47 protein-coding genes and 1 tRNA gene (2 of these 48 running past the window's edge) are annotated in these 57,671 nt (G+C 56.2%); 25 read left to right on the top strand and 23 right to left on the bottom strand.

The genetic code is table 11. The annotated features are described in order from the left end of the window. The 6 genes from AB1A64_RS01110 to AB1A64_RS01085 form a co-directional block, all read right to left on the bottom strand. Window positions 1-448, bottom strand: partial view of an SDR family oxidoreductase gene (locus AB1A64_RS01110; protein WP_366549701.1) — the 5' portion only. The gene continues 320 nt to the left of window position 1, outside the view; 448 of the gene's 768 nt are visible here — the first part of the coding sequence; its start codon is at window positions 446-448; its stop codon lies beyond the left edge, outside the window. Next, window positions 448-2,157, bottom strand: a complete 1,710-nt coding sequence (locus AB1A64_RS01105) for an IlvD/Edd family dehydratase (protein ID WP_366549700.1) — start codon at window positions 2,155-2,157, stop codon at window positions 448-450. Before AB1A64_RS01105 ends, AB1A64_RS01110 begins: the two co-directional genes overlap by 1 nt. A gap of 25 nt (window positions 2,158-2,182) precedes the next feature. After that, window positions 2,183-3,523: an alpha-glucosidase/alpha-galactosidase gene (locus tag AB1A64_RS01100; protein ID WP_366549699.1), complete on the bottom strand. Its 1,341-nt coding sequence runs from the start codon at window positions 3,521-3,523 to the stop codon at window positions 2,183-2,185. 21 nt (window positions 3,524-3,544) lie between these two features. Continuing rightward, window positions 3,545-4,393 (bottom strand): carbohydrate ABC transporter permease, encoded by an 849-nt coding sequence (locus AB1A64_RS01095; protein ID WP_170349905.1) that lies wholly within the window; start codon window positions 4,391-4,393, stop codon window positions 3,545-3,547. A gap of 1 nt (window position 4,394) precedes the next feature. Next, a complete protein-coding gene (locus tag AB1A64_RS01090; protein WP_366549698.1) occupies window positions 4,395-5,318 on the bottom strand; it encodes a sugar ABC transporter permease in 924 nt (307 codons plus the stop codon). Window positions 5,319-5,415: 97 nt separating this feature from the next. Beyond that, the gene (locus AB1A64_RS01085; protein WP_366549697.1) at window positions 5,416-6,675 is read right to left on the bottom strand and encodes an ABC transporter substrate-binding protein; all 1,260 of its coding nucleotides are present in this window, start codon (window positions 6,673-6,675) and stop codon (window positions 5,416-5,418) included. Window positions 6,676-6,816: 141 nt separating this feature from the next. On the opposite strand from AB1A64_RS01085, the gene AB1A64_RS01080 reads away from it, so the two are divergent. From AB1A64_RS01080 to AB1A64_RS01045, 8 genes are all read left to right on the top strand, one after another. Next, the gene (locus AB1A64_RS01080) at window positions 6,817-7,623 is read left to right on the top strand and encodes an IclR family transcriptional regulator (RefSeq protein WP_366550242.1); all 807 of its coding nucleotides are present in this window, start codon (window positions 6,817-6,819) and stop codon (window positions 7,621-7,623) included. Next, the gene (gene ugpC, locus AB1A64_RS01075) at window positions 7,620-8,678 is read left to right on the top strand and encodes a sn-glycerol-3-phosphate ABC transporter ATP-binding protein UgpC (protein WP_366549696.1); all 1,059 of its coding nucleotides are present in this window, start codon (window positions 7,620-7,622) and stop codon (window positions 8,676-8,678) included. The genes AB1A64_RS01080 and ugpC overlap by 4 nt, the downstream gene beginning before the upstream one ends. Before the next feature lie 160 nt (window positions 8,679-8,838). Next, window positions 8,839-9,798, top strand: coding sequence for a dihydrodipicolinate synthase family protein (locus tag AB1A64_RS01070; RefSeq protein ID WP_366549695.1), 960 nt, complete (start codon window positions 8,839-8,841; stop codon window positions 9,796-9,798). Beyond that, the gene (locus tag AB1A64_RS01065) at window positions 9,789-10,721 is read left to right on the top strand and encodes a proline racemase family protein (RefSeq protein ID WP_366549694.1); all 933 of its coding nucleotides are present in this window, start codon (window positions 9,789-9,791) and stop codon (window positions 10,719-10,721) included. The genes AB1A64_RS01070 and AB1A64_RS01065 overlap by 10 nt, the downstream gene beginning before the upstream one ends. Next, a complete protein-coding gene (locus tag AB1A64_RS01060; protein WP_366549693.1) occupies window positions 10,718-11,956 on the top strand; it encodes an FAD-dependent oxidoreductase in 1,239 nt (412 codons plus the stop codon). The genes AB1A64_RS01065 and AB1A64_RS01060 overlap by 4 nt, the downstream gene beginning before the upstream one ends. 9 nt (window positions 11,957-11,965) lie before the next feature. Beyond that, window positions 11,966-12,991, top strand: coding sequence for a proline racemase family protein (locus AB1A64_RS01055; RefSeq protein ID WP_366549692.1), 1,026 nt, complete (start codon window positions 11,966-11,968; stop codon window positions 12,989-12,991). Window positions 12,992-13,117: 126 nt separating this feature from the next. Then, a complete protein-coding gene (locus tag AB1A64_RS01050; RefSeq protein ID WP_366549691.1) occupies window positions 13,118-14,287 on the top strand; it encodes a tetratricopeptide repeat protein in 1,170 nt (389 codons plus the stop codon). 230 nt (window positions 14,288-14,517) lie between these two features. After that, window positions 14,518-16,731 (top strand): NADP-dependent isocitrate dehydrogenase, encoded by a 2,214-nt coding sequence (locus AB1A64_RS01045; protein WP_366549690.1) that lies wholly within the window; start codon window positions 14,518-14,520, stop codon window positions 16,729-16,731. Between the two features lie 294 nt (window positions 16,732-17,025). Here the strand turns inward: AB1A64_RS01045 and AB1A64_RS01040 are convergent, their stop codons facing one another. The 12 genes from AB1A64_RS01040 to AB1A64_RS00985 all read right to left on the bottom strand — a co-directional run bounded on the left by AB1A64_RS01040 (window position 17,026) and on the right by AB1A64_RS00985 (window position 32,958). Continuing rightward, window positions 17,026-18,132: a transporter substrate-binding domain-containing protein gene (locus tag AB1A64_RS01040; RefSeq protein WP_366549689.1), complete on the bottom strand. Its 1,107-nt coding sequence runs from the start codon at window positions 18,130-18,132 to the stop codon at window positions 17,026-17,028. 44 nt (window positions 18,133-18,176) lie between these two features. Then, window positions 18,177-19,439, bottom strand: a complete 1,263-nt coding sequence (locus tag AB1A64_RS01035; protein WP_366549688.1) for a transporter substrate-binding domain-containing protein — start codon at window positions 19,437-19,439, stop codon at window positions 18,177-18,179. 22 nt (window positions 19,440-19,461) lie between these two features. Continuing rightward, window positions 19,462-20,247: a PP2C family serine/threonine-protein phosphatase gene (locus AB1A64_RS01030; protein ID WP_366549687.1), complete on the bottom strand. Its 786-nt coding sequence runs from the start codon at window positions 20,245-20,247 to the stop codon at window positions 19,462-19,464. A gap of 3 nt (window positions 20,248-20,250) precedes the next feature. Then, window positions 20,251-21,282: an FHA domain-containing protein gene (locus tag AB1A64_RS01025; protein ID WP_366549686.1), complete on the bottom strand. Its 1,032-nt coding sequence runs from the start codon at window positions 21,280-21,282 to the stop codon at window positions 20,251-20,253. Between the two features lie 208 nt (window positions 21,283-21,490). Continuing rightward, window positions 21,491-23,659: a protein kinase gene (locus tag AB1A64_RS01020; protein WP_366549685.1), complete on the bottom strand. Its 2,169-nt coding sequence runs from the start codon at window positions 23,657-23,659 to the stop codon at window positions 21,491-21,493. Between the two features lie 339 nt (window positions 23,660-23,998). Continuing rightward, on the bottom strand, window positions 23,999-25,285 hold the full coding sequence (locus AB1A64_RS01015) for a dynamin family protein (RefSeq protein WP_366549684.1): 1,287 nt from the start codon (window positions 25,283-25,285) through the stop codon (window positions 23,999-24,001). Next, entirely contained in the window at window positions 25,282-27,324 is a 2,043-nt protein-coding gene (locus AB1A64_RS01010; RefSeq protein WP_366549683.1) for a dynamin family protein, read from the bottom strand. The genes AB1A64_RS01015 and AB1A64_RS01010 overlap by 4 nt, the downstream gene beginning before the upstream one ends. Before the next feature lie 67 nt (window positions 27,325-27,391). After that, window positions 27,392-28,264 (bottom strand): hypothetical protein, encoded by an 873-nt coding sequence (locus AB1A64_RS01005; protein ID WP_366549682.1) that lies wholly within the window; start codon window positions 28,262-28,264, stop codon window positions 27,392-27,394. A 24-nt stretch (window positions 28,265-28,288) separates the two neighbouring features. After that, window positions 28,289-28,690, bottom strand: coding sequence for a hypothetical protein (locus AB1A64_RS01000; protein ID WP_366549681.1), 402 nt, complete (start codon window positions 28,688-28,690; stop codon window positions 28,289-28,291). Between the two features lie 22 nt (window positions 28,691-28,712). Further along, window positions 28,713-30,452 (bottom strand): dynamin family protein, encoded by a 1,740-nt coding sequence (locus AB1A64_RS00995; protein ID WP_366549680.1) that lies wholly within the window; start codon window positions 30,450-30,452, stop codon window positions 28,713-28,715. An 8-nt stretch (window positions 30,453-30,460) separates the two neighbouring features. After that, on the bottom strand, window positions 30,461-32,470 hold the full coding sequence (locus tag AB1A64_RS00990) for a dynamin family protein (protein ID WP_366549679.1): 2,010 nt from the start codon (window positions 32,468-32,470) through the stop codon (window positions 30,461-30,463). Window positions 32,471-32,472: 2 nt separating this feature from the next. After that, window positions 32,473-32,958, bottom strand: coding sequence for a hypothetical protein (locus tag AB1A64_RS00985; RefSeq protein WP_366549678.1), 486 nt, complete (start codon window positions 32,956-32,958; stop codon window positions 32,473-32,475). A 672-nt stretch (window positions 32,959-33,630) separates the two neighbouring features. On the opposite strand from AB1A64_RS00985, the gene AB1A64_RS00980 reads away from it, so the two are divergent. Beyond that, window positions 33,631-33,715 (top strand) — tRNA-Leu (locus AB1A64_RS00980). 70 nt (window positions 33,716-33,785) lie between these two features. Here the strand turns inward: AB1A64_RS00980 and AB1A64_RS00975 are convergent. Beyond that, window positions 33,786-33,998, bottom strand: a complete 213-nt coding sequence (locus AB1A64_RS00975; RefSeq protein WP_366549677.1) for a hypothetical protein — start codon at window positions 33,996-33,998, stop codon at window positions 33,786-33,788. Between the two features lie 814 nt (window positions 33,999-34,812). Here AB1A64_RS00975 and AB1A64_RS00970 point away from each other — a divergent pair. From AB1A64_RS00970 to AB1A64_RS00940, 7 genes are all read left to right on the top strand, one after another. Further along, a complete protein-coding gene (locus AB1A64_RS00970) occupies window positions 34,813-35,823 on the top strand; it encodes a helix-turn-helix domain-containing protein (RefSeq protein ID WP_366549676.1) in 1,011 nt (336 codons plus the stop codon). Window positions 35,824-36,347: 524 nt separating this feature from the next. After that, a complete protein-coding gene (locus AB1A64_RS00965) occupies window positions 36,348-37,922 on the top strand; it encodes an ABC transporter substrate-binding protein (RefSeq protein ID WP_366549675.1) in 1,575 nt (524 codons plus the stop codon). A 55-nt stretch (window positions 37,923-37,977) separates the two neighbouring features. Continuing rightward, on the top strand, window positions 37,978-39,531 hold the full coding sequence (locus AB1A64_RS00960; protein ID WP_366549674.1) for an ABC transporter substrate-binding protein: 1,554 nt from the start codon (window positions 37,978-37,980) through the stop codon (window positions 39,529-39,531). Then, the gene (locus AB1A64_RS00955; RefSeq protein WP_366549673.1) at window positions 39,532-40,500 is read left to right on the top strand and encodes an ABC transporter permease; all 969 of its coding nucleotides are present in this window, start codon (window positions 39,532-39,534) and stop codon (window positions 40,498-40,500) included. Further along, window positions 40,497-41,411 carry an ABC transporter permease gene (locus tag AB1A64_RS00950; protein WP_366549672.1) on the top strand — a complete coding sequence of 305 codons (915 nt, stop codon included), beginning with the start codon at window positions 40,497-40,499 and terminating at the stop codon, window positions 41,409-41,411. Before AB1A64_RS00955 ends, AB1A64_RS00950 begins: the two co-directional genes overlap by 4 nt. Then, window positions 41,408-43,096 carry an ABC transporter ATP-binding protein gene (locus tag AB1A64_RS00945; RefSeq protein WP_366549671.1) on the top strand — a complete coding sequence of 563 codons (1,689 nt, stop codon included), beginning with the start codon at window positions 41,408-41,410 and terminating at the stop codon, window positions 43,094-43,096. Before AB1A64_RS00950 ends, AB1A64_RS00945 begins: the two co-directional genes overlap by 4 nt. A gap of 493 nt (window positions 43,097-43,589) precedes the next feature. Beyond that, window positions 43,590-44,240 (top strand): tyrosine-type recombinase/integrase, encoded by a 651-nt coding sequence (locus AB1A64_RS00940; RefSeq protein ID WP_366549670.1) that lies wholly within the window; start codon window positions 43,590-43,592, stop codon window positions 44,238-44,240. A gap of 317 nt (window positions 44,241-44,557) precedes the next feature. Here the strand turns inward: AB1A64_RS00940 and AB1A64_RS00935 are convergent, their stop codons facing one another. Next, complete coding sequence (locus AB1A64_RS00935; protein WP_366550241.1) at window positions 44,558-45,025, bottom strand: Lrp/AsnC family transcriptional regulator; 468 nt, start codon at window positions 45,023-45,025, stop codon at window positions 44,558-44,560. Between the two features lie 153 nt (window positions 45,026-45,178). Between AB1A64_RS00935 and AB1A64_RS00930 the strand changes: the two genes are divergently transcribed. From AB1A64_RS00930 to lpdA, 5 genes are read left to right on the top strand one after another with little or no spacing between them, the layout of a single operon-like run. Continuing rightward, window positions 45,179-46,252: a Glu/Leu/Phe/Val dehydrogenase dimerization domain-containing protein gene (locus AB1A64_RS00930; RefSeq protein WP_366549669.1), complete on the top strand. Its 1,074-nt coding sequence runs from the start codon at window positions 45,179-45,181 to the stop codon at window positions 46,250-46,252. Then, window positions 46,249-47,484 (top strand): 3-methyl-2-oxobutanoate dehydrogenase (2-methylpropanoyl-transferring) subunit alpha, encoded by a 1,236-nt coding sequence (locus AB1A64_RS00925; protein ID WP_366549668.1) that lies wholly within the window; start codon window positions 46,249-46,251, stop codon window positions 47,482-47,484. The genes AB1A64_RS00930 and AB1A64_RS00925 overlap by 4 nt, the downstream gene beginning before the upstream one ends. Window positions 47,485-47,487: 3 nt before the next feature. Beyond that, on the top strand, window positions 47,488-48,501 hold the full coding sequence (locus tag AB1A64_RS00920; RefSeq protein WP_366549667.1) for an alpha-ketoacid dehydrogenase subunit beta: 1,014 nt from the start codon (window positions 47,488-47,490) through the stop codon (window positions 48,499-48,501). Window positions 48,502-48,504: 3 nt separating this feature from the next. After that, a complete protein-coding gene (locus AB1A64_RS00915) occupies window positions 48,505-49,764 on the top strand; it encodes a dihydrolipoamide acetyltransferase family protein (protein WP_366549666.1) in 1,260 nt (419 codons plus the stop codon). Then, complete coding sequence (gene lpdA, locus AB1A64_RS00910; RefSeq protein ID WP_366549665.1) at window positions 49,765-51,126, top strand: dihydrolipoyl dehydrogenase; 1,362 nt, start codon at window positions 49,765-49,767, stop codon at window positions 51,124-51,126. Between the two features lie 232 nt (window positions 51,127-51,358). On the opposite strand, the gene AB1A64_RS00905 is transcribed toward lpdA, so the two are convergent. Together AB1A64_RS00905 and AB1A64_RS00900 are read right to left on the bottom strand one after the other, a co-directional pair. Continuing rightward, window positions 51,359-51,601 carry a hypothetical protein gene (locus tag AB1A64_RS00905; protein ID WP_366549664.1) on the bottom strand — a complete coding sequence of 81 codons (243 nt, stop codon included), beginning with the start codon at window positions 51,599-51,601 and terminating at the stop codon, window positions 51,359-51,361. A gap of 82 nt (window positions 51,602-51,683) precedes the next feature. Next, entirely contained in the window at window positions 51,684-52,322 is a 639-nt protein-coding gene (locus AB1A64_RS00900) for a DedA family protein (protein WP_366549663.1), read from the bottom strand. A 138-nt stretch (window positions 52,323-52,460) separates the two neighbouring features. On the opposite strand from AB1A64_RS00900, the gene AB1A64_RS00895 reads away from it, so the two are divergent. Next, window positions 52,461-52,670, top strand: a complete 210-nt coding sequence (locus AB1A64_RS00895; RefSeq protein WP_366549662.1) for a hypothetical protein — start codon at window positions 52,461-52,463, stop codon at window positions 52,668-52,670. A gap of 62 nt (window positions 52,671-52,732) precedes the next feature. Here the strand turns inward: AB1A64_RS00895 and AB1A64_RS00890 are convergent, their stop codons facing one another. Beyond that, the gene (locus AB1A64_RS00890; protein WP_366549661.1) at window positions 52,733-54,088 is read right to left on the bottom strand and encodes an adenylate/guanylate cyclase domain-containing protein; all 1,356 of its coding nucleotides are present in this window, start codon (window positions 54,086-54,088) and stop codon (window positions 52,733-52,735) included. 1,083 nt (window positions 54,089-55,171) lie between these two features. Between AB1A64_RS00890 and AB1A64_RS00885 the strand changes: the two genes are divergently transcribed. The 3 genes from AB1A64_RS00885 to AB1A64_RS00875 form a co-directional block, all read left to right on the top strand. Continuing rightward, window positions 55,172-55,732 carry a TRAP transporter small permease subunit gene (locus AB1A64_RS00885; RefSeq protein WP_366550240.1) on the top strand — a complete coding sequence of 187 codons (561 nt, stop codon included), beginning with the start codon at window positions 55,172-55,174 and terminating at the stop codon, window positions 55,730-55,732. Continuing rightward, the gene (locus AB1A64_RS00880; RefSeq protein WP_170350254.1) at window positions 55,729-57,057 is read left to right on the top strand and encodes a TRAP transporter large permease subunit; all 1,329 of its coding nucleotides are present in this window, start codon (window positions 55,729-55,731) and stop codon (window positions 57,055-57,057) included. The genes AB1A64_RS00885 and AB1A64_RS00880 overlap by 4 nt, the downstream gene beginning before the upstream one ends. A 67-nt stretch (window positions 57,058-57,124) precedes the next feature. After that, window positions 57,125-57,671, top strand: the 5' portion of a protein-coding gene (locus AB1A64_RS00875) for a TRAP transporter substrate-binding protein (protein ID WP_170350253.1). The gene runs 491 nt beyond the window's last position; 547 of the gene's 1,038 nt are visible here — the first part of the coding sequence; it begins with the start codon at window positions 57,125-57,127; the stop codon falls past the right edge of the window.

Genomic DNA, 57,671 nt, shown 5'->3' with positions numbered 1-57,671 from the left:
TGTAGCTGATCGAGCTAAAATTGACGATAGACCCTCCCTTTTCCTGCATCTGGCGCGCAGCTTCCTGACAGGCAAAGTAATAGGCCTTGAGGTTCACTTCGATCATCCAGTCCCAGAACTCGGATGTAGTGTCCTCAAGCGCGTGGCGTTTGTCGTTGGCGGCGTTGTTGATCAGCACGTTCAGGGGGCCATGCGCCTCGGCCGCCTTTTGCATGGTGGTGTGCAGCAATTCGGTATCCGTCATATCGCCTTGCATGAACAGTGGCGCGCGGCCGTGTTTGTCACGCATCTCTTCGACGAAATCGCTGGCGTCCGAACGGCCGATGAAGGCAACGTTTGCTCCTTGGGCCAGAAACCCATCCGTCAGCGCGGCACCGACGCCTGAGCCGCCGCCGGTGATATAGACGGATGCCCCGTTCAGGTCGTGGAAAGTGGCGGGTTGGTCCATCAGTGGCTCTCTCTGGTCACAAGGCGGGTGTCTTTGCCGACAAGGAAATCAAGGTCCGCGCCCTGATCGGCCTGCAGCACATGATCGATATAAAGCTTCGCGTATCCGCGGGTGTAATGCGGGGCGTCGGGTTGCCATGCTGCGCGCCGGGCGTCCAATTCCTTTTGATCCACCAGCAATTCCAGCTCGCCCTTACTAGCGGATACGCGAATGCGGTCGCCGGTTTTCACCAGCGCCAATGTGCCACCCGCCTGCGCCTCGGGGCTGACATGCAGGATTACGGTGCCGAAGGCTGTGCCTGACATCCGCGCGTCCGAAACACGGATCATGTCGCGCACTCCCTCTTTCACCAGCCGCGCGGGGATCGGCATATTGCCGACCTCTGGCATGCCGGGATAGCCTTTGGGGCCACAGCCTTTCAGCACCAAAATGGTCTCAGCCGTCACCGGCAGATCGTCGCGGTCGATATTGGCTTTCAGGTCTTCGATGTTTTCAAAGACGTAAGCTTGGCCTTCGGTTTCCAATAGCGCATCCGTCGCGGCTGAGGGTTTCACGATCGCACCGTTCGGTGCCAGATTCCCGCGCAGAACGCGCAGGCCTGCGGCAGGTTTCACCGGATCGTCAAAGGGGCGGATGACGTCGCGGTTAAAACATTCAGCCCCTTCATAGTGGGCCGAGATATCCTTGTTCAAAACCGTCTTCGCGGGCCGTAGGAAGGGTTTCAGTTCGGACAGAACGACAGGAACGCCGCCTGCGTAACAGAAATCCTCCATCAGGTATGTGCCCGAGGGCATGCAGTTCACCAAAAGGGGAATGTCTGAACCGATTTCGAAATCTTTCAGGGTCAGATCGACTCCGACGCGGCCTGCCAATGCCAGCAAGTGAACCACCGCATTTGTCGATCCACCCACGGCGGCATTGGCCAGGATGGCATTTTCAAAGGCTTCCTTGGTCAGGATGTCCGAGGGTTTGAGGTCTTCGCCCACCATTTCGACAATCCGTTTACCGGTCAGATGTGCCAGCGCCATGCGACGGGCGTCGACGGCGGGCAGGGCGGCGTTGGTGGGCAGGCTCATGCCCATCGCTTCGACCAGCGAGGCCATTGTGCTGGCCGTGCCCATGGTCATGCAAACGCCCGCACTGCGCGACATGCCGGATTCCGCACTCATGAAATCCTGCAGGGTCATTTCACCTGCGCGTACGGCTTCAGAGAACTTCCAGACGTCTGTGCCTGACCCGATATCCTGTCCACGGTATTTACCATTTAGCATCGGGCCGGAACTGACGACAATAGACGGCAGATCAACCGAGGCCGCGCCCATCAATTGACCCGGTGTGGTCTTGTCACAGCCGCCCAGCAGAACAACGCCGTCGATACCATAGGCTCGGATCGATTCCTCAACATCCATCGCCAACAGATTGCGGAACAGCATGGCGGTGGGTTTCATTTGCGTCTCGCCCAGCGACATGACCGGGAATTCGACCGGAAAACCTCCGGCCTCCCATACGCCGCGTTTGACCCCTTCGGCCAGATCGCGCAGGCCCGAGTTGCAGGGCGTTAGTTCCGACCATGTGTTGCAGATCCCGATGATGGGGCGCCCGTCAAACGCGTGGTCCGGAAAGCCCTGGTTCTTCATCCACGAGCGGTGGATGAACCCATCTTTGTCCAGCTTGCCATACCAGTGCTGTGATCGGCGTTTTTTTGTCATTGTTGTTTGCCTTCTAATCTTGGCGTCAGGCGGCTTTGGCGGGTTTGCACCAGTCCGGCAGCCAATCGGAATGGGCGATGAGTAGGTCATCAACCAGGTTGCGGATCTGGCGCAGGTCCAGTTCGGCGGCAGTGTGCGGGTCCATCATGGCGGCGTGATATATGTATTCGGGGTTCCGGTCGACCAGCGCGCGCACCGTTAGCTCCTGCACGTTGATCTGACTGCGCATCAGCGCGATCAACTGTGGTGGGATGTCCACGACCACCGAGGGCTGCACACCGTTACTGTCCACCAAACACGGGGTTTCAACCGCTGCCCCCAAGGGTAATTGCGGGATTTGGCCGGTGTTGGGCAGGTTGCCATAGGCCACGTAGGGCGCGTCGGTGACGATGGCGTTCATCAGATCGGCGGCGAATTCGTGGCTGCGGGTGACCTTAATATTACGACCGTCGGTCAGGGTCTTGGCCTGTTCTTTCCAATTGGCCACTTGTTCGACGCAGCGGGTGGGGTATTCGTCCAGCGGGATCGAAAACTGCTCGATCAGGTCCGGCCGTCCATCCTTGATGAACCACGGCACGTATTCCGCCAGATGCTCTGAACTTTCGGTGCAGAAATAGCCCAGATGGTCCATCACCTCATACCGGACCTTGTTGGGGCAGCGGGGCATCAGCAGCGGGGCCTTGGGGAATTGACCGCTTGCGTATCCCTGCCGCAATGCGGGGTAGAGATCGCGCCCCTGGTGTTCCAGCCGCATAAAGAAGGCGACGTGATTAACGCCAGCGACTTTATAGCGAAACTCGTCTTTGGGCAGGTTCAGATCATGGGCCAGCTCTTCGACCGTGTTCTGGACCGAGTGGCAGAGACCAACATGCTTCAGCGCCGGGAATTGCTCGGCCAGCGCCCAGGTGTTGATCGCCATTGGGTTGACGTATTGCAACAGGGTCGCATTGGGGCACAGCTGCATCATGTCCCGCGCCACATCCCACAGAACAGGAACCGTGCGCAGGCCGCGCATGATGCCGCCAATGCCCAGCGTGTCAGCGATAGTCTGGCGCAGGCCGTATTGCTTGGGAATTTCAAAATCGGTGACCGTGCAGGGTTCGTACCCACCGATCTGGAAGGCGGTGATTACGAAATCCGCCCCATCCAGCGCCGCGCGGCGGTCAGTATGGGTGGATACGGTCGCACCCGATCCGACAGAACGGATCATCGCGCGGGCGACCGCCTCGCTTTCAGCCAGGCGCTCGGCGTCGATATCCATCAATGCAAAGTGGCTGTCGGCCAGCGCAGTGGTCAGCAGGGCATCGCCCACGATGTTCTGCATGAAAATCGTGGAACCCGCACCAATAAAGGTGATCTTGGTCATAAGGCGAACTCCGGTTCGAAGCTATTTGACGGCACCGAGGGTCAGGCCCGCGATGAAGTGTTTCTGCATCAGGAAGAACATGGCCACCGGCGGCAGTGCTGCCACGATAGAGCCGGCGCTCATCAACTGATAGGCGGCGCGGAATTGCGCGTTAAAGCTGGTGATACCTGCGGTGACGGGTTGGCTTTCGGCCCCTTGGGTCAGGACAACGGCCCAGAAATAATCGTTCCAGATGAAGGTGAAGATCAGCACACTGAGCGCCGCAATCGCGGGCTTCATCAGTGGCAAGACTACGTACCAAAAGATGCGCCATTCGCTGATGCCCTCGACCCGGGCAGCCTCGATCAATTCAAACGGAAGGGCACGGATGAAGTTGCGCATGAACAGGGTGCAGAACCCAGTCTGGAAGGCGATGTGGAACAGCACGAGCCCGGTTTTGGTGTTGTAGAGACCCAGCTGCAGAGTCAGGTCGCGGACCGGAACCATCAGGATCTGAAACGGTACGAAATTGCCTGCCACGAACATGAAGAATATCCAGATGTTCGATTTGAACTTGTAGATCCCCAGCGCGAACCCGGTCATTGTACTGAGCGCGACACACCCGACCACCGTCGGGATGGTGATCAGGAACGAGTTCAGCAGATACCGTGGCATGTCTGAATTAAAGAAGACCTGCCCATAGTTGAACGCGCCCTCAAAGCTGGACGGCATGCCCCAATAGTTCGCGTTGGTGAAGTCCGCAGCCGGTTTAACCGAGAACAGTGCGACCGCCAGCAACGGACCCAACCACAACAGCAAAGCCAAAGGCAGCATTGCCTGATAGCTGATCTGGGCCGCTCGGGATTGTTTTTCGATAGGTTTGGGAAACATCTCAGTGCCCCTTTTCTTCGCGGTACATCGACCACAGGAAGTAGGCGATGAAGCAGAGCATGATCAGGAACAGGATTACAGCGATGGCGGCGCCATATCCCATGCGGAAACCGTATTCGGACAGCGCAACCTCGAACATGTAATAGGCCAGCACGCGGGACGAGCCGAACGGTCCCCCCTGCGTCATAATAGAAATCAAGTCGAAGGAGCGTAGCGCTCCGATGATGGTCACGACGAAGGCTATGAACGTGGCGGGACGCAGTTGCGGCAGGATGATGTGCCACAGCATGCGCAGGCCCTTGGCTCCGTCCAAACGCCCGGCCTCGATCTGTTCGGGGTCCACGGCGTTCAGACCGGTCAGGTACAGGATCATGCAATAAGCTGTTTGCGGCCACAGACCGGCAAAGATGATGCCATAGGTGACAAAGCGTTCATCCCCCAGCACGTTCAGTGGTTCGAGCCCGAACAGACCGAGGAATTCGTTGAGCAGACCGAAGGTCGGGTCATAGAACCATGTAAAAACGAGGCCGACGACGACCTGAGAAATAACGAAAGGGAAGAAGAATAGTGACTTATACAGGCGGATGCCCCAGACCGTCTGATTCAAGAGCAGCGCGATGAACAGGCCCGCCGGGATCGCGGCCAGATAGAGGATCAGCCAGATCAGGTTGTTTTTCAACGAGGTATAGAATGCATCCCGGTCGACCCATTCCCAATAGAGGTCTTCATAGTTGCGAAAGCCCACATATTCAGCCGCCCCAAGCCCATCCCATTCATAGAGGGACAGGTTGAAGGACTGGAACACCGGGATGATCACATAAACCATGAAGAACAGCAGGCCCGGGGCCAGAAACAGCCAGGGCGCAATGCGTTGTTGGTTTCTGTGGAACCAGCTTTCCTGTTCTGGGACGTCGACGGCTGACATGAGCAAACTCGGGTTTTAGGTATGTTGAGTAAGACGGGTTACCACCCGTCTTACGCAGGATGAGGTGCAGGTCGGGCTTTGGCCCGACCTGACCGGTTCAGTTGTCGTAGATGCGCTGACGTGCGCGTTCCAGTTTGGCCAGGATGCGGTCGGCATTGTCCGGCTTGACCATGAATTCCTGGAACCCTTCCATTGACACTTTGGCCATTTCGGCAGGTGCGTCACGATCCCAGAACTGCGCCACGCCACCGGGGCTGTTCGACGACAGCATCTCGAAACCCTGTAGCAGGAACTTGTCGTCATCCACGGTTGATTGCGCGTTCACAGGCAGTTGGCCGAGATTGGCGCCATTGTTGATCTGGGACTGTTCATCCGCGGATACAACGAAGCGAAGGAACTCACGTGCGGCTTCCTTGTTCGATGCGTTGGCCGGGATGTGGAATGTGTCGGTCGGCGCGTCCTCGGCCAGTTCAACGTCGGGGTTGATGGCGACGAATTGGTAGAAATCCAGTTGATCATCGGTCAGTCCGGCCTCGCGCAGCGGAGCGACGGCGAAGTTGCCCATCAGATACGCCGCGGCCTCGCCGTTGACCATGAAGGGCAGGGCCTCTTGCCAGCTATAAGTCTGGTGGTTGTCGATGAACGCACCCATGTCGATCAGCTGTTTCCAGTTGGCGAAGGTTTGCTTGACCCGGTCGTCTTCCCAGCTGATTTCGCCATTGGCAAGTTGGTTGTGGAAGTCGAAGCCGTTTGTGCGCATGTTCAGGTAGTCGAACCAGCCACCGGCAGTCCAAAGGAACTTGGTGCCGATGGTATAACAGGCGCGGCCGGAATCGACGATCTTCTGACAGTTGACCAGTTCTTCTTCCCAGGTGGTAGGCTCGGTCAGGCCCAGCTCATCAAAGATGTCTTTGCGATAGTAAACGCCCCATTGATAGTAGGTGTAGGGCACGCCCCATTGCTTACCATCAAGTGTCATCGCACCTTTGGTCGAGGCGAGATTGTCTGCGATCTCGGGTTCGGCCCAAAGATCGGACACGTCTTCGAACAGGCCGGCCTCAACATAGGGCTTCATCCGGTTGGCTGCATACCATGTCGCAACGTCTGGTGTGTCCGCCGTCAGGAAGTTGCGGATCTGAGTCTTATACGCCTCGCGGTCGATCACGGTGGTTTCGATCTCGAGCCCCGGATGCTGTTGCGCGAACCGATCGATCATCGCTTCCATCGTCGCGCGGGGCGCCGGGTTCGATGTGTCGAGGAAGATTCGCAGCTCGCCGGACAGTTCGGCTGCTACGGGCGCGGCAAGTGCCACACTGGCCGCCAACGCCACCGCAGTACGCTTGAACATGGAATGCATGGTTTCCTCCCTTAGCTTCCACTTTTAGTTTCAAATAATGAAACCGTGTTTTATATATTGAAAACTACACATCGACTCGGTTAGTCTTGTCAAGACCCTCGTGAGGATGGCGATGGGTCAATGGGAGGAGAACAGACGCCCGTGGCAGGTGACGGAACAATAGGAAAAGCATGTGATGTGCTAGATCAGGTGGCGGCTTTCGCGCGCCCGGTCCGATTTGCGGAACTGTTGGAGCGCAGCGATTTCCCCAAGGCGACGCTTTATCGGTTTCTGCAAACGCTGACCAATCAGGGCATGTTATCATATGACCCTGATCGGCAAACCTATACGCCTGGTCTACGGCTGGTGCGGCTGGCACATTCGGCGTGGACACAAAGCTCATTGGCGCCGATAGCGCGGCCGTTTCTGGATGCTTTGAGCGCGGAAACCGGGGAAACGGTGCATCTGGCGCAGCTGGATGCCAGTCAGGTTCTGTACGTCGACAAGCGCAACGCCGCCCAACCGATCGAGATGTATTCGCAGGCGGGCAAGGTCGGCCCAGCCTATTGTACCGGCGTCGGTAAGGCGATGATGGCGTATTTGGATGAGGTCGCGCTGGAGCGCGCCGTTTCTCAGCAGAGCTATCACCGGTTCACGGATAAGACCTTGACCTCTGAGGAGGCGCTGCGCGCTGACCTCGACCTGATCCGTAGCCGCGGCTACGCCATCGACGACGAAGAACACGAGCCGGGCATTATATGCATCGCTTGTCCGATTCTAACGTCGGGCGGGCGGATGTTGGGGGCAATTTCGGTCACCGGATCGACCGAGCGGATGAATTTCGAACAATTGGAAACCTGGGTTCCCCGTGTTCGCCGAGTGGCCGAACAGATCGGAACCGAAGCACAGGCCTGGCGGTTCCCCGAAACCCGCCAAAGCGCCGACAACAACAGGATGCAAGCGACATGACCGGAGTGACTCTGAACCAGGCGATCAAGCGATATGGCGAGACGCAGGTAATCCACGGTATCGATCTGGACATCGAAGATGGTGAGTTTTGTGTTTTCGTTGGCCCCTCTGGCTGCGGCAAATCCACTTTGCTCCGAATGATCGCGGGCCTTGAAGAGACGACCGAGGGTCAGATTAATATTGGCGCGCGTGACGTGACCCATATGGATCCGGCCAAGCGCGGCGTGGCGATGGTGTTTCAGACCTACGCCCTGTATCCGCATATGACTGTGGCCGAGAACATGGGCTTTGGTCTGCGTATGAACGGGGTCGCCAAATCCGAGATCGACCAAAAGGTTGAGCAGGCGTCGAATATCCTGAAACTGGATCAGTACCTCAAACGCAAGCCTAAGGCCTTGTCCGGTGGTCAGCGTCAGCGAGTTGCCATTGGCCGTGCAATCGTGCGGGGACCTGAGGTGTTTTTGTTCGACGAACCTCTGTCTAACCTCGACGCTGAACTGCGTGTCGAGATGCGTGTCGAGATCGCGCGGCTGCACAATGAGATCGGCGCAACGATGATCTATGTGACCCATGATCAGGTCGAGGCGATGACCATGGCCGACAAGATCGTGGTATTGCGGGACGGCCGGATTGAGCAGGTCGGCGCGCCGATGGATCTGTATCGCGACCCGGACAACCGCTTTGTTGCGGGGTTCATCGGCTCGCCCGCGATGAATTTTCTGGAGTGTGATTTTGCGGACGGTAAAGTCTCGCATCCCGCCCTTGGCGCACCGTTGGAGGTGACGGCCAATGTACCTGCGGGTCTGAACAAGGTGACCTTGGGCATCCGCCCCGAACATATCGAAGTTGATCGTGCAGCCGAAACTTGCGCCGTTGATCTGACCGAAGCGCTTGGTGGGGTAAGTTATACCTATCTGTTGACCCCCAATGGCGACAAGCTGATCATTGAAGAGCGAGAAGACCAGCGCAGCAAGCAAGGGGAGCGTATCGGTATCTCCGTGCGGTCAGATCGTGCAATGCTATTCGATCCTGAAACCGGGCAACGGTTCCGGTAATCGCAAAATCCTGAGTGAAGCAAAACGCGCCGGTCTCTGTGATCTGGTGCGTTTTTTGTCAGTCGTAAATTTTCTGGATTTTGTATCCAATATCCGTTATGGCGAGTCAAAAGGGTGAATTCCGCCCGCCTCTACGTTGCCTTTTGGAAGGAAAACTTCGATGTCGACAAATGTTTTCACCGGCACCATGCCTGCTCTTATGACCCCCTGTAAGGCTGATCGCACGCCTGATTTCGACGCACTGGTGCGTAAGGGAAAACAGATGATCGACGCGGGAATGTCGGCGGTGGTCTATTGCGGCTCGATGGGGGATTGGCCGTTGTTGACAGACGCACAGCGGATGGAGGGCGTTGAACGGTTGATCGATGCAGGGTTGCCCGTGGTGGTCGGGACCGGGGCCATCAATACAAAGTCCGCAGTGGCCCATGCGGCCCATGCACAAAAAGTAGGGGCCGTTGGCCTGATGGTGATCCCGCGCGTGTTGTCGCGCGGCAGCTCTCCGGCAGCACAAAAGAACCATTTCAAGGCGATCCTGACCGCCGCCCCGGATGTGCCCGCGATCATTTACAACAGCCCTTACTATGGATTTGCAACACGGGCAGACTTGTTTTTTGCCCTGCGCGCCGAGCATCCAAACCTGATTGGGTTCAAAGAATTCGGAGGCAAGGACGATCTGCGTTATGCGGCCGAAAACATCACCAGTCAGGATGATCAGGTCACCCTGATGGTTGGCGTGGATACCGAGGTTTACCACGGCTTTGTCAATTGCGGCGCGACAGGCTCGATCACTGGCATAGGCACCGCCTTGCCGCGCGAGGCTTTGTTGCTGGCCGGGTTGTCCAAAAAGGCGGCCCAAGGCCATGCCGAGGCCCGTCAACGCGCGCAAGAGCTGACCGAGGCGATCCATGTACTGTCCAGCTTTGACGAAGGGCCCGACCTGGTGCTGTATTACAAGCATCTTCTGGTGCTGAACGGGGAACAGGAATACCGTCTGCACTTCAATGAAACGGACGAGTTGACAGATGCGCAGCGCAACTATTGCGAACAGCAATACGACCTTTTCCGCACTTGGTTCGCCGACTGGTCCAAACAGGGCGGAGTAATCGCTGAATGCATGTGATCGACAGCCACACCGGGGGCGAACCCACGCGGGTCATCCTTAGTGGCGCGCCCGATCTGGGTTCCGGCCCGATGGCCGAACGCGCCCACCGGCTGGCGACAGACTACGAGGGGTTCTACCGCTCGATCATGTTAGAGCCGCGCGGCCAGCCTGCCATGGTTGGCGCGTTGCTGGTCGAGCCGGTTGATCCGACCTGTGTGACTGGCGTGATCTATTTTGACGTGGATGCCGTGCTGGGCATGTGCGGCCACGGCACCATAGGGTTGACCGTTACGTTGGCGCATCTGGGGCGGATCGGTGTTGGGCAACATCGCATAGAAACACCTGCTGGGGTCGTGACGGTCGATCTGCACGACGCCAACACCGTCACCGTCACGAATATCGAAAGCCGCCGGGTGCATCGCGGGGTGACGCTGGATGTGCCGGGTTATGGCGCGGTGACCGGCGATGTGGCCTATGGCGGCAATTGGTTCATCATCATCGATCCCAGCCCGATACCGGTGGAAACCGAAAATATCCCTCAGCTGACCGATATGACCGTTGCGATCCGAGAGGCCTCAATTGCGCAAGGGATTGGTGGAGAACAGGGCGAACCGATCGACCATGTGATCTTTCAGGACACCTCGGATGATCCGACGGTCCATAGTCGCAACTTTGTGCTGTGCCCGGACGACAATTATGACCGGTCCCCCTGTGGCACCGGCAGTTCCGCGCGTCTGGCCTGCCTGGCCGCTGATGGGTTGCTGAAACCCGGCGAAGAGATTGTGCAACACAGCGTCATCGGCAGTGCCTATCGCCTCTCCTATCAGCCCGGTGCGAACGGTGGTGTCATCCCGTCGATAACCGGGCAGGCCCATATTATGGCCGAAGCGACACTGATCTTCGGGGAAGATGACCCCTTCAAGGCGGGCATTAACCTATGACCTCGCGGGTCGTCGTGATCGGCGCTGGCGTGATCGGCATTACAACGGCGCTGGAGTTGCAGCGCCGGGGCCATCACGTTCTGGTTCTGGATCGTGAGGGTGTTGCTGCACAAGCCTCGGCCGGGAACGCAGGCGCATTTGCCTTTTCCGAGGTCGAACCTCTTGCAAAGCCAGGGATTTTGCGCAAGGCCCCTAAATGGCTTTTCGACCCGCTGGGGCCGCTGTCCATACCACCAGCTTATGCACTGAAAATTGCGCCGTGGATGTACCGGTTTTGGCGGGCCAGCCGTCCGGGCCGGTATCAAGACCACCTGCGCGCGCAGGCGCGTTTGATGGACTTGTCCCGCGCGGCTTTGGACCGTTTGGTCACTTCGGTGAACGGCGAAGCGATGATGCAGCGTGACGGACAAATGCAGCTGTACGAAAGCGAGGCCGAGTTTCGCGCCAGCCTGCCCGAGTGGGAGCTGCGACGCCAACATGGGATTGATTTCGAACTGCTGGAAGGCCGTGAGGCAATTGCCGAAAAACAACCCGGCCTGAGCCCCCGTTTTACCCATGCAGGGTTCACGCCGAACTGGATGAACACTGTCGATCCAAAGAAATGGGTTGCGCATCTGGCCCAAATCTTTCGTGATCGCGGAGGTCGGATTGAAGTTCAGGACACGCGCAGGCTGACCGCTGATGAAGGCGGCGTGCGGATCGCTCTGGCAGGTGGTGAGATCAAGGCGGCCAAGGTGGTTCTGTGTGCTGGCGCATGGTCGCATCACCTTGCGCGGACATTGGGCGACGCGATTCCGCTTGAGACTGAGCGTGGCTATAACACCACTCTTCCTGCAGGCGCGTTTGACCTGCGCATGCATCTGACATTTGCGGGTCACGGATTCGTCGCCACACGGATCAATGGCGGCGTTCGGATCGGCGGAGCGGTTGAATTGGGCGGGCTGAACCTGCCGCCAAATTTCAAACGGGCGGACGCGTTGCTGAAAAAAGCGGCACAATTCCTGCCCGGATTGAACACTGATGGAGGATCGCAGTGGATGGGGTTCCGCCCATCCCTGCCAGACAGTCTGCCGGTGATCGGAGCCTCGCCAAACGCGCCGGGCGTCATTTATGCCTTTGGCCACGGCCATCTGGGCCTGACGCAATCGGCAGGAACGGCTGAACTGGTCGGAGCTTTGATTGACGGCCAGCCTTCTCAGATTTCCCTGGCCCCGTTTTCCGCCACCCGGTTTTAAGGACAAGACATGCGCAGCATCAAAACCATCCACGTGATTTCGGCCCATGCAGAAGGTGAGGTGGGGGATGTCATCGTCGGTGGCGTCCAGCCACCGCCTGGAGAGACCCTTTGGAATCAGCGCGCGTTCATTGCCCGGGATCAGACGCTGCGCAATTTCGTGCTGAATGAACCCCGGGGTGGCGTGTTTCGCCATGTCAATCTGTTAGTGCCACCCAAACACCCCGAGGCGGACGCCGCCTTTATCATCATGGAACCCGAAGACACGCCGCCCATGTCGGGATCGAACTCGATCTGCGTGTCGACGGTGCTGCTGGATGGCGGGATCATCCCGATGCAGGAACCCGAAACCCACATGACGCTTGAGGCGCCGGGCGGATTGGTCCGGGTCCGCGCAGAGTGCCGGGACGGCAAGGCCCAGCGTATTCGCGTGCAGAACTTGCCAAGTTTCGCCGACAAGATCGCAGTGCCGTTGGAGGTTCCGGGCGTTGGTACGTTGACCGTGGACACGGCCTATGGCGGCGACAGCTTTGTGGTGGTCGACGCCGCCGCACTTGGGATCGAGATTGTTGAAAATGAGGCCCGCGACATTGCGCGCATGGGTGTGGCGATCACGAATGCCTCTAATGAACAGCTTGGCTTTACCCATCCCGAGAACCCGGATTGGAACCACATCTCATTCTGCGCCTTTTGCGGCCCGCTTGAGACCACCGAGACCGGACTGACCGGTAAGTCCGCAGTTGCCATCCAACCGGGCAAAGTTGACCGGTCACCCACGGGTACCGCAGTCTCGGCGCGTATGGCGTTGATGGCGGCCAAGGGGCAGATGACGGTTGGCCAGACATTCGAGGCGGAGTCGATCATCGGCTCTCGGTTTTCCGGTCGGATCGTCGACGAAACCCATGTCGGCGACCGCCCGGCCATCACCCCCGAGATCAGCGGCCGAGGCTGGGTCACCGGTATTCATCAGCACATGCTGGACCCAGACGACCCTTGGCCAGGGGGATACCGGTTGAGTGACACGTGGGGCGTGTGATCAATCGCCAAGGTTGCGCGTGTGATTTTTATGGTTCACTTACAGTTGGTTGACGGCTGAGGCATCTTGAGAATGGGTCGAGGATCACCACCTAAAGGTTAGTATCTCTGACCCAAAGGAGCCTTGATGCATATACGCCTTGCTGCCCTGATTGTTGTGATTACCGCATTGCTGCTGTCGACTAATTCACCGTCCAAACTTGACGCGGAACACGCAAAGCTGACTGCAGCTTGTCTGGGTAATAAAGGCAGCACGTCCCATGTAACCGGCGCGTGTACAACGTTGATGGCGGTTGAGGGGCTCACTCCGGCGTATCAAAGCACGCTGCTGGGGGCACGTGGTTGGGCTTTCTACTGCGATCGCCAATATGAGAACGCCATTGCGGATTATAATCAGGCTCTGGCTTTACGATCCAAAAATGCGACTGCATTTCTGAGACGCGCTATGGCTTTGGATGCTCTAGGAAACAGCGAAGCGGCTTTAGCCGACTACGCAAAAACATTGTCGATAGATCCAAAAAACACGAATGCTTTGCTTGGAAAGTCGGAAATTGATGAAAAACAAGGAAGATTTGCTGAAGCTGTTTTGGGATATGAGCGGGTGCTTGATATTAAGCCTGATAGCCGAAAAAGCGGTTATGCAATTGCCTTTTTGCTAAATCAAGAAGACGGAAAAGATGCAGTCAAGACGTTCTTGGATCAGGCGTCAATGCGTTGGCCAGAACAGATTTGGGCCTACGAACTGCGTGTGGAATACCACCTTAGCTACACCAGTGATTATCTTGGCGCGTTGGCAGCTGTGTCAGAAATTGATCGGTTGACGTCCGACATTGGAACAGTGCTGCTGCTACAGGCCCGCGTGCACCTTGAGATTGGTGATGAAAAGAAGGGGATAGAATACGTTCAGAAGCTTGCTGCATATCAGCATGAAGATGATGACACAATGAAAGGTATTTTCATAAAACGGTGGTTCTACAATGCCGTCGGATGGTATTTGTGGAGAAATAAAGAAGAAATGATGCTCCGAGGCCATCTCTACGCGGTTATGGGACGACCGGATTTGGCGGTGTCAGAGCTTGAAAATGCTCTGCCATCGTTTGAATACAAAGGACGAAAAGCGATATTGGATTCCTTCGGCAAACAAGGAATATCAGTTCCACGCCAAGCGTATGACGGGTCACCTGAGCATCTTAATAAAGCGATTTCTGACTACGTTTTACATGCGGGCAGATTGATCGAGCCCCTAAAGTTTCGCTCCGTAAGCACAGCGCCGCATGATTTGGAAAAAGATAAGTAAGGCTGAACTAAACAGCTGAATGTTTAAGCAACCTCGGGATTTCTCAACCCCGTGTCAATTTGCACCCCAACTAGACGATTGATCCCAAGGCCAACCTGATTTAAGGGAAACCCTGTCAAATCAGAGTTACCATGGGTGCGACAGGATAATCGCGCCTTATATCAAGCCACGCAGATGTGGCACCACTCTTGGATCGCACGCCCCGAAAGGTTGAAAAAAGGTAAAAGAATATGGCAGAAAAATCGAACTTCGATATATTGTATACCATTGTAGACGAAGCGCCTGAGCTGGCCAGCGCGTCCTTACTGCCCATCATTTGCAAATTCGCCGGCGCCGCGGGTGTCAGTGTTGGAACCAAGGATATTTCGCTGGCAGGACGTGTTCTTTCGACCTTCCCCGAAAACCTGACCGACGAACAGCGCATCACCGATGATCTGGCCGCGCTGGGTGAGCTGGTGAAAACGCCCGAGGCCAACGTGATCAAGCTGCCGAACATCTCGGCCTCGGTCCCGCAATTGGTTGCGGCCATCGAAGAACTGCAATCGCAGGGCTATGATATCCCGAACTACCCCGAAGAGCCTTCGACCGACGCGGAAAAGGCGATCCGCGCGCGGTATGACGCCATCAAGGGTTCCGCCGTGAACCCTGTTCTCCGCGAAGGCAACAGCGACCGTCGTGCCGCGAAGGCCGTCAAGAACTATGCCCAGAAAAACCCGCATTCGATGGGGGAATGGGCCACCGACAGCAAGACCAAAGTGTCGTCGATGTCCGGCAATGATTTTTATGCCAACGAAAAATCGGCCACCATCACCGCGGCGCAAGCGGGTGATGCCAAGATCGATTTCGTCGGCAAAGACGGCAGCGTGACCGTTCTGAAAGACAACTGGCCGCTGGACGAAGGAACCGTGGCAGATGCCACCTTTATGTCGGTCAAAGCCCTGTCTGCCTTCCTGTCCGCTGCCATCGAAGACACCAAGAAAGACGGCACCATGTTCTCGCTTCATTTGAAAGCGACCATGATGAAAGTGTCGGATCCGATCATCTTTGGCTATGCCGTCAAAGCCTGGTTGGCGCCGGTGTTCGAAAAATACGGCGCCGAGCTGGACGCGTTGGGTGTAAACCCGAACTCGGGCCTGGGTGATCTGCTGGACCGCGTTAAGGCCAACGCAGAGATCGTGGCCGCCATCGACGAGTTGAAAGCTGATCGTCCGTCCATGTACATGGTCGACAGCGACAAGGGCATTACCAACCTGCACGTGCCGTCGGATGTGATCATCGACGCCTCGATGCCCGCAGTGATCCGCGCGGGCGGTAAGGGTTGGGATGAGACCGGCGCCAAGGGCGACACCAACTGTGTTATCCCTGACCGCTGCTATGCCGGTGTCTATGATGAGGCCATCAACTTCTTCAAAGCCAATGGAGCGCTGAACCCGGCCACAGTCGGTGCTGTCGCCAACGTAGGCCTGATGGCGCAGAAAGCCGAAGAATATGGCTCGCATCCAACCACGTTCGAAGCGCCTGCTGATGGCGTGATCCGCATTGTGCTGGCAAACGGTGAAGTTCTGCTGTCGCATGAGGTTGAGGCTGGCGATATCTGGCGTGCATGCACCGTCAAGAAAGCTCCGATCGAAAACTGGATTCAACTGGCTTTGGACCGCCAGCGTCTGACGGGGTCCGAGGCGATCTTCTGGCTGGACGCAAACCGCGCCCACGATGCCGAGCTGATCAAATACGTCAAACCGGCGCTTGAGGCCGCTGGCGTGGCGGATAAGTTCCTGATCATGGCGCCGCGCGAAGCGACCCAGCAAAGCTTGCAAACAATCACCGCTGGAAAGGATTCAATCGCCATTACCGGCAACGTGTTGCGGGATTACCTGACGGACCTGTTCCCGATCCTGGAACTGGGCACCTCGGCCAAGATGCTGTCCATTGTCAAGCTGATGAATGGCGGTGGCCTGTTTGAAACCGGTGCCGGTGGTTCGGCGCCGAAACACGTGCAGCAGCTGGTTGAGGAAAACCACCTGCGTTGGGACTCGATGGGTGAGTTCTGCGCGTTGGGTGAATCGCTGAACTTCCTGGCCGACAGCAAAGGCAACGCCAAGGCAGGTGTTCTGGGTGCCGCGGCCGAGGCGGCGACGCAAGGTATTTTGGACAACAACAAATCGCCCAGCCGTAAGGTTGGCCAGCCGGACAACCGCGACAGCCATTATTGGTTTGCGCGTTATTGGGCCGAGGCATTGGCGGCGCAGTCCGATGATGCGGACCTGGCGGCCGAGTTTGCACCAATCGCCAAAGAGTTGGCCGAAAAAGAAGGTCAGATCCTGGGTGAGCTGGCTACTGCGCAAGGTTCGCCCGCCGATCTTGGTGGCTACTACCACACCGACCCGGCCAAGGCTGCCGCTGTGATGCGCCCCAGCGCAACCTTGAATGCGATCATCGGCTGATCGCCGAAAGCCACGTCTTCAGGCGTGGCTTTTTCGCTGAAAAACAAAGGTTTAAATAAAAAAAGGGCCGACCCCCAAAAGTCGGCCCTTTTTTGAGTGAGTGGGGAGGCTGCGCCTCTCCGGTATAGTTGTTTTCAGAATATCACTCTGAACTAATCCGGGTATTAGGGGATTCCCGTAGGCTTTGCAGTTGGCGCGCTAGAATTCCAAGAATTTGACCAAAAACCGGCACGAGAAAACCAAAAAAGGGCCGGTCCTAAGACCGGCCCTAAGGGTTTCAAGTGCACTGACTGATCAGTTCGACGCTGTGTTCAACTTTTCGTTCTGCTCGCGCAGAGTATCGGAGATGATCGCGTACCATTCGCCGGATTCACGCATCTCGATCAGGCCCTTGTTCATCATCGCAATATATTCGCGAGCGAACGGGTTGGTGCGGTGCGCCAGGAAGCTCATTGACGACAAAGTGGACACGTACGGGTTTTCAACGATATCAGCCGGGGACAAACCCATATCTTTCATCGTCGACGCGAACAGATCAACTTCAAAGGCCGCCACATCTGCAGTACCAGTCAATACAGCATCAAGGCATTCACGAGCCGAATTGGGCTGGACCACTGTGGTGTTCTGGCGGTTCAAACCAACTTCTTCCAGAACAACCATGCTCCAGCCAGACATGCGGCAAACGGTTGAACCTTCGAAGTCTGCAAATTTCGTGGCGCCAGCGTAGTCGCTTTCTGGCAAGGTGAAGAAGCCACCAACAACATCATAGACTGGCACAGAAGCGACGAACTGCGTGCACCGAGCTGTTGTTTCATCAGACCATTCATAGGTCCGGTTGGTACAATCCGGGACAGTCCATGCGATTGAAATATCAAACGCCCCGAGCGGCAAGAGTGTTTCCAAGTGCGAAGTCCAATCGTCAACGAAACTGACCGAGTATTCGCGCTGGTTGCCCGCACGCTGAAGGCTGGTTGTTGCCAGACGGGTCATGATACCGCCACCGTTCAGGGATTCAGTTGTAAACGGCTCCCATCCGTTGCCCGCGACCATTTTGATCGGCGGCGCATAGACATTCGAACGTTTGACGCTTGCCGCACGCTGTTCCTCGGCCGCAATAACTTCCTGAGCTGACTGACCGTTCGGCAGGCTGCCGTCTTCACAAGGCAGCGCAAGAACCAGACCTGGTGCCAGATCGTTCGGGTTTGTGATCAGGTTGCGGTTCGCGTTGAAGATTGGCTGATAGTTCGAGGTGCCATAGGCCGCGATGGCGATGGTGGCCATCGTGTCACCATCCGCAACGGTATAGTTGGTGCAGGCTTCCTGTGCGGCGGCGGCTCCGGCGCTCAGGGCGGTGACGGCTGTTGCCGACATCACGACTTTCTTCAGGTTCATTTCAAACATGTCCAATTCCTCCAGACTTTTTTGTTGTTAGGCCGGTTGGGGCCTTAGCCATTTTCCATTTGATGACGCAGAGCGGTCGAAACGATATCGCGCCATTCGCCAGATTGCTGCATGATCGCCAGACCCTGGTTGAGCGTCTCAAGGATCGCTTCCCCATCCGGATTATCTTTGTGGGTCATGACGTTAAGCGACTTGATCGCCGCCAGGTTGGGGTTTTCGAGAATGCGATGCTCATAGCCCAGGCGGTTGATTGCACCGACAGCCAAGTGCGCTTCGATCGCAACGATATCGGCAGAGCCATCCATAACCGCGTGAAAGCAATCATCCGGTGACACAGGGCGCATCAGCGTGATCGCAGGTTCATACAGACCCACCGCATCCATATGCGACAGTGACCATCCCTCGGGGCGGCAGATCGTGGTGCCCGCAAAATCGGCATAGGTCAGCGTCTGTTCATAGCCCGATCCTTCGCGGGCAAAGAAGGTATCCACGACTTCATAGAACGGGTTCGAGAAGTTGTAGGTCTCGCACCGCGCGCGGTCACTTTCCGATAGCGCCTCAGCCGTTTCGCAATTGGGGCGCGACCAGGGGAAGGTGCCGTCAAAGGCCAGTGTCGGCATCAACAGGTCCAGATGCGAGGACCAGTCGTTAACGAATTGAATCTTATAGGCCTGCTCGGGCGCGGCCCGCAGCATCGCGGTTTCGACAAGGTTGGTATAAAGTCCGCGATGGGGCAGGGCCTCATCTGTGAACGGCGCATAGTTGCCGCCGGTGATCAGCAGCAGTTGGCGATCCCGAATATCGGGGCGGGTCCCGCCATCCGCGTCGCGGATCAACGCGGCCCCCTCGGCGCGGGCGGCTTCGATTTCTTCGCGGGCCGCGGCTTTGGCTGCAACCACCGCGTCCTCGCTGGTCTTTTTGGCTTCGGCCTCGGCCTCTGCTACGCGGGCTTCGGCCTCGGCAATAGCTTTTGCTGCACGCTTTTCGGCTGCTGCGACCAGTTCAGCTGCCATCTCGGCTGCCATGGCTTCGGCTTCGGTTTGCGGAACTTCCCGCGCACGCCCGATATCTTCCAGGCAGGGCAGGGTCAGCACGTCGCCCACGCGGATGATGTTCGGGTTGTTGCCGATCACGTCGCGGTTGACGTCAAAGATGATGCGGAAATCCTCGGTCGAATAGACACTGATCGTCAATTCGCGCAGGCTGTCGCCTGATTGGATTTCGTAGGTTGAGCACGCCTCTTGCGCCGAGGCGGCACCGGCCGCGGCAGCAAGTGCCAGGCTGGATATGAACAGATGGGTTTTCATGGGTCCTGTATCTTTGCCTTGGTTAGTTTCTTGTTAATTTCACAACACCGATCGAGGCATTGTCCTGATCGGGGTCAAACTTGGCGTGGAGCGCCTGCAACAACGCTTCGGCGATGTCCTGTGCCCATGCATGCGTGTTGGCTTGCACAATGGCCTGAATTTCAGCGTCGCTGAGGAACTGCAGCCCGTCACTGCCCAGAATCAACACATCCGCAGCTGTCAGGTGCAGTGGCTCTTCCGGGCAATCGACCTTGGGGATTGCGGCCCCCATGACCACTGAGGTCAGTTGGTTGCGGTCCGGGTGAACCTGCGCCTCGGCCTCTGTCAGGGTGCCTTGGGCCACCTGCGCGTCAATGACCGGAGCCATGGAGTGATCTTCGTTGATCTGGCGCAGCACCCCGTTGCGGAAAAGGTACAACGGGCTGTCGCCGATCGAAATCCAGAACACGCGCTGTTCCAGCAACAGCACACCCAAAAGGGTAGACCCCATGTTGAGGCCCTCGCCGTTTTCTTCGCAACGCGCGGCAATTGCGGCATTGGCTTGCATGGCAGCCAAGGGCAACGCGTCGATTATCGCACTTTCGGTCGGGGTATTGCTCTCAAGCTCAGCGTCCAGCGCCTCGCGCCAGGCGGCAATCACAAGTTCCGAGGCGACTTCACCTGCCGCATGACCACCCATGCCGTCGGCGACGACAACATAGCTGGCATTGGCCGCATCGAACATACGTGCTGCGATCGCGTCTTCCTGCGTGTCGCGCTGACCCTGTTCCAGGATCAGTGCAATGTCATATGCCGGTTGCGCCAGCATCTATCAGGCATCCCGCCAGTCAAAGCCGTCATCGCAAAACGCGGCAAACCGGATCGAGGTTTCGCTGATCCGGATCAGGTCACCGCTGGACAGTGCCACTGTGCTGAGCACGGGCTTGCCGTTCAGACGGACCAGGTTGGCTTTGCCACCATGACCCAGATAACATTTGCGGTCTTCGGGATCATAGGCGATCACCGCGTGATTGCTGCGCGAAATACCGGTGTCGCCAAAGTCCAGTTGAATGGCCTGATCGTCGTTGCGGCCAATCTGCATCAGACCTTCAGTCAGGGTGACGCAGGATCCACGACCCGGTCCGGCCGTCACAACCAGCCAACCCACAGGGAAGGTTTCCTGCGCAGTCTCGGTCTTGGCTACCGGATCTGCGCTTTCGATCATCTCCTGAACGTGCGTGTCGGCGCGTTCAAAACCAAGGAACGTGGTTTTCACGCGGCCACGGCGGTCCTCGGTGGCGGGCGTTTGAACTGGCTGAGGCGGTTCATTTGTAATTTCTGGTTCAGGCGCGATTTCAGCGACTGGTTCGGGTTGCGCAGGTTCAAACGGCTCAGGCTGGGCGGTCTCGAGTGTTTCAACAACAACCTCAGGAATGGCCTCTTCCTGCGGCTCCTCGGTCTGTGCGGTTTCTTCCGCCTCGCCCTCTTCGTCGGTGGCGATGTGCAGGGTTACAACCGGCTCTTCTGGTTCGGGCTGGGTTTCGGGTGTTTCGAAGATGTTATCCTCGGCCTCTTCAACCACTTCGGTTACCACGACGTCCTCTGAAGCATCTTCTTCGGGCTCGTCGGAAAACTCGGGCATGTCCTTTTCGGGGATCAGCTCGTCAGCTTCTTCGTAGGATTCCGACGACATGTTGCCACCGGCCAGCGCGTTACGCAGTGCGTTGAAATCCGCAATCGGCTGGGGCTTTTCCGTCTCGGGCTCTGCGGTTTCTTCCGCGACCACTTCCACTTCGGTTTCTTCTTCTTTGGGTTTGCCGGCACCTTCGAGAAGCCGGCTGAGAGGGCTTTTATATTTGAACATGGTGTCGACACCTTTGCTTTTTGACACAGGGTTTTCGTCCTGCGGGGCTGCTACTCGCCTCTGCGCGCATCGGCACAACGGCACTTACAATCTGGAAATCAAACCAACTTTTATCTGCCGCGACGGGCCGGTCCCCGTCAGGGTGGCGGATTTCCAGGCACCACCCTTCGCTTTCACTTTGCGGCAGATCACTTTCGAACCGGTCAGATTACTCCTGCGCTAGCTGCATCACGGCCTCAGCTTCGGCACCGTTGCGCAGCACGGTCAGTCGGGCCTGCGTGTGGTTGCCCGAAACCAAAGTTTCGAGCAGGGTATCCAAGCTTTCTTCTTCGTTCAGGATGGTCCCGGTTTGCGCTTCCGAGATCAGAACGTCACCTGCCCGAAGGCCTCCCGCCGTATCGGTGGGGGTGGTTGTTACAGTCGCCTTCCAGCCCTGACCGTCTTCATTGCGGACGGTAAAGCCAATGCCGTTTTCCAAACCGATCACACGGATGGCAGGCAGAGCCAGCAAGCCGTTCTGGGCCAAGGTCTTGCCCAGCGGACGATAACGCGCGGTCACGCGGATATACCCGTCAGGATCAACGGACAGATCATCCAGAACATGCGCGGCGAAGCTTGCGTTCTCGCGGATGGGTTTGCCGTTCAGCGTATAGATCGCAGCGCCGCGTGTGACCCAATCGCCGATCACCGACATGTCTTGTGCCGGGTCAATGCCGGTAACGGCGATGATGCTGCCGGTGGATACGCGACGTCGCGAGAACTGGAACGGAATTTCGACATCCCAATGCGAGAAGGCAACTTGCGTTTCCGCAGGGGTTCCCGACGAAACCTCTGCGGGTGAAGGTTCGGCTGTCTGGGCTTGGGCCTCTTGTGTGTCAGCCGAGGGGGCCTGTGTCTGCTCGACAGGCACTGGCGTAGGTTCTGCCATAACAGGCGCCGGTGCAACTGGTTCCGGCGTAGGTTCAGTGTTGGCCACCTGCTCGACAGGGGCTTCGGTATTAGCAGTCTGCTCGACAGGCGCTGCCGTCTCAGTTTCGACCTGCGTTGTTGCTGGGGTGGTGGTTTCGGTCGTTGCGGGTTCGGTCACAACCGCTGTGTCCTGTGCGGGTTCCGGTTTTTCGCTGGTCATCAGGAAGTATCCGCCTGCGGCCAGACCGGCCACGACAACGGCAATGCCCGCAACCAGTTTTCCGCTGCCACCCGACCCGCTTTTGACCACAGTGTCCACGGCGACAGCCGTGTCTTCCTTGGACGTGAACTTGGCCAGCTCATCGTCATTTTTGTCTTCGTTGCCCAGAGCCAGATCTGCGTTGCCAGCCAGCAGTGCGGTGACCACGGCCTCGGCGTTTTCGCTTTCGGCTTTGATCCGGGCTTTTTCAACCTCATCATCCTTGCGGTCCATCGCAACGATGACCGAAACCGGACGATAATCGAACGTATCGAACATCACGCCCGGACCGCGGAACATGCGCAACCAATCCAACGCGCTTTGCAGGCGGTCAGTGACGTGGATCTCCATCGCCTTGTCGATCGCTTCAAGGAACCCATCCGGGTAGCCTTTGAACTGTCCAGCCAACGGAGAGTAGGGGTCGTCCTGGCCATTGTTGAATGCGTTCAGGCGGGTCTGACCATCAATTGGGCGTTCTCCACTAATGGCGTGATACAGCGTGGCGGCCAGCACATAGAGGTCACTGCTGGGGCCCTGATCGGCGCCACGCACATAGAATTCATGGGGGGAATAACCGTCCTTGATTACCCGCAGGGTCAACAGAGCCGCGGATTGCTGCGCTGCTTGTTCGCGCGCGGCACCGAAGTCGATCAGCACCGGATCGCCGTTCTCGTTGATCAGGATATTGTCGGGTGAGATATCCCGGTGCAGCATGCCGCTTTGGTGGATGAAAGACACCGCAGACAACATCTTTTCGGTCACCTGTACGATGAAATCCGGCCCCGCCTTGTTGTCGGAGTTTTCAACGTGATCCAGCAGATCGCATCCCTTGATGAAATCCATCGCGATATAGGCGGTGTTGTTGTCTTCAAAGACCTGGTGGACGTCTACGATATTGGGATGCACCAGACGCGCGTGGTTGCGGGCCTCTTGAATGAACAAATCAATGATGGCGCGCAGATCGTCCTTGTGATCGGGATCGGCGGGTTCGACCATGTCGCCATTGCGACGGCACAAGGCACCCGGAAAACATTCTTTGATCACCACGTCACGCTCTAGGCTGTCGCGGGCCAAATAGGTGATCCCGAAGCCGCCATTGCTTAGGAAACGCAGGATTTCATACTGACCGCGCAGCAGTTTTGCGCCGGGTTGAAGTCCTTCAATTTTCGGTTCGTCGTGCGATGCACCGACCGCCTGGTTGTGGCTCATTTCTTTCCGCCCGTTCTGATCGTTTTGCGGTTTATTTAACTGGGCTAAATCGCCCTCGAACTCACAACCAAACACAACCGCAGGACACTTAAGACGGTTAGACGTTTCAAATTTGACTTTATTGGGGCCGCCTCATGGCTTCACTATGGACTGTTTTCGGTTCGATACTACATATAGTGTTTAGGTGAAATCGTGTTGCTAAATGTTGAAAATCAGCCTGCACAAAATGCAAGCTGATCGACTGTTTGTCTCCGCTTGGTCAACGGAGTCAGAAAAATTTAGGTGCGATTCTGGGGCATTCGAATCGCTGCATCGCGACTCAATTTAAACGAGAAGTTATCAGGTTCCGGTTTTTGGCTGCGCCGAATCCACTCGGCTGCCTGCCCAAGCAAGGTTATCGCTGAGCTGCGCCAGAATGCTGATCGCGTCCTTCAAGGGAGCGTCACCGCTTTCAAATTGCAACAACAACAAAAGGTCGGTGGCCTTTTCGAACTCGCCCGGGATCCAGTCGGCAGTGGGGTCGATTTCGCCCCCTTGCTCTAACCGTTCGGCGAAATCTTCGACGATTTCCTGGCACGAGTGCAAAAAGGCCGACGGTTCGATATCCGACGATTCACGCAGGTCTTCGTAGATGCTGGCAATTGCGGCCAGCCAGTCCTCGAGGATCGGGTTTTCAAGCGGCGGCAACGCTGATTCCAGCGTGGCATGCATCGAGGCAGTGTCGGCCGGCTGCGGCTCGGCCTCGGGCAGTTCCAGCGTTTCCAGAAAGGGCAGAAAGTCCTGTTTCAGGTCTGCCTGTGCGGCTTCAAGGTCAGCCAGACGGCGGGCGGATGCGATCTCCAAAACCTGTTCGGCCAGATTTTGGCCACCACAAGTTTCCCACAGGGTAAAATCGGGCTCGGGCTCCTGCGCCATGGCGCGGACAGCAACCGGCGTGCCGATAGGCACGACCGAGCGGAACAAATCACCCTTTTCCTTGTTAAGCCGCGACAGAACCCGATCCAGTGCTTCACTGACATGCGGCAGATCGGTGTGGGTGACGGCCAGCAGACTATTGGCGCGCAGCTCTTGCGGAACTTGTACCCACAGATGCCGTTCGGTTTCACGCCAGGCATTGGTCCCGTTGGTACACCAGATCGCGCAATCGACGAATTTCAGCAGATCGAGCGTCTCTTTGTAGTTATCGTCCAACGCGCCGGTTCCCGGCAGATCGAACAAAGAGATTTCCTGCAGGGCAGGGGTGTTCAGCCCGACCGAAATGAAATCGGGTTCATCCGCGGCGGCTTTTTCCAGCGCGATGCCGGAGTAAACCTTGGGCTCACGATCCCACCAGCCCACGGTGGTTTCCGGAGTTTCGGAATAGGCCACGATAACCAGCGGCAATTTCAGATGTTGTGGCCCGGTGGGCAGGATATCGGCCCCGGCCAACATGTTGGCAAGGCTGGACTTGCCAGCCCCGAATTCCCCGGCGAAACCGATGTTGACCGCGTTGGACAGCCGTTCGGCATGGGCCAGAGCACGGTCGCGCATATCGCCCAAGGCCGCATCGGCCGACACATTTTCGGTCGCGTTCAGAAAGCGTTCAAGTTGTCTGACTTCCTGTTCGGTTCCGGGAAATTCGATCATTCCGCCGCCTCTGCTAGTAATTTGTCTACGTCATCCGCACCGAATACGGCGCTTAGTTCTGCCACGACGCGCTGTGCTTGATCAAAGGCCATTTGAGCCTCATTGCGCTCATTGGTTTCGCCGCTTCCAGTGCGATGTTCAAGATGCCCGGCCAGCAAGGCCAGGTAATGATCCAGAACGGTGTTCAGGCGTTCCAACAAATCGCTGCGAGCGGTGTCTACCAGATCGTCGCCGATCATCTCGAATTCCTGAACGATCATGCGTTCGGCGCGGGCGACAACGCTTTTGCGTGAAATCAGACGTGACAGCCAGCTGACCCGCAGTTCAACGGTAATGCCGCGGGTCAGTGCCGTGGTATCCGGGCGGAACCAGCGCACGGCACTGGTATTCATCCGGTTGTCGCTTGGGTCCTGCCAGCCGGGTAGGGCGCGCAGGGCGGCATTGCTTTGCATGTCGATCGAGTACAATTCGCTCAGCATCCGCTGTCGCACCACTTGCGTGGCCCCCTGAACCAGTTCGCGCATACGGTCGCGCAGCGGAGTGAAGTTCAGCTCGGTATCCCCACCCTTGGCAAGCAGGGGGGAATCGCCGTTCGGCCCCCTAACCACGGCCGAGACGGACTCGGCCACGGTGTCATCCATGACACCGCGCAGATTGGCCAGAACATCGTCCATGTCATTGACGATTTCCGAGGTTTTTTGCGTTACCAGCGTGCGTAGGTCGGCGAGCGTCTTACTGTTCTCGTCACCGCTATCGGGGGCAGGGCTGATTTCTTCTTCGATGACGCGCAGATGGGCCTTGCTGCGCTCAAGCTCGCCATGGGCAAAACTGTTGAGGTGCTGCCACGCCATCCGCAACTGTTCATTGCGCGGCCCCTCTGTCAGGGCACTGGTCACGTGACGGCGCAGGTCTGGCAGGCCCGAAGCGATCATGGCGGCAAACCGCAAGACGCCTTCGCGGCTGATCGGGCCCGAGCCGCGTTTGATTTCTTCGACCCCGTCCAGATATTGCTTCATTTGTTCCGGATGCGCGCGCAGCCAGGCCAGGACCTCATCATGGTTGATACCTGTTTCGTCCCCGGTCAGCGCATAATGCGCCCACTGGGCGCTGCCCATCAGCACATCGATATCCGAATTGCCAAGTGCTTTTTCCAGACCGTCCAATACATCGGCCTGGACCTTGCCCGCATCTTCGGCCCCACCGCCCAGTTCGTCGACGCGGTTGATGAAAACCACGATCTGACCCAGTTCCAACGCCTGCATCAGGCGGAACAGTTTCAGATCGGCGCGCGACAGGGCCTGATGCGCAGATAGAACCACAACAAAGAAGTCGGATTCCTTGAGGTACTGGCGCGAGATTTCTTCACGGATCAAAAGCGGGTCATTGACGCCCGGCGTGTCCGTCACCGTTAGGGGGAACGGGAAGTGGCCGATGTCGAAATAGACTTCGGCCTTGCGGGTGATATCGCTGTAAAGACCGCGATCCGATCCCGGATCATGTTCGTTTTCTTCTGTCGGATCATCCCCGGCACAGACATAGCGCGCCAGATCGTCCGAATTCAGGTCATCAAGGTCGTGATGCTGGCCCAACAGGTGCTTATAGCTTTCACCCAGACGCAGCTTGGCGCGGGTTTTCATCGCCTCGACCTGCTCTTCGATCATTTCGCGCTTATAGCTGTCCTCGTCATCGGGGAACATGTTGCGCAGCTCTTCGCCTTCGGCGATCAGCGCTTGCCACTGGCGGTTGTCGAAGAAATGGAACTCGGCGCCTGCAGTGCGTCCCGAAGGGTGGCCGAAATGCATATCGGTAATCACCGTCGTCCACGGGTTCACATCCGATGGCAGGTATTCGGCCTGCCCGGTGAAGCCGTTGATCAGACGGGATTTGCCGGCCTTGATCTGCCCGACAAAGGCAATCGAAGGTTTCAGATTCGTCAGGTCGCTGACAATGCGCGAAATGAACTGGCGGGTCTCTTCATTAGAGGTGCCGTTCATATCATCGGCAATACGGATTAACTCGCGACGGTTGTTCTCACTCATAAACTTTACCCTGGTAACTTGTAATCACGGATAGAATTAGTCGAAAAATTGAATGTTTTGGCCGAAGTCATCCGTCCGGCCTCTTCAGGTTGGTCCACAGATTGACGACGGCACCCAGCTTGCGCGCCTCGTGTACGGCCATTGCCAGGTTTTTACCATCGTTCAGGATTGCCAGCCCGGCGTCTTTGCCACCCGAAGGGCGCATGACAATCAATTGCGGATGGTCCATCACGGCGGCGCTGTCGCCATTCCAACCCGCAAGATCGCGGGCAAAGCGGGCCAGCAGGTCAGAATCGGGGTGTAATGATCCATTTTCTTGGCAATCACCTGCCATTTGCAGTGCTGCCCCGTCGGCCCCGGCTGCCAGAACACGTCCCTGTGCAAACCGCTCGGACCCGTCATAGAAACGTTGCGCCAGAGTCTCGTTATCTTCGCTTTCCAAAGCTTCATCGGCGGATGCTATTTCGTCCGGGTCGGCATCCGCAACAATGGAAATAACCGGCTCTGTCGGCACTTCTATGTTTTCACAGGCGGTTTCGATTTCGCTGAAGGTTATGCCAACGTCATCCGCCTCAAGCGCCGTGTCTGGCTGTAGGGATACCAACTCAAGCGGAGCGGGAGCGCAGGCGATGTCCGTGACCAGCTGCGCCAATTTGACGGCCAGATCCTCACGCGATTCCGTTTCGAAGTCCGGCGCTATGCCGGATTGAACGCGAAACACATCCGTCACCCGAGAGCTGTTGACCTCAATCGCCAGGCAATCGCCATTGGCGGCGGTGAATTCCAACCGGCGGGGCAGGATGGTGCCGCGAATGGTACGCAATACCTTTTCGCGCCGCGCCTGGGCTGTATCGCCTGGTACGGTCACCGCTGGGTTCAGGCGGGCGACAGATGCGCGACCGATATCGTCGAGCAGCTCAAGTATGTCCGTGTCCATCATGCCGTGACCCCCCTCTGGTCCGGTCTAAACTGCGGCCGCCACCGGCCCCAGGCTGAGATGCGATTTGGTCAGCGCCAACCCGACATTGGCGCTGTTGTGACAGATGTAGCAGACTACGTGGTCGGGATATTCCCGGGTCCGCAGAAAAATGTGCAGCCGATCATTCGAAAACACCGCGATTTCCCCAAATCCCGGACTATTCGAATCTTCTGCTTTGGCCGAGCGCAACAATTCCTCAAAGGCTTTGACGCCGCGACCCTGAAACAGGTTAGCCACGGCAATGGCCAAAGTGTCCAGAACGTCCGCGCTGTCTGTGTCCAAGGTGTTGGTCGCCAGCAACATCCCCGTTTCCATATCGACATACCCGGCTGCAATGCAGTCGGGTATGGTGTCCATCGCGGTGTTCAATGCGGCTTCGATTGTCATCGCTTGCTACCTGCGCTTTTGGTCACAACACATGGAATTCCGCCCCGCCGTTTTTCGAAGCGTTCGGAACCGTATGCATCGAATCCTTGGCCTGACGTGCATAATGTTCGGCTGCGATCTGGTCGAATTCCTTGAGGAATGCGTCGAACACATTTTTCATGCCTTCAGCATCGTCCGGCAAATCCTCATCCGCGGTGATGTCGCGCCACATGGATGCCGCGCTCAGCGGTTTTCCTGCCGGAACGTTCAGCAAATCTTCCAGTTTTTCGCCGCTTTCTGCGGCCGGGGTTGCCTCGTCAGGGGCGCTGCCGTTGGACAGCGGTACAACTTGCATGTCCACAAGACCACTGGATTCCGGCTCGGGCTCATACTCGTCATCTGCGCCCTTCGGCTGTTCCGCCAGCAAAGCCGTAATTGATGACACCGAGACATCGGCGCGACGGTCATCCGGTGCCTGTTCGGCGCTCTCACTCTGCTCGGATGTGTCTGCCAACTCGCTTTCTGGCGAGGATAGGATCGGGTCCGAAGCGGCCAGATCTTCAGCAGGGTTGTCCGTCTCGGGGTCAGACAACAGGTTGATACCGTCATCTTCGTCCAATTCGTCATCATCCAGCAGATCGAACGAGTCTTCCTCGTCGAAACCCCGCACGTGTTCGGACAGGTTCAGACCGGTATCCGGCGTGTCGCGGAAAAAGGCGCGCAGCTCGTCCTCTTGGGCGTCCTGGACGGGTTCAGCATCCTGTTTTTCTGCCACCATTTCGGCGCGTAGGCGCTCGGCTTCGGCCGCATCGATGCGTTCGTCGCGGTCGGTATCCTCTGCGCGGCGCTCGACACGCGTTGGACGAATTGGGAAGTTGGTGACCACTTCGTCTGCGCTACCCGCCTCGGATTCGGATACGGGGTCGACCAGTTTCAACGGCGCCGTTTCGTCGGCCTGTTCTTCCTTTCGCTTGGGACGAATTGGCTGAACACGAGGCCCGCCTGACAGGCTGTTGTCTATTTGGTAGCGTGCCAGCATATCGGCGCGGTTGTCCATGATCTGTTCAGTAATCTCAAGGAAACTGTCGACCATCTTGCCGCCACCACTGCGGGCCCACATCTCGGCGTCACCGCTCTTGTCTCGCGCTGTGATCGCGTCACGAGCCGAGAACAGGATCGATCTGTTAAACAGATGACCGGCTTCGCGGTTTACGCGGCGCAGCACCTTTTGGCGATCTTTCTGGCCCAACACATCTGCGCGCGTCACCAGCAGCAGCGAGTTATGCTGCAGTCGTTCGGGCAAGGACACCCATGTCGCCCGCTCGGTCTCGCGCCAGGCTTGGGTGGCATGAGTACACCACAGAACGCCATTGGCTTGCCCAACTGCCCGACGCCAGACATCGCTGGAAATTTTGGGGTCGGAAATGCCGGGGGTGTCAATCAGGTCCACCGCTTCCAGAATGTCGGATTCAAGGAAAATGCGAACGAACTGAACATCGTTGACCCCTACGGTATCTAGCTGGTCCAGCGTAATGTTCTCGCGGCTACCATCGTGGCGTTGCACATAGGCCGAACCTTTTCCCCAACTGAACCAGACGGGGGGCAGTTGTGTGGCCGTGACCTGCGTTGGCAGCGCGTGCGAGCGCAGCAAAAAGTTCATCAGCGTCGACTTTCCGGCACTGAACTCTCCCATCAGCGCAAAGATTGGTTTGCGCCGGGACCACTGCTCGATGCGTTCCCATGCCTTAGGAGAGACGAAGCGGGTTTGTGTGTCTTTTGCCATATCGCTACTTATGCTGCCTCGTTACTAAGATCTTTCAGGATGTCACCCAGGATATCGTCGCGTGATTTCTTGGGTGCTATACCGGCCATAAGCGCGGCCTGGCTTGGGTCTTGCTCGGCTGATGCCGAGATGTTCAACAGGGTCTCGGCCTGCTCGCGGAGGAAGTCAGATAACCCGGCCCGGACGTTTTCCAGAACCGCTGCGATCTGATTTTCCTCAAGGTCCTTGGTGATCGAGTTCGCCTCGGATGCGATCAGGCGCGTATAATCGGCAGCGTATGCTTCAAACCCTTTGCGGCGTTGCCACCAGCGACGCCACCATGTGCTTTGCAGGTCCAGCGCAATGGTGCGCCCGATGCCCAGCGGCGGGGGTACACGAGGGACGATTGGGGCTTCGATGCTGAATTCACCCAGGTGGTTGCCCAACAGCTTCTGATACAGCGCTTCAACATCCGCCGCAGCGGTACTGTAAAGCGCGCCTGCCTCTTTGCGCATCGCGCGGGCAAAGCTGAAATAGGCCGCCTTTTGCAATGTGCGCAGACCCGCCGGGTCATATTGCCAGGTGCCTTCCTCGCCATTCTGCTCGAGATGCGCAATCAACGAGTCCGTTGCGCGTTTGACAAAGTTCGCCTCGGCCGATTTCAGACGTTCCAGCACTTTGTCGCGCAAAGCGGTCGTCAGTTCAGCAGCCTTCTTATCGTATTCTTCAGCAACCTTGGCGATTGCCTCTTCTGGGGACACACCATCCAGATCCCGCACGACGCCTTGACCGTCGGAGAGGTTCTTGGCCACAGCCGTCGCCCGAATTTGGCTTGCGATATTGCGGGCGCGATGCCTAACGCGATCTAACAGGCGAGTGCCCGCTCCGTCAGCGATCCGTTCATTCATCGCCAGCAGCAGATCGGGAAGACCCGACAACGCCCAGATTTTATCCAGCGACGGGGCCTGATCGCCAAACCCTGCCGCCAGATAGAAGGTGTTCAGGGCTTGCCGCGACTCTTCTGTCAGAATGTCGGGGTTGCCGGTCAGGGCGGCTTCGGCCCAAAGGGCACTGCCGAACACAACGCTTGTGCTTGTGTCGATGTTGTTCTGTTTCAGCGTGTCCTGAATGCGGTCGCGAATTTCCGGTACTTGATTGACCGGATCTGACAATTCGTCGATGCGGTTTACAAACAGGATGATCTGGCGGTTTTCGAACTGCGCGATGATCCGCATCAGCGCCATATCCATGGTGGTCAGCGCCTGGCTGGCGGCCAGAACAACGACACAAACCTCGGACCCGCGCAGGCTGCGCAGTGTGATCTGTTCGCGCACCATAAACGTATCGTTCACGCCAGGTGTATCGCAGAGTTTCAGCGAAATCGGATATTGCGGAATGTCCATGAACAGTTCCGCAGATTTGGTGACGTCGGCAAAACGCCCGGTCTTGGGGTTGATATCCGGGTCTTCGTCATCGCCAAGACAGACATAGCGTTGGATCAGCTCTTCGTCGAAATAGTCATACTGGTGGCTTTGCCCCAGGATCAGGTCGAAATGCTGGCCCAGCCGGGATTCGGATTTGGCCTTCATTTCACCGATCTGGCGGCGAATATCTTCCATCTCATCATCGGCGCCGGCGCGATTGGCCAATTCGCCCAGACGACCGCCGCCGACCATCAGATTGTCCCATTCTTCCTGTTCGAAGAAGGTGAACTTTGCCCGTTTGTCACTTTCGGTGCGCGTATTGATATTCAGCGTGGTCACCACCGAGGTCCACGGGTTGACATCCGACGGCAGCAGGGCAGGGCGCCCCGCCAGAATGTTCACGATCGAGGATTTGCCAGCCTTGACCTGTCCAACCAGTGTCACACTGGCCGTAAAATTCTCCATCTTCGTCTTGAGCGTCGCAAGCCGCGCCGAGGATCGCGCATCTGCCACCTCTGTCAATTGGTCGATCTGCGTAGACAGGGCAGTCATGGCCGAAGTCATCGGCGTCAGCGCCTCGTTTCCTACGGACAGAAGATGGTCGTTTCTGGCCATGGTCAGCCTCCGGTTCCAGTGGCAGCGATGGGATTGTGGTCCTGACCGTCATGAGAGCTGGTCATGATGTCGATACGAGCAATCAGATTCAGTGCGGTGCCCAGAATGTCGGCCTCATCACCGGGTGAGATCGTTTCATAAGCTTGAGAATCGGCAAGCACTTCGATCTCGCTGAACTGTTCACTGTTTTCCAGCAGAGCCAGGCGACGCCCGGTCGGAAAACTTTTTGATTTCGTTCGGGGCAGCGGCATGCGCGAGTTGGCCAACAGGTAGTGACCCCCCGAATGCGTACGCAATGACACGCCGAAGCCTGTGTTCGGATGATTCCGGTTCAAGGACTTCAGTTCACCAAGAAAACTTTCACGGGCAAGACCAATGGCGTCTTGCTCGGCAGAAGCAGCGTTCATCGTATTGGTCACGGCTAAGACCCTCGTGTTCGAGTTGAGCAAAAAAGAAACTCGTACTTGCCCGAAGGCAAAAAGACTCATTAATTCCCGCTCTCCATAATTGTTGGCAAGGCGGTGTTATTTTGACGCGAATAAGATTTTTTGGCGTTTGAATTGTGGCGCAAATATGGTCGCGTCCTCTTGGGGCGCTCAACTCATGGCCGAGCGAGAAGGATTTCGGAACTGACGGATCAAGGTGCCAAAGCTGAGCAAGGCGTTGATCATAGGATGAATTTTCTTGAGAGCTTGATGGGTAACACATTGTTTAATAATGATATAAATTCGAAGAGAGATATTATCTACGAGCCGGTTTTCCGAACCCTCCCGGTGCGATGATCGAAGCAACCGTGTTAGGTACGCCCGTTTTCCAATCAGATAACTCAACGTAAGCGAGTGTAATTTTTCGGCCATTTTTAATGTGCATGAATCGTCAACTATTGGCAGGGCGACCAATTGAGGGATCAAATACTGTCGTACTGGTTTTCACCAGGGGTCTGAGTTCCAAACATTCAATAAATTGGGACTATTGGCCCAATTCAGTCAGCTCATGCACCATCAAAAGTTTTGATTCTGCGCGCCGGGTATGACGATCAACCTTGCCAAGATTGTTGCCAATAAGGGGGCAATATTCTTTTCCGAAAGCCAATTTCCCTCTCGCACTCGGTCGCAGCCTTTGTTATTGAGCACGTCAATCCGGCACTCAAGGCCGGTCGTGCGGGTGTGGCGAAATTGGTAGACGCACCAGATTTAGGTTCTGGCGCCGCAAGGCGTGGGGGTTCAAGTCCCTCCACCCGCACCAATCACCCATTGAAAGCACTAATTAAACATCCAATTAGTCGATTTTGGCCCCCACTATGGCCCCCACATTGTCAGGCGTTGCAGGGCTGGAATGCAGCGTTAATTTCCTCCACGGAATACACCGGGCGCGCACCTTCATGGGTAAAGTGAGGCTTGATGAGATTCGCTTTTACCAACTCGTAGAATTTGTTGCGTCCAAAAGGCCAGCGGGCAGATTTTATAGTTTGAGTGCCGGTCACGAGGTTCACTTTGCCGGTGGTTATGGGAATCCGAGCTTTGGTCATAGACTCTCTAGTGTCTCGTGTGGGGTCATGTGGCGGGATGCTCTGCCACAGACTTAGTATAAAATTCACTCAACATACTTTTACCTATGTCTCGTAGTTCGACATAAGGAGCAACGGCAAGGGCTGACAAAAAGACCCGTCCGATTCCGCTGGATAAGTACATTCGCACAATGCCGCGACCCCTCGACGATGAGCAGATCGCTGCATATCTCAGAGACCTTGAGAAGAGTGAAAGTGTCCACGAAACGATAATTTCGAACAGTGACAACAGCAGCTTCGACCACTTGGGCATAGATGAACTCAAAGCCATAGCTGTTAAGTGTGTAAATCAAGGTTGTGGCTACATACGGGTCAACAATCTTCCTCGCGATGCCTTCCGACAGTTGCAGAAAGCCCAAGCCAATTGGGCGCGGGAAAAAGTAGAAACACGGGCGAGTTCTGAATCTGTAGACGACAAATAGGAGCAGGCAGTGTGCCAGAATAAGTTGCTACTGTAATAATATTGATTTGTGGTTCAGTGGTCGCGTACGGGGTTACCATCGGGTTTCTAAGATACTGCAGGGCAAAAACCGGCTTTGAAACGGTGTGTGTCGATGCCGTTTGCGGCCATATTTTGTTTCGAAGTCTACTCATCATGTCCTTTTTGGCCATCACAATAAGGAGCGACGTTGTCTGCTTTGCGGACAAACCTGCCGTTTAACCCATCTTTACCAAGTTCCGCTTCAGGCGCTTTGAGCGATTCCCTGTCTTGCGAACAAAAGCTGACTTCAATAAACTTTCTGCTCAATAAAATGAGTTCTGATTTGGAGCCTTTGTGCCGCAGGAAAGCACCGACATCGATAAGGGGACATCGACCTGCCAATCAAGTGGCCAACAGATTCCACATTTTTTTCACTTTGTTCTGCTGGAAGGATTTTCGTCTCTCTCACTCAATTCCGCGATCGAAACGCTCCAAAACGCAAACCTTGTCGCAGGTCGCTCCATTTATGGATGGCAGTTTTGTGGCATCACCAGTGGACCGGTTGTTTCAAGCGTAGGTATCCCAACTGAGGTCAGTGTAAAACTGAGTGAAGTGAGTGCAGCAGAAGATATCGTCATTGTATCCGGTGAGAACGTCTTTGATCTTGATGTTAGGGCACTGAAGGTTTGGGCTGGTCGCATGGCACGCGGTACAACCCGTGTGACTGGACTAGGTACAGGTGCTATTGCGATGGCCAAAGCCGGGCTGTTGGGGAATGCTCCGGCATCTCTTCACGCATGGTACCGCAAAGGATTTTCTGAGCGGTTTCCAGACGTTGAGTTGAGCAATCGAACGCATGTTTATGAGGGCTTAAGATGTTCCAGTTCCGGTGGTGTGTCCGGCATAGATTTATTTCTGGACTTCGTAGCACTAGAACACGGAGAAAAGTTTGCTGATCTGGTCTCTGAGGCAATGTGTTACACGCCCTTGCGGCAAATTCAAAAATCAATTGATATTGCTACGCCCAATAGCCTGACCATTCTTCATCCAATTGTTTCAAAAGTCATTGCCGAGATGGAACGCACAGTTGAAGATCCGGCATCTCCTGCGCAACTCGCGCAGAAGGTCAACATTTCCACACGTCAACTTGAACGGCTTTTCAAGCGCTACCTTGGTGCATCGCCCAAGCGGCATTTCATGCGGCTGAGGCTGCGCGAGGCTTACAGACTTCTGGTGCAATCTCGCGTTCCAATTACCGAGGTCGCTCTCGCAACTGGATTTTCCTCGACCAGTCATTTTTCCAGGTGTTTTCGTGCAGAATTTCAGCGTACTCCGAACGAAATGAGGGGAAAACTGTCTACATGAGCTTTAACGTTCGGAGTAGATAATTCACCATTGGCGCTGACGTCAGACACACTGAACTTGTGCATTGCGTCTGCTTCCGCGCAAAGCTTGCCGTTGGTGTGTTCCGCGCAAACAACCACTTTGTGCGCTTTGCAACCCCGACGAAAACACCCCGGGTGGATTGCAAAGTCTGGCAGCGAGTTTAAGGCAGTGTGGCAAAGCCTCTAAAGGGGACATTTATCTAGATTCTGAGACCCGCGACTCCCCTCGACGCTATCTGGATTAACGTATTGGTACGGGGAGCATGATTTTTGCGGTTTCTTTTGGTCTCGACTGAGTAATAGATACTTGATGCAATTTTTTTTTAACACAGTAGCTGTCCTCTAAAATTCCCAGGTCGCTTACATTTGGCAACTCAGCACCGGGTTGAACGATTGACATGCCTTCGCAGTTGGTATGCTATCCACAACCACAAGGTCACAGAAATTTGCGACATAGTATCGTGAATTCAATGCAGCTAAACGACTGCAATATGGGAGAAAATAATGAATAAACAAATGCTCGCGCTTGCGCTATTGATGACGACGACGTCGTTGGCCAACGCAGAAACCCTACGTTGGGCGCGCTCGGGGGATGCGCTGACGCTTGACCCGCATTCACAAAACGAAGGCCCCACGCATACTGTGCGCCACCAGATGTATGAACCTCTGATTATCCGCGACACGTCCGGCGCCTTTGAACCTGCACTGGCCACGGATTGGGCCCCCAGCGAAAGTGATCCGAATGTCTGGGTGTTCAATTTACGGCAGGGTGTGAAGTTCCATGACGGCGCCGATTTCACAGCAGAAGACGTGGTGTTCAGCATAAATCGCGCGAAACAGCCGAACTCGGATATGAAAGAACTGATCAATTCTATCGTCGAGATACGCGCGGTCGACGACCACACGGTCGAGATCGTAACCGATGGTCCGAACCCGATCCTGCCGGCGAACCTGACGGATCTGTTCATCATGGACAAAGGTTGGACCGAGGCGAACAACGCAGTTGACGTTCAGGATTTTGAAGGTGGCGAGATCACCTTTGCAACCACAAATGTGAACGGCACCGGCCCCTACAAACTGGTCAGCCGTGAGCCCGACGTGAAAACCGTAATGGAGCGGAACGAGGATTATTGGGGTCGTGATGAATTCCCGATGGCGATCAGCGAGATCATTTATACACCGATCCAGAACGATGCCACCCGCGTCGCTGCGATGCTTTCGGGCGAGGTGAACTTCCTGCAGGATATGCCGGTGCAGGATCTGGATCGAGTGAATGCGGTGGATGGGCTGGTCGTCAAACAAGCGCCGCAGAACCGAGTGATCTTCTTTGGCATGAACCAGGGTGGGGACGATATCGAAGCGGATAACGTCGATGGCAAGAACCCTCTTGCTGATGTGCGTGTGCGTCAGGCCATGTCCAAAGCGATCAACCGCGATGCCATCAAACAGGTGGTCATGCGCGGTCAGTCGCAACCTGCCGGGATGATTGCACCGCCCTTTGTTAACGGCTGGACTGCCGAGATGGATGCTGAAAGCAGCACGGATGTCGAAGGCGCAAAAGCCCTGTTGGCAGAGGCAGGCTATCCCGACGGTTTCTCGATCCGGCTGGATTGCCCCAATGACCGCTACATCAACGATGAAGGTATCTGTCAGGCCGCTGTCGGGATGCTGGGTCAAATCGGTATTACCGTGAATCTTGATGCCAAGCCGAAAGCGCAGCACTTCCCGCTGATCACTGACGGAAAGACCGATTTCTACATGCTGGGTTGGGGCGTTCCGACTTATGACTCGGAGTACATCTTCAACTTCCTGGTTCATGGCCGCGAAAGCGATATTGGCACGTGGAACGGCACTGGTTTTGACAACGATGAGTTAGACGCCAAGATTAAGTCGTTGGCCTCGAACACTAATCTTGTCGAGCGCAATGAGGATATCGCTGAGATCTGGCGTGTGGTGCAGGACGAACAGCTTTATATCCCGATCCACCACCAGGTGCTGAACTGGGGCATGGCAGAAAACCTGGATATCAACGTAGATCCCGAAGATCAGCCAATGGTCAAACATTTCGGCCTGAATTAAGAAACGTGGTCGGGCCTCGGCATGCGAGGCCCGCCACCAAAAAGTGGGAGCAATCATGAAACGTCTGACCGCTGCCGCGCTCTTGGGAGCGCTTGCCTTACCTGTCGCAGCTAATGAGTTCACATTTGCCGTCAAAACAGACCCGCAAACGATGGATCCTCATGCGGTCAACTCTGCACCTGTGCTGGGGTTTCTGAATAATGTCTACGAGGGGCTTGTTCGGCGGGGTAAGGATATGACCATCGAACCGGCGCTAGCAACCAGTTGGGAAACAATCGGGGACGGCGCAGGTTGGCGGTTCAAGCTGCGCGAGGGCGTTACATTTCATGATGGGGCCGAATTTAATGCGGATGACGTGATTTTCTCATATCAACGCGCCTCGGACGAGAATTCGGACACCCGCAGCTGGTTCGCACCGGTCAGCGAGGTGGTGAAGGTTGACGACTTTACCGTCGACGTCATGACGACTGCGCCCAACCCGATCTTCCCAGACAGCATCGCCAACTGGATGATCATGGATAGCAGTTGGGCCGAGGCAAACGACGCAGCACTCCCCGACAAAGAGGCCGGCAACTACGCGACCCTGAACGCCAATGGCACCGGTGCCTTCCGCGTCACCGCACGAGAGCCGGGCTTGCGCACTGTTCTGGAACCCTTTGGGAGCTGGTGGGGCGAAGCAGAACACAACCTGACTCGCGCCGAACTGGTTCCGATCCAGAACCCTGCGACAGCTCTGGCGGCGCTCATGTCCGGTGATGTGGATTTCATCAATCCGGTGCCGATTCAGGACGTCGCCCGGTTACAGGGCAATGCCGATGTGAAGGTCATTCAGGGGATCGAGGCGCGTGTTATCATGTTGGGTTTTGACCAACAGGAAGGCGCAAGCGAGGCCGGGCAAGGTGGCTCGGACCTGTTCCTCGATCCGCGTGTTCGCGAAGCGGTTGCTAAGTCGGTGAATGTACCGGCCATCCTTCAAACCATCATGCGCGGCAATGCCGAGGTGGCAAGCCAGTTGGTCAGCCCGGCGATGCGGGGGTATTCTGCTGCAAACGCAGACCCTTATGCTTATGATCCTGAAGGTGCGAAAGCGCTGCTGGCTGAAGCTGGTGCCGAAGGTGCCGAAGTCAGTTTCAAATGTTCCAACAATCGCTACCTGAATGACGAATCCGTCTGTCAGGCGATCATCGCCATGTTGACCCAGGCCGGGTTGAACGTGACGCTCGATGCAATGCCGGTGCAGAATTACTGGCCGGAGCTGCGTGCCGACAACTTCGACATGTATCTGCTGGGCTGGTCGCCCGGGACCTTCGACGCGGAACATCCCGTGCGCTTTCTCGCCTCGACCCCAAATGAGGAGAAGAAGCTTGGCTCGTGGAACTTTGGCGGATATTCCAACGAGCGTGTGGACGAGTTGCTGCCGATGATCCAGTCCGAAATCGACGAGGCCAAGCGTCAGGCGATGCTGGATGAGGTCGCAGGCATCCTGCAGGACGAAGTGGCCTATGTTCCGCTTTACGTCCAACCGCTGGTCTGGGGCGCGCGCAGCAACGTGGAGCTAACACAACGGCCGGACAACTTCTTCCTTCTGCGCTGGGTTACGGTCAACTAAATGCTGTCATATATAATCAAGCGTGTAGCCCAGTCGGCGCTGGTTCTGTTCGTTGTGGGCCTTGTCGCGTTTTCCATGTTCCGTTTTGTTGGCGACCCGATCGACAATATGCTGGGGCAGGAACGGACAATGGAAGACGTGGAACGTCTGCGCGCTCAGCTGGGCCTCGATCAGCCGTTTCCGGTGCAATATGTGAAATTCTTGCAGGAAGCGGTACAGGGAAATTTCGGCGTCAGCTTCCGCCAAGGCCGCCCGGTTGCGGAGATTCTGGCCGAACGCGCTCCGGCGACGTTGGAATTGGCATTGGTCTCTGCCGTACTTGCTATTGTTTTGGGCATCGCTCTGGGTGTGTTCACCGCAATCCGACGAGATGGGTTTGCCGCGAATTTCATCATGTCGGCATCACTGATCGGTGTGTCCTTGCCAACCTTCCTGATCGGTATCTTGCTAATATACATCTTCTCGGTTGAGCTTGGTTGGCTACCCAGCTTCGGGCGCGGAGAGGTCGTGGATTTGGGCTGGTGGAGCACCGGGTTGCTGACCAGCAGCGGGCTGAAAGCGCTGATCCTTCCCGCAATTACACTGGGCCTTTACCAGATGACCCTGATCATGCGGCTGGTTCGGTCCGAGATGCTGGAAGTTCTTCGGCAAGACTACATCCGCTTTGCTCGCGCCCGGGGCCTGAGCGATCATACCATCAACTTTCGGCACGCTTTGAAAAACACGATGGTTCCTGTCATCACGATCATTGGTCTTCAATTGGGGGCCATCATTGCCTTCGCCATCATTACCGAGACGGTATTCCAATGGCCGGGCCTCGGGCTTCTGTTCATCAATGCGATCCAGTTCGTGGATATCCCTGTTATGGCAGCTTACCTCATGATGATCTCGGTCATCTTCGTCACCATCAACCTTGCGGTCGATATTCTCTATGCCTTCATTGATCCGCGTCTGAGGGTCAGCGCATGAGCCGTCTGCAAGCAATTTTCGACAGCGACCAGTTCTATGCCTTTCGCCGTTCGCCCGTGGCCATGGTGTCTGCGGCAGTGGCCCTGCTGCTTGTCCTCGCAACGATCTTCGCGCCGCTGATCGCGCCGACGAACCCTTTCGATCCTTCAAGCCTCAACCTGATGAACGGCTTCACCCCGCCCATGGAGCCGAATGCCTTCACCGGTGAGAGTTTCCTTATGGGGACCGACGATCAGGGGCGGGATGTGTTTTCCACAATCCTTTACGGAATGCGGATCTCGCTCTTTGTCGGAGTGGCTGCCGTCATGTTTGCCATGATCTTAGGGATCATTCTGGGCCTGTTGTCTGGGTACTTCGGCGGTTGGACCGAAACGATCATCATGCGCACTGCGGATGTGCAACTGACCTTCCCTTCGATCCTTCTGGCCATGCTGATCTTTGGCATCGCCAAAGGCATCACGCCCATTGAATACCGTGATCAGATGGCGATCTGGGTGCTGATATTGGCGATTGGTCTGTCCGACTGGGTGCAGTTTGCTCGGGTCGTCCGGGGCGCGACGCTGGTCGAGAAGAACAAGGATTATGTCGCCGCCGCGCGCATCATCGGGCAAAGCCCGCTGACCATCATGCTACGCCACATCCTGCCCAACGTGCTTTCACCGGTGCTGGTGATCGCAACCATCTCGCTTGCGCTGGCGATCATTGCCGAGGCGACACTCAGTTTCCTTGGCGTTGGTGCGCCGCCCACGCAGCCGTCGCTGGGCACGCTGATCCGTATCGGACAGGGCTTCCTGTTCTCGGGCGAGTGGTGGATTCTGTTCTTCCCCGCCTGCACCCTGTTGGCGCTGGCGCTGAGTGTGAACCTGCTGGGCGACTGGCTGCGCGATGTTCTGAACCCGAGGCTGAAATGACCGACCCCGTTCTTTCTATCCGCAATCTGACGGTTGAAATCCCAACCCGCCAAGGTGTCTTCAAGCCGGTAGAGCATGTGACCTACGACCTGCACCCCGGTGAAATCCGGGGCGTTGTCGGCGAAAGCGGCGCGGGTAAGTCCATGACCGGCAATGCCGTGATAGGCCTGCTGGACCCCCCGGCCCATGTCTCCGAGGGCGAGGTCTGGCTGAACGGCCGCCGCATCGACGAACTGGACGCCGAAGACAAGCGCCGGATCAGGGGCAAAGAGATCGGGATGATCTTTCAGGATCCGCTGACCTCGCTGAACCCGCTGTTCACGGTGGGCGAGCAATTGGTCGAGACGATCCAGCTGCACCTCGGCCTGTCCGCGTCCGAGGCCCAAAAGCGCGCCATAGCCCTGCTGGATCGCGTGTCCATCCCGGACCCGGCGGATCGGTTCAACCAGTACCCGCACCAGTTTTCCGGCGGGATGCGTCAGCGGGTGGTGATTGCGCTTGCGCTCTGTACCGAACCCAGCGTTCTGATCGCGGATGAACCCACCACAGCTCTGGACGTGTCGGTGCAGGCGCAGGTGCTGGATCTGATCAAGGAACTGGCCAAGGAACGCCAGGTTGGCGTGATCCTTGTGACCCACGATATGGGCGTTATTGCTGACACCACCGATACGGTCACCGTCATGTATTCCGGCCATGTGGTCGAAAGCGGCACCACCGACCAAATCCTCGGCGCACCAACACATGAATACACCAAATCCCTGATTGCCGCCGTGCCACGACCTCATGCCAAAGTAGAACGCTTTCCGATCGTCAGCTATGGTGAGCGGGAAAGAACCTTCAAGATAGACGATCTGGCGGCGCATTGGGACAAGACCGATTTGTCAAAGTCGGGCAAACTGCTTGAGGTCGAAGCCATCACCAAGACGTTCCTGCAAAAGGGCGGCCTGTTGCCATCACAGCGGCAATACCTAACCGCTGTCGATCAGGTCAGCTTCGACATTCGGGACGGTGAGGTTTTTGGCCTTGTTGGCGAAAGCGGCTCTGGCAAGTCCACTGTCGCGCGGATGATAGGCACACTGTATCCCGTGGACGGTGGACGAATAATCTTTGACGGACAAGATGTAACTGCCATGGGAGCAGAAGCCCTACAAGCGTATCGCCGCCAAATTCAAATGATCTTTCAGGATCCTTTTTCCAGCCTCAATCCGCGTATGAGGGTCGGGGACCTCGTGGCCGAACCGATCCATCATCATAAAATTCTGCCCAAGCCCGCTGTCGAACCGCGTGTGCGCGAATTGCTTGACTGGGTTGGGCTGGCCAAGGACGCGTGGCGCAAATATCCACATGAATTTTCCGGTGGGCAGCGTCAACGCATTTGTATTGCTCGCGCCCTTGCAACTCAGCCCCGTTTTCTAATCTGCGACGAACCGACTAGCGCCTTAGATGTATCCATTCAGGCGCAAATCTTGAACATCCTCAAAGACCTGCAGGACCACCTCGGCTTGACTATGCTATTTATCAGCCACGATCTCCCGGTTGTACGTCAGATGTGTGACCGAGTGGGCGTGATGCGTCATGGAAAGCTGCTTGAAGTTCAGGAGACGGACTCATTGTTCGCAGCTCCAGAGCACCCGTACACACGGGAACTCTTGGAATTGATGCCCCGGCTAAAGCAACTAGCGTAATCTTACCGACTAAGTCTTGCATCGTTTTTACAGAAGAAATTGAATTGAGAGGTGCAGACGCCAGCAATCTACAGTGTTTTAACACGGACACCGTCTTGATACGGTTCCGTCCCAAAGTAACAGGTCGAACCTGTAGACCTAAGATCGCCCCAGGTTCAGATTTCAAACTCGGAGTATTGGCGGAGCTGACGGATTCTGCGCGTGAGTTGACCTTCGGGGCTCATGTTCGCAACGTCAATTCCGCGCGGCATGGCCACTTCTGAAGCAAGGGCTTTCGCGCTCAACCCACCGAACCCAAACTTAGCAACCCTTGATCGTGCTGTCTCAGCGAATGACCGCTATGGGCGACCAAAGCCTACGTTCGCCGCAACCCCATTAACGGCAGCTTTGGGCTCCCTGCCGCCACCGGTAGCAGTGCTGCGTGTTATGATAGACTTCCTTGGTCAACGTCGGGTTATCGTTTGGGAGGGCATGGCGGATCGGAGGATCAGTCATGGAAACACCGAACTTACCCGCCATTCGGGCACTTCGCCCTGCTTGGAACAAGGGCTGGATCGTTGGCCAGAGGCGACCACTGAAACCAAAGCACGTCTGGGCAATCCGGGTGCGACTTGAACTGGCCGAAAACCATCGCGACCTCGAACTGTTCAATATGGCGATCGACAGCAAGCTTCGCGGCATCGATCTCGTGAAAATGAAAGTCGTCGACGTGATGGCATCCGGCCAGATCAAGGAACGAGCATCAGTACGTCAGAGCAAAACTCAGAAACCTGTGCGCTTCGAGATTTCCGAAGGAACGCGGGCTTCGGTCGAGAAGTGGGTGGAAGATGAACTCATGGTCGGATCCGAGTATCTTTGGCCGGGCCGCTTTCATGAGCGCCTGCACATCTCAACACGCCAATATGCACGGATCGTCAGGGATTGGGTCACGTCGATCGGTCTAGAGGCAAGCGCCTACGGTACACATTCGATGCGTAGAACCAAGGTCACTCAGATCTACAAGAAGACCGGAAACCTTCGTGCTGTTCAACTCCTTCTGGGCCACACCAAGATGGACAGTACTGTCAAGATGGACAGTACTGTCAGATATCTCGGCGTCGAACTTGAGGATGCCCTAGTCATCGCCGAAGCCATTGAAACATAGTGCAGTTGGGTCGCCTTCACCGGCGGCCCAAAGCGGTTATTCATCTTGCCAGACTGTGCCGCGGTGTAGCTTCACCTATGCCGCCATTCGCTGCAAAGGCAAAAGGCGCAGAAGCAAATATGCAGCACCAGACTCACTTAGCATACAGGTGGAGAAAAGTTAGAATCCTGCAAGTATCGGTTTTGATTGCCATTTGACAGATGTGTTTTCAATGGCGGCCGTGAATAACCTTGCGCTTTACTTCCTGAAGAAACTCGCTCGCCAAGAGCTGTCTTCTGACAGCGATAGATTGAGCGCAGATCAAACTCGCTATGCTCTCAATATGGGATGCGCGTTCGATTGATAAATTGGCGCAAAGCGAACCGTGAACGCACCACTCGTAATCCCGGTAGGCGCATTAGTTTCGTCTGTAGGAACGTCTCAAACTCTTCAAGGCTTTCAACGGCGACTTCCAACAGGAAATCCTGCGCGCCGGTCATCAACGTTCCAGTCACCACTTCGTCAAACAGCGCAACCTGGCGCTGGAAGTCGGCCACTTTTTCGGCGTCCTGTCTCTCCAATTCAACCGAGATGAAAGCTGTGATCGGAAAGCCTGCCGTTTTACGGTCTATGCGAGCGCTGTAGCCCGAAATCAGCCCAGATTCCTCAAGGCGCGCCAACCGGCGTTTGCAAGGCGTGGCGGACAGGCCAATGCGTTCCGAAAGTTGGACCAATGACATGCGTCCATCCTCTTGTAACGCTCGAAGAATCTCTCGATCCACTTGATCAGTAGTATAAGGCACTATAATTCCTTAATTATGTAGTGAAAAACACTCACTTTGCTTCAAAATACCTTGGAAAAGCGGTTTTTCAACCCAGCACAGGGCCATAGGCTGGAAGTGATGATCCCGATGGATCGAATTAACAACACTCCTGCCATACAAACGAATGGTGAAACTATGCCCCTGATCATCACCGAAGAAACCCCGCCGCCCGGATATGAACGTCTGATCTTTGCCGAGGACACCAGCAACGGATTGCAGGCTTACATCTGTCTGCATTCGACGGTTTGCGGCCCAGCGGCGGGTGGCTGCCGAATGTGGGCTTACGACAGCCGGGAAGCTGCACGTGAGGACGTGTTGCGACTGGCACGCGGCATGACGGCCAAGAACGTCATGGCTGGCCTCGGGTTGGGCGGTGGCAAATCAGTGATCATCGGCAATGCCCGCGAAGACAAAACTCCGGCAATGCTGCGTGCATTTGGCCGCGCGATCGATACGCTGGAGGGGCAGTATTATACGGCCGAAGATGTGGGGTTCTCGCCCGAAGACATTCGGATTGTGGCTGAGGAAACGGAATTTGCGGTTGGTCTTGAAGGGGGTGAGCACGGCAGCGGCGACCCGTCACCCTTTACCGCCGAAGGGGTTTTCCAATGCTTAAAGGTTGGTGCCAGCGACGTGTTCGGAAGTGACGACCTAACCGGTCGCCGCGTGCTTGTGCAGGGTCTGGGCCACGTGGGCATGAGCCTGGCGGATAAACTGCATACAGCGGGGGCGTCGTTGATCGTGTCAGACATCAATCAGGCCGAGTTGGGCCAGGCCCGCGACCGGCTGCGTGCGGATATCTGCCCCGTGGATCAGGTCTTTGACACGCAGATGGACATTTTCGCGCCCTGCGCTCTGGGTGGTATTCTGACCCATGAAACCGCGCAGAAACTGTCTGCGCGGCTGGTCTGTGGCGCGGCCAACAACCAATTAGCCGAAGACTCTGTCGCTGAGACCCTTAGCGCTCGTGGAATACGCTATCTGCCTGATTATGTGGTCAATGCAGGCGGCATCATCAGCGTGGCCAGTGAAATTCACAAGGCTGGTGAGACATATCGCCAGGCCAGACTTGAGGAGATCGCGATGCGAATTGCCGAGATCCTCGAAACCTCGAAACGCACCGGCCAATCGTCCACACGGGTCGCCGATCAGATTGTCGGTGACATTCTGGATCGTGCATGTGATCACCGTCAGGAGGGGGCGGCATGAGCGATACAACCAAACCGCTTTCGCTGAACGTCCCTGAACCGGGCTGCCGCCCAGGCGATACACCGGATTTCTCGGATTTCGAAATCCCCCGGGCTGGTGAGGTCCTTCGGCCGCCGGTCGACGTGGCCGCGGATGACATTCGCGACATGGCTTTTTCGATTGTTCGGGTTTTAAACAAAGAGGGACAGGCCATCGGTGATTGGGCAGATGCGTTGACGCCTGATGAACTGCGAACCGGCCTACGCCATATGCTGACCCTGCGCGCCTTCGACAAACGCATGCTGATGGCACAGCGTCAGGGCAAGACAAGTTTCTATATGCAGCATCTAGGTGAAGAGGCAATCAGCTGTGCTTTCTCTCGCGCGTTGCAACCCGGAGACATGAACTTCCCGACATATCGTCAGGCCGGTCTGCTGGTTGCAGTGGATTACCCGATGCTGACGATGATGAACCAAATCTACTCCAATGCCGACGACCCGTTACACGGCCGGCAGTTGCCAATCATGTACACCTCGAAAGAGCACGGATTCTTTTCGATCTCGGGCAATCTGGGCACGCAATTCGTGCAATCGGTTGGCTGGGCCATGGCCTCGGCTATTTCAGGGGATACCAAGATTGCAGCCGGTTGGATCGGTGACGGTTCAACCGCAGAAAGCGATTTTCATGCGGCTATGGTATTTGCTTCCACCTATAAGGCCCCGGTGGTTCTGAACATCGTCAACAACCAATGGGCTATCTCGACCTTTCAGGGGATCGCCCGAGGCGGCGTAGGCACATTTGCCGCGCGCGGACATGGGTTTGGAATCCCCTCACTTCGCGTTGATGGTAACGATTACCTGGCCGTTCATTCTGTCGCCAAATGGGCTGCCGAACGTGCGCGCAGTGGGCTGGGTCCGACCTTGATTGAGTACGTGACTTATCGTGCTGGCGGGCATTCGTCTTCGGACGACCCCTCAGCCTATCGCTCGGGCGAAGAAGCCAGCGCCTGGCCGTTGGGCGATCCAATAACGCGGCTGAAACAGCATCTGATTGCGATCGGCGAGTGGTCTGACGAACGCCATACACAGGCCGAGGCCGAAATCATGGATGAAGTCATTGCGACGCAAAAACAGGCCGAGAGTGTCGGCACTCTCGGCGACGGCAAGGCACCGTCACCACGTGACATGTTCGAGGGTGTCTATGAAACGATGCCGCCGCATCTGATCCGTCAGCGCCAGCAAGCGGGGTATTGAGAGATGGCTCAAATGACAATGATCGAAGCCATTCGCGATGCCCATGACGTGGCCATGGGTGCCGACGACCGAGTGGTGGTGTTTGGTGAGGACGTGGGCTTTTTCGGTGGTGTCTTCCGCTGCACCGCCGGTTTGCAGGAAAAATACGGCAAGAGCCGCTGTTTCGATGCGCCGATCAACGAAAGCGGTATCGTTGGCACCGCAATCGGCATGGCCGCATACGGTTTGAAACCGGTGATCGAGATTCAGTTCGCCGATTATGTTTACCCCGCCTATGACCAGATCGTGAGTGAAGCCGCGCGTTTGCGACACCGTTCGAACGCCGATTTCACCTGCCCGCTTGTCATCCGCATGCCCACTGGCGGCGGTATTTTCGGCGGTCAGACCCACAGCCAGAGCCCTGAGGCACTGTTTACCCATGTGTCGGGCCTCAAGGTGGTGATGCCGTCCAACCCTGCGGACGCAAAGGGGCTATTGCTTGCGTCGATCGCCGACCCCGATCCGGTGATCTTTTTGGAACCCAAGCGGCTTTACAACGGGCCGTTTGACGGGCACCACGACAAGCCGCTGACAACCTGGAAAAAGCACGTCCAAGGCGACGTCCCAGAAGGCGAAGAGATCGTGCCTCTGGGCAAGGCCAAGGTCACCCGCGAGGGCGCGGATGTGACCGTCTTGACCTACGGGACCATGGTTTACGTCGCCGAAGCCGCCGCAATGGAAACTGGCATTGACGCCGAGGTGATCGACCTGCGGACACTCATGCCGTTGGATCTGGATACGATCACCGCCTCGGTGAAGAAAACCGGCCGCTGCGTAATCGTGCATGAAGCCACACGTACCTGCGGCTTTGGTGCAGAGCTGCTGAGCCTTGTGCAAGAGGAATGCTTCTATCACCTCGAAGCGCCAATTATCCGGGTCACCGGTTGGGACACACCTTATCCGCATGCCCAGGAATGGCAGTATTTCCCGGGTCCCACGCGGGTGGGTGAAGCCCTCAACACTGTCATGGAGGACTGAGCAATGGGTGTGTATGTCATGCGTCTTCCGGACATTGGCGAAGGTATCGCCGAAGCCGAGTTGACCGAATGGCAGGTCAAACCGGGCGATATCGTCAGAGAAGACGATATTCTGGCTGTGGTAATGACCGACAAGGCTGCGGTTGAAGTGCCTTCATCCGTGGAAGGCAAAGTTCTCGAACTGGGTGGAGAGATCGGCGAGTTGATGGCCGTTGGCGCCACTCTGATCCGCATCGAGGTCGACGGTGAAGGCAATGAAGGCGACGCGCCTCTCGTGGACGAGGCGCAGCCCGGCGATGAGCTGGAACCTGCGCCGGAGCCGAAGGTCAAACCCACGCCTGAATCCGCAAAGGCACCCGAGCGGGCTGCACCTGCAGTGGCGCGAGCCCAAGGCACTAAGCCACTGGCCTCACCCTCGGTACGCGCTCGTGCCCGGGAAGAAGGGATAGACCTTCGTCAGGTGCCTGGGTCCGGCCCGGCCTCGCGGATCAGCCACAGCGATCTGGACCAGTGGATTGCCTCGGGCGGGATTCAACAGGGCCAGATCACCCGTGATGCCAATACCGGCATCGAAGAGGTGCGCGTCATCGGCATGCGGCGCAAGATCGCCGAAAAAATGCAACTTTCGAAACGCCAGATCCCGCATATCACCATCGTCGAAGAGGTCGAAATCGAGTCTCTCGACGCGCTGCGGGTAGCACTGAACGACAAACACAAAGGCGACAGACCAAAGCTGACCATGCTGCCGTTCCTGATGCGCGCGATTGTTGAAGCGGTACGCGAACAGCCCGGACTGAACGCGCGGTACGATGACGAGGCCGGAGTCATTCATCGCCATGGCGGGGTGCATGTGGGCATCGCCACCCAGACGCCAAATGGCCTGAACGTGCCGGTGATCCGCCACGCCGAAGCGGGCAGCCTGTGGGATAACGCCGTTGAGTTGACCCGCCTGGCCGAAGCCGCTCGTGACGGCACGATTAAGCGAGAGGAACTGCAGGGTGGCACTATAACCATTACTTCGCTTGGGGCTTTGGGTGCGTTGGCCACGACGCCGATCATCAATCACCCTGAGGTTGCCATTGTCGGCGTCAACAAGATGCAGATCCGCCCGGTTTGGGACGGCCAGCAGTTCCAGCCGCGCAAGATGATGAACATCTCATGTAGCTTTGATCACCGGGTGGTCGACGGCTGGGATGCGGCGGTCTTTGTGCAGAAACTTAAATCCTTGCTGGAAACCCCGGCCATGCTGTTTGTGGAGGGCTGAATGTCGGACCTGAAATGTAAGTTGCTGATCATCGGCGCTGGTCCCGGCGGGTATGTTTGCGCCATTCGTGCAGGCCAGTTGGGCATCGACACGATCGTGGTGGACGAGGCCAAGCCCGGCGGCACCTGTCTGAATGTGGGCTGTATCCCCTCCAAGGCGCTGATCCACGCGGCAGACGAGTTTCACCAGATCACTTCGGTGAATGACGGCCCGCTGGGCATCACCGCTCCTGCCCCGAAAATTGACCTCGCCAAGACCGTTGCCTGGAAAGACGGTATCGTCAAACGGCTGAATACCGGTGTTTCGGGTCTGATGAAAAAGGCCAGAGTCAGGTTCGTTTCGGGCCGCGCCCGGTTTTTGGATGGCAAGACCGTGTCGGTCAGCGATACTGATGTCGAGAGCCGTGAAATCACTGCTGAATACATCGTCATCGCGTCGGGTTCGGCCCCGGTCGAACTCCCTTTCCTGCCATTTGGCGGCGATATCCTGTCTTCGACCGAAGCTCTGGCACTGGGTAACTTGCCTGAAAGCCTTGCCGTTGTCGGCGGCGGTTATATAGGGCTGGAACTGGGCACGGCCTTTGCCAAACTGGGTACCAAGGTCACGGTGGTCGAGGCTGAATCTCGCATTCTGCCCACCTATGACAAAGCGCTGACTGCACCGGTGGCGAAGCGTCTGTCGGCTCTGAATGTCACTGTTATGACCGACACCAAGGCGCAGGGCTTTTCCGATGGTGTTTTGGCCACGGATCAGGGCGAAATTACAGCCACCAAAGTATTGGTAACGGTTGGTCGCCGCCCACGCACGCAGGGCATCGGGGTTGAAGAGCTGTCGCTAACTATGGACGGTCCGTTCATCCAGATCGACGAGACCTGTCAGAGCTCAATGCGCGGCATTTATGCAATCGGAGACGTTACAGGTGAACCCATGCTCGCTCATCGTGCCATGGCGCAGGGCGAAATGGTTGCCGAACATATAGCGGGTCACACCGTCGAGTGGGACAAATGCGCGATCCCAGCAGTCTGTTTTACCGACCCCGAGATCGTCACCTGTGGCGCTCTGCCTGACGAGATTGAAGGCACAAAGGCCACAGATTTTCCGTTGGCAGCCAACAGTCGGGCCATGACATGCGAACGTGAAGACGGGTTTGTCCGTGTGGTCTGGCGCGAAAGCGATCACGCGGTGGTAGGCATTCAAGCTGTCGGTGCTCAGATGTCGGAACTTTCGGCTGCCTTTTCGATCGCCATCGAAATGGGTGCCTGCCTTGAGGACATCGGCGCAAGCATCCACGCTCATCCGACCCAATCTGAAGGCTTGCAAGAAGCTTGTCTGAAGGCTTTGGGTCAAGCCCTGCATATCTGAGGTCAGATTAAAAATCGGTCAGCCCTGCATTGGTTGGGCTGGTCTTTTCTATGGAAACCGGACCGGGTGCTCTTTAACGAGATAGACCTGCAATGCATCCTGGATTTACCCGGGTCTTGTGGACGGCGATGGGCCTGAAGATCCCTATGTGAGAAGGCGCTCCTACTCGTCTTCATATTTGCGAGCAGTCCTGCCCAGCCAAATTCGTACTACCACAGCGAAACTTCTTCGGTTAATCGCATGTAAACTTCAGGTCGTAAAAGCCATCTCCTACGGGAGTTGCGCTTTCGAATGTAGCAGGCCCACTGCACTGAACTTCGGCGTTGGTTTGTTCGGCTTCGGTCGGTGTAGAAGTATTAAGCCCTTTGATAGTTGCTGTTTCACCGCCCGAATCTATGGCGGTGCCTTCAATATCAGTTGGGGTATCGCATGCTGCTAAAGCAGCAATAAATGGGATTACGACGAAACGTTTCATCTATCTCTCCAAGCAATTAATGCCAAATCAGTAAAGCAATTAAACGCTTTAAGCCAAAGAAAATACTGCGAGGCAGTTACGCTCAACTTGCTCCAGGTTGTTTCTTTGCCATTGCTTTTCGTTTCAATAGAGCCCTTCGTCCAAATACAAGCACCAGCACCAAAGCCACAGTAACCACGACGGCACCCATCAGTAAAACATGATGCAGGGCTTCGGGTAGTAGCGAGACGCGATGTCCGAACTGGTATGCAATAGTTGTCCAGAAGAGTGCCCAAAGCAAAGAGCCCGCAACATTTGCCAAAAAGAACTTCACCCACGGCATGTTAGCTGAGCCAGCAACCAAGCCGTTTAACTGCCGCAGCAATACAAAAAAGCGCGCGCAAACCACTACATAGGCACCATATTTGTTTGTCGCGCGTTCTGCGGCCTCGTACTTCGTCTCTGTAATGCCGAAACGAGATCCATACGCTAAGATGATTGCGCGGCCATATCTACGCCCAATCAGGTATGCAACATTGTCGCCAGCTATGGCCGCAAGACTGGCAACCGCTGCAACCGCGAAAATATTCAGAGTTCCTTTTGCTGCAAGCACCGATGCTGCCACCAAAGCGCTTTCTCCAGGGAGAGGCAGGCCAAACGTCTCAAAAAAAATCGTCGGTAAAAGTATGAGAAGTCCGTAGTTCTCAACAAGATTTTCGAAGTGGTTTGCAAAGTGATGCATCTTAAAACCCGGCCCTACCGAAACGATCCCACAGCGGTTTGTTCGATGTACTTTTCTTAATGATTTGGAAGAGAACTACCAACTTAAAGACACCAGTTAAAAGTCATGGATTCACTGCAAACTGCGGGAGGAACTACAATGGCTTTTACAGACAAAGATATTCACAGAAACTTTTGGGGCGGCCTCTTCGCTTCGCCAGAACAAAAGCTTGCGAGACGAAAGAGAAAAGAGCTGGTGCGAAAGAAGCAAAGGGAGACTGATGCTCAAGTCGCAAAAGACCTTCGAGAAACCGGCCAATACACTGAATACATGCAAGACCCCTTTTTCTACCGCCACTACTACTTTTGACAAATTGGTCTGGTTCGGACGCTCTCTACTCCGTAACACGCCCATAAGGTCATGTGGGGTGCTCAATCCGCAGTGGTTGTTGTTTCCGTTTCTGCAGCTGGGGCGGCTTCTTCACTTTCTGCGTCCTTTTCAACTGACCTCATCATTGTGAGGCCAAAGAGTAAAACAACCAGCACTGCGGCGATTACTAGGTAATTTCTGTTCATATCCATTCTCCCGATACGCTGAGTGGCACCCACGGTGAGACACAGTCGCGGTACCAACGGTGAGTATTCAAAACTGCGGTGCAGGCTGAAAGCGAGCATCGCCATTGCCATCGAGTTGTTAGGTTCTCGCGCAAGCGCTGCTCGCAGTGAAGCAGATACCTTGACGTTTTCGCCAGGGCCATGAGCGAAAAAAGCGGCACCTTCTCTGAGCAGATCTGCGACGGACAGCTCCTCGTCCTTCGTGTTTCGCAGCCATTCGAACTCAAAGTCCTTCAATTTGACCCGAATGGCAGCCGCGACTGACCGCGAAATCTCTTCCTCCAGGTCGAAGATGTCGCCGCTCTTGCGGTCGTATCGCTCACTCCAGACCTGAGTGCCGTTTGCCAATTCAATCAAGCTGAACGTAAGGCGCAGCCGATCGGCCCGCCCACGAACCGAGCCCTTGAGGACAAAATCCGCGTCTTGTCCTACTGTCGATTGCTCCCGGATCAGTCCGATTTCCGAATCCCTGCTCAAGCTGTTGAGCAACCCGTCTCTTAGCCCCTCCGCCAGAAACTCTGCTTTCTCGCCTCCAGCAACGCTTATGGGCCGCAAGGCCAGCGTGTGAATGGGTCCGGCCGGCTTTGGAGAGGCAGGTACAGGGCGATGCTCTTTGCCACGATAATCTGCCAAACTCGCATCGCTGTCTTGATCGTCCAGGCGAAGATGGAAAACACGCACGGGCAGGTCGATGTTTTTCAGGCCCTGCTTGCCGCTGTCAACGAATGTCAGCGCGAGATTGCGCCGCACTTCTTCATACACCTTGTGAGAGATACAGACCCCAGCGGGCTCTCCCACTTCCTCCAACCTGCTTGCGATATTGACCCCTTCTCCATACAGGTTGTCCCCGTCGATCATCACGTCACCCAGATTGATGCCGACACGGTACCACATACGTTGCTGCTTCAGGCAGTCACGATTGCGGGCCGCAATCTTGTTCTGGAAATCGACTGCGCACTTCACCGCCGAAGACGGACTGGAAAATTCGGCAATCAGTGAATCACCGGCGCCTCCAAACACGCGGCCATTGTGTTCGCGAATGCAGTCTTCAATTTGTCCAAGACAGTTTTTCAGGGTATGCAGCGCACCGGGCTCGTCCCGACTCATCATGTTGGAGAATGCGACAACGTCGGTGGCGAGAATGGTGGTTAATTTGCGATCGACCTCTGACATCCGTCGTTCAGCCCAATGCTCGTGAGTGTGGAGTGTACAAGCATTAGGAAAAACGCACAAACTTACTGCCGATCTCGTTGTTTCTTCAACTTCGACATTGCTGAGCTTCGTTTCGAGAAACGTTGGCTCGCGCTGGTGTATGATCCAGAAGGAAAAGGTGACCGCATATTGCGGGAAGAGGTTGCTGACACGTTCTGCATGGCCGCGCTGCGATTGGCTCCGAGCCGTCCTTTAACAAATTCAGCAAGACGCTGCGGCGGTGGCGCCAGACGAATGCGAACCAGTCGCGGCAAGTGTTGAATTGCTGACAATCTTTCAGCGCAGACTGTGCAGCGTCGATCCGAGGTCACGTTCGTCGGCCGCCGGGAACTCGGCCCAAAGCTGCCGCGGCCGATATATATTAGCGCTGCGATATAGCTTCACCAGACCGGGCTTTCGCTGCGACTGCATGGTATAGATGCAGTCGAATTCACAGTCGGCGGACACAGCTGCCACTGGTATTATCTGATGAAAATTCATTTAGGTAAGGATGGGCCGCGCAGCGCTTTGTCGATAGCTATAACTGTTACTTGGCAAGAAGATACAACTTCAATTGCACGCGCCACCAGGACGTCACAAAATCACTAAGGACCTTAGGCATCTCATCGGGAAGATTGTTGGCCTCCCCAGGTTCGGTTTCGATGTCAAATAAAGGTCGTATTTGAATGAAATGCTAAATTACGCTCTTTCGCGCCAAGTTGTCTGTTTTTGCCGCTCTAAAAGGTTCATTCCCGTACAAAAAAGTGCAACTTTCGAAATGAGAAAGTAGCAAGGAAAGGCAACTTGCAACAGTAAGTTTGCCATGTAGCTCTAGAACCATCACCCTAATCAGCCAATTATGCCTGGTACCAACTTGACAGCTATCCGACATGTCGCTCTGATGAAGAGGGAAAGTATTGGGGCAAAGCTCAACATGCGTGAATTTTATAGCGGTTTTCCGCGCGAATGCGGGATGTTAGTTCTTAGTCGCTCGGAGAAATTTCCGCTCTACGCTGGCTCACATGACAAATCACATTATGTAAAGGCGGCTTCGTGACAGGTGTGATGAAGGCCTATGTCAGGTTTGTGGACCGTGCCAACAGGACGATTGGGCGGGTCATTATGTATGGCATTTTTCTTATGATGGCGATCCTGCTGTATTCCTCTGTGTCCAAGACCTTCTTTGTCCCCTCGCTCTGGACCCTTGAAATGGCACAGTTTGCCATGGTCGCCTATTACATCCTTGGCGGGCCTTATGCGATGCAGATGGGTGCGAATGTCCGAATGGACCTGCTGTATGGAGAATGGACAGATCGCCGAAAAAGTCAGGTTGACGTGCTGACGGTGCTTTTTCTGATCGTGTATCTGGCCTTTTTATTGTGGGGAGGTTGGGACAGTTTGATGTACTCGTTCCAATATGGCGGCGAGAGGTCCTCGTCTGCGTGGCGCCCCTATATCTGGCCCATCAAGACGATCATGGTGGTTGGCATTCTGCTGATGCTGCTGCAGTCAGTCTCGGAATTGTTCAAAGATATATTGCGGTTGCGAGGACATGATATGGGTCCGAAAGATGATGAGCCGGTGCACATGGCCCCCGAAGACCTTGAAGGGGGACACCGCGGGTGAGCTATGAATTGATAGCCGCGCTCATGTTCTCGACCATGATGCTGATGCTGTTAACCGGGCAGCGTGTATTCGGGGCCATCGGGTTCGTAGCAGTGATTGCCGCCTTTTTCTTATGGGGCGACAGGGGGGGCTATGATTTGGGGTTTGCCGCGGCGATCAAGGTCATGCGTTGGTATCCCCTGCTTACGCTGCCGATGTTTATTTTCATGGGATACGTTTTGTCTGAATCCCGGATCGCGGATGACCTGTATCGTATGTTCCATGTCTGGATGGGCGGTCTTTCCGGCGGACTGGCTATAGGTACAATCGGTCTGATGGTTCTGATCTCGGCCATGAACGGATTGTCCGTTGCAGGTATGGCGATCGGAGCGACAATTGCTCTGCCCGAACTGCTGCGCCGGAACTATGACAAGCGCATGGTGACGGGGGTCATACAGGCCGGATCGTCCTTGGGAATTCTCGTGCCACCTTCCGTTGTGTTGGTCCTTTACGCCATGATCGCACGTCAACCTGTCGGGCAGCTTTGGCTGGCAGGAGTTATTCCCGGTTTGATGATGGCCACGCTGTTCATCATCTACATCGCCATCCGTTGCCGCCTGAACCCTTCGCTCGGCCCTGTGATGAGCGCCGAAGAACGCGCGCAGGTCACTTGGAGCGAAAAACTCCGCCTGCTGGGGGCTGGTCTGCTGCCCATAGGCATCTTTGCGGTGATGATGGTGCCCTTCGTGAATGGCTGGACCTCACTGGTCGAAAGCTCGGCCTTGGGGGCAATCGCGGCCTTGATGGCGGCGGTTCTGAAACGCCGCATGACGTGGCAGGTCTTTGAGACCTCGATCAAACAGACGCTTGGAATTACCTGTATGTTCATGTGGATCATCCTTGCGGCCCTTGCCTTCGGCGCGGTTTTTGACGGGCTGGGCGCGGTAAAGGCGATTGAAAACCTGTTCACGGTGCAACTGGGCCTGAATCCGTGGATCATCCTGATCCTGATGCAGCTCAGCTTTCTGGTTATGGGTACGTTTCTAGATGACACCGCCATGCTGGTCATCGTCGCTCCGTTATACGTGCCCCTGGTAGGCGCGCTGGGGTTTGATCTGATCTGGTACGGGGTCCTCTACACGATCACATGTCAGATCGCCTATATGACTCCGCCTTTTGGGTACAACCTGTTTTTGATGCGGGCCATGGCCCCGCCAGAGGTGACGATTGGAGATATTTACAGGTCCATCATACCGTTTGTGGCAGTGATGGCATTGGCATTGGGATTGGTGATGGCCTTCCCAGACATCGCATTGTGGCTTCCGGGCATCGTCTACGGAAACTGAGCACGTAAAGAACGAGAAACCGGGTTAACCGGATCAGGTTCAATGAAAAGCACAGGAGAGGAAGACCATGACTACAAGACGTAGATTTTTGCGGACCGCCGCTTTGGCCGCGCCCGCGACGCTTGCTGCACCGGCTATTGTAAAGGCGCAGGCCCCCATCAAATGGCGGTTCCAGACCTATGCCGGAGGCGCGTTGGGCGAGCATGTGACCAAGCCTGCAATTGACTACATCAACGCCAATGCCAACGGCGAGCTGGAAATCGAGCTGTTCTTCGCAGATCAGATTGTACCCACGGGCGAGCTGTTCCAAGCGCTTCAGCGCGGAACAATCGACGGGGTTCATTCGGACGATGACTCGATGGCGTCACCGACACCGCTTCGCGTCTTTGGCGGGTACTTCCCCTTCGCGACAAAGCACATTCTCGACGTGCCGGTATTGTTCAATCAATACGGGTTGGCGGACATCTGGCGCGACGAGTATGCCAAAGTTGGTGTTCAGTGGCTGTCTGCAGCTGGGCAAGACCCGTGCAACTTCAACACAAAGAAGGAAATCACATCGGTCGCTGATCTGGATGGGCTAAAACTATACACATTCCCGACCGCTGGTAGGTTCC

Source organism: Ruegeria sp. ANG10, from assembly GCF_040705255.1.
Taxonomy (GTDB): domain Bacteria; phylum Pseudomonadota; class Alphaproteobacteria; order Rhodobacterales; family Rhodobacteraceae; genus Ruegeria.
Note: the sequence above shows the minus strand (reverse complement) of the source record. Positions and strands in the feature narration are given on the sequence as shown.

Coding starts and splice junctions, on each gene's coding strand:
- AB1A64_RS01015 (WP_366549684.1), bottom strand. CDS start 25,285: ATGATCGAATTTCCCGGAACCGAACAGGAAGTCAGACAACTTGAACGC.
- AB1A64_RS00955 (WP_366549673.1), top strand. CDS start 39,532: ATGCTGTCATATATAATCAAGCGTGTAGCCCAGTCGGCGCTGGTTCTG.
- AB1A64_RS01020 (WP_366549685.1), bottom strand. CDS start 23,659: ATGAGCCACAACCAGGCGGTCGGTGCATCGCACGACGAACCGAAAATT.
- AB1A64_RS00985 (WP_366549678.1), bottom strand. CDS start 32,958: ATGAGTCTTTTTGCCTTCGGGCAAGTACGAGTTTCTTTTTTGCTCAAC.
- AB1A64_RS01040 (WP_366549689.1), bottom strand. CDS start 18,132: ATGTTTGAAATGAACCTGAAGAAAGTCGTGATGTCGGCAACAGCCGTC.
- AB1A64_RS01005 (WP_366549682.1), bottom strand. CDS start 28,264: ATGATGGACACGGACATACTTGAGCTGCTCGACGATATCGGTCGCGCA.
- AB1A64_RS01045 (WP_366549690.1), top strand. CDS start 14,518: ATGGCAGAAAAATCGAACTTCGATATATTGTATACCATTGTAGACGAA.
- AB1A64_RS00965 (WP_366549675.1), top strand. CDS start 36,348: ATGAATAAACAAATGCTCGCGCTTGCGCTATTGATGACGACGACGTCG.
- AB1A64_RS00975 (WP_366549677.1), bottom strand. CDS start 33,998: ATGACCAAAGCTCGGATTCCCATAACCACCGGCAAAGTGAACCTCGTG.
- AB1A64_RS01085 (WP_366549697.1), bottom strand. CDS start 6,675: ATGCATTCCATGTTCAAGCGTACTGCGGTGGCGTTGGCGGCCAGTGTG.
- AB1A64_RS01000 (WP_366549681.1), bottom strand. CDS start 28,690: ATGACAATCGAAGCCGCATTGAACACCGCGATGGACACCATACCCGAC.
- AB1A64_RS01050 (WP_366549691.1), top strand. CDS start 13,118: ATGCATATACGCCTTGCTGCCCTGATTGTTGTGATTACCGCATTGCTG.
- AB1A64_RS00900 (WP_366549663.1), bottom strand. CDS start 52,322: ATGCATCACTTTGCAAACCACTTCGAAAATCTTGTTGAGAACTACGGA.
- AB1A64_RS00940 (WP_366549670.1), top strand. CDS start 43,590: ATGGAAACACCGAACTTACCCGCCATTCGGGCACTTCGCCCTGCTTGG.
- AB1A64_RS00920 (WP_366549667.1), top strand. CDS start 47,488: ATGGCTCAAATGACAATGATCGAAGCCATTCGCGATGCCCATGACGTG.
- AB1A64_RS01025 (WP_366549686.1), bottom strand. CDS start 21,282: ATGTTCAAATATAAAAGCCCTCTCAGCCGGCTTCTCGAAGGTGCCGGC.
- AB1A64_RS01105 (WP_366549700.1), bottom strand. CDS start 2,157: ATGACAAAAAAACGCCGATCACAGCACTGGTATGGCAAGCTGGACAAA.
- AB1A64_RS00885 (WP_366550240.1), top strand. CDS start 55,172: ATGAAGGCCTATGTCAGGTTTGTGGACCGTGCCAACAGGACGATTGGG.
- AB1A64_RS01035 (WP_366549688.1), bottom strand. CDS start 19,439: ATGAAAACCCATCTGTTCATATCCAGCCTGGCACTTGCTGCCGCGGCC.
- AB1A64_RS00895 (WP_366549662.1), top strand. CDS start 52,461: ATGGCTTTTACAGACAAAGATATTCACAGAAACTTTTGGGGCGGCCTC.
- AB1A64_RS00995 (WP_366549680.1), bottom strand. CDS start 30,452: ATGGCAAAAGACACACAAACCCGCTTCGTCTCTCCTAAGGCATGGGAA.
- lpdA (WP_366549665.1), top strand. CDS start 49,765: ATGTCGGACCTGAAATGTAAGTTGCTGATCATCGGCGCTGGTCCCGGC.
- AB1A64_RS00890 (WP_366549661.1), bottom strand. CDS start 54,088: ATGTCAGAGGTCGATCGCAAATTAACCACCATTCTCGCCACCGACGTT.
- AB1A64_RS00905 (WP_366549664.1), bottom strand. CDS start 51,601: ATGAAACGTTTCGTCGTAATCCCATTTATTGCTGCTTTAGCAGCATGC.
- AB1A64_RS01070 (WP_366549695.1), top strand. CDS start 8,839: ATGTCGACAAATGTTTTCACCGGCACCATGCCTGCTCTTATGACCCCC.
- AB1A64_RS00950 (WP_366549672.1), top strand. CDS start 40,497: ATGAGCCGTCTGCAAGCAATTTTCGACAGCGACCAGTTCTATGCCTTT.
- AB1A64_RS01010 (WP_366549683.1), bottom strand. CDS start 27,324: ATGAGTGAGAACAACCGTCGCGAGTTAATCCGTATTGCCGATGATATG.
- AB1A64_RS00945 (WP_366549671.1), top strand. CDS start 41,408: ATGACCGACCCCGTTCTTTCTATCCGCAATCTGACGGTTGAAATCCCA.
- AB1A64_RS01060 (WP_366549693.1), top strand. CDS start 10,718: ATGACCTCGCGGGTCGTCGTGATCGGCGCTGGCGTGATCGGCATTACA.
- ugpC (WP_366549696.1), top strand. CDS start 7,620: ATGACCGGAGTGACTCTGAACCAGGCGATCAAGCGATATGGCGAGACG.
- AB1A64_RS01065 (WP_366549694.1), top strand. CDS start 9,789: ATGCATGTGATCGACAGCCACACCGGGGGCGAACCCACGCGGGTCATC.
- AB1A64_RS01055 (WP_366549692.1), top strand. CDS start 11,966: ATGCGCAGCATCAAAACCATCCACGTGATTTCGGCCCATGCAGAAGGT.
- AB1A64_RS00990 (WP_366549679.1), bottom strand. CDS start 32,470: ATGGCCAGAAACGACCATCTTCTGTCCGTAGGAAACGAGGCGCTGACG.
- AB1A64_RS01100 (WP_366549699.1), bottom strand. CDS start 3,523: ATGACCAAGATCACCTTTATTGGTGCGGGTTCCACGATTTTCATGCAG.
- AB1A64_RS00930 (WP_366549669.1), top strand. CDS start 45,179: ATGCCCCTGATCATCACCGAAGAAACCCCGCCGCCCGGATATGAACGT.
- AB1A64_RS01090 (WP_366549698.1), bottom strand. CDS start 5,318: ATGTCAGCCGTCGACGTCCCAGAACAGGAAAGCTGGTTCCACAGAAAC.
- AB1A64_RS00960 (WP_366549674.1), top strand. CDS start 37,978: ATGAAACGTCTGACCGCTGCCGCGCTCTTGGGAGCGCTTGCCTTACCT.
- AB1A64_RS00915 (WP_366549666.1), top strand. CDS start 48,505: ATGGGTGTGTATGTCATGCGTCTTCCGGACATTGGCGAAGGTATCGCC.
- AB1A64_RS00925 (WP_366549668.1), top strand. CDS start 46,249: ATGAGCGATACAACCAAACCGCTTTCGCTGAACGTCCCTGAACCGGGC.
- AB1A64_RS01030 (WP_366549687.1), bottom strand. CDS start 20,247: ATGCTGGCGCAACCGGCATATGACATTGCACTGATCCTGGAACAGGGT.
- AB1A64_RS01095 (WP_170349905.1), bottom strand. CDS start 4,393: ATGTTTCCCAAACCTATCGAAAAACAATCCCGAGCGGCCCAGATCAGC.